The sequence below is a fragment of the Thermovirga lienii genome, assembly GCF_036847465.1.
GTDB lineage: Bacteria > Synergistota > Synergistia > Synergistales > Thermovirgaceae > Thermovirga > Thermovirga lienii.
Map to the genome: position 1 here is coordinate 1 of NZ_DAITZW010000009.1, position 44159 is coordinate 44159.

The following is a 44159-nucleotide window of genomic DNA, read 5'->3' on the forward strand; positions in this document are numbered from 1 at the left end:
CTTTGCATAAAATCATATGTATAAAGAGCTATAGAAAAGCTTCCAATGGCTCCACCATATCTTATGAGGGCAATACATATCAATTGTTGGATTGTAGAGGTCGAGTGGTACCATTGAAGCCCAAAAGTACTGTCTGTGTCACAAGACATCTCGATGGATCCCTTGGAGCTTTGTACAGTGGCGATTACTTCAAACTGAAGGCCATCTCAAATGATACTGACAAAAAAGCCATCCAGGGAGAAGATATAGAAAACAAGGCAAAACCAAGAGGAAAATACAAACCACCCACGGACCACCCATGGCGCAGGAGCATAAATAACACCATTAGATATTATAAAAACAAGAAAAGCTATCCCATGAATGATGAATTGAGGGAAACATATGCCCCATAGCAATGACTACCACAAACCCAGAAAAACCAGCCCTGTCCTAAACTGCAAAAAACACGAAAAACCACATAGGACAGGGCTAATATCTATACACTTAAACAATATCTAAAGGTGACATTTTCACTGTCCCGTTAAAGACATTTTAGGGTGACATTTTCACTGTCCGTTGACAGCACTTCAAGCATGTGTCAGTAAACAAAATTTGGCCGAAAGTTCACAAAAGTGGCCATTAAATTCAAGGGGGGAATGTAGAAAATGGAGAACATGAAGCTGTTGGCCGAATGGTCGTACGAACCGGCAAAGGCCCATAGGGGCTACACAGGCAAGACCCTGAAGATCAACGTAGGAGAAAGGACGTTCGAGGCCAAAGACGTAACCGAGGATATGAAAGAGAAATTTGTGGGAGGAAGGGGTTTCGGACTTAAGCTCCTCTGGGACGCAGTAAAAGATACCACTAAGTGGAACGACCCAGAGAACGAGATAGTCATATCGGGGGGTCCCCTTTGCGGCATAACTCAGTATCCTGGATCAGGTAAGTTTTACGCCGTTTTTATTTCTCCTCTTACCGAGCAAACCTACGACAGCAACGCCGGCGGGCACTTTGGACCACTGCTCAAGTTTGCCGGATGGGACGCCCTGGAAATTCAGGGCAAGTCTGACAAAGACGTGGTTGTAGTGATAGACGGCGACGAAGGAAAGGTGAAAATTTTCGAATCACCCTTTGAGGACATAAATGCTTACTCAATCACCGAAACTCTTCATGAATATTTCAGTGACCCCAACGACATCAACGATAGAAAACATGTCTCCGTAATTACCGCTGGTAAGGGCGCTGAGCACACATACTGGGGATGCTTGAACAGCAGTTTTTGGGACAGCCACAGAAAGATAGCTAGACTCAAACAGGCAGGTAGAGGCGGCGGTGGAACCGTATTCAGAGACAAGAAAATAGCTGCATTGGTAGTAAAATCCCATAACCTATCTGGTACAGCCAACGACCCCGTAGACGTAGACACCTTGACAAAAGTGGGACTTAAGCTACATAAGGAAATATTTACCTTGGACGCGAAACAGTGCCGCATGCGTACTGTCGGAACTCCTCACCTCAACGAAATAATGAACGAATACCATCTGTTGCCAACGCATAACTATAAGTTTGGCCAGCACCCCGAAGCTGATAAGATCCATTCGAAAGTCTATGAAAAACTCTTTACCCAAGGAATTCCTGATGGCTGCTGGTATGGCTGCACATTGGCCTGCGCAAAGGCCGTAGACCACTACACCATAAAGACCGGACCGTGCAAAGGTCAAGTAGTCACTGTGGATGGTCCTGAGTACGAAACAGTCGCAGGGTTAGGTTCTAATGTCGGTGTATTTGATCCAGAATTTACAATTGAGGCCAACTTCTATGCAGACCATTACGGTCTGGACACCATCTCTCTAGGAACCGGCATTGCGTTCGTTTGCGAATGCTACGAACTTGGTTACATCACAAAAGAACATACCAACGGACTTGAGCTTAAGTTTGGAAACAAAGATGACATAATGGAACTCATCCATAGAATGGCCGAAGGGAAAGATGAGTTCGCGAAGATAGTCGGTATGGGCGTTCGCAGAATGAAAGACATTTTCGCAGAGAAGTTCGGCGCTCCAAGAGATATACTCGAGAAAATAGGCATGGAAGGACAAGGCATAGAAGTGTCAGAGTACGTGCCCAAAGAATCCATCGCCCAGTGGGGAGGATACTTCCTCACGCTGAAAGGCCCCCAGCACGATGAGGCATGGCTCATATTCATGGATCGCGTGAATAAGCAGCTCCCAACGTTCGAGGATAAGGCCGAGGCTCTGCACTACTTCCCCAACTTCCGAACCTGGTTCTCACTGGTGGGTCTCTGTAAACTACCATGGAACGATATCGAACCTGCGGACAATGCCACAAAGTATCCTCCACAGGAGGCAGCTAAAGTACCAGAGCACGTACAGAATTACGTTGACATTTTCAATGCCGTAACCGGTAAAAACATCACAAAAGAGGAGCTAATACTACAGTCAGAGAGGGTTTACAACTTCCAGAGAGTATTCCAGCTAAGACTAGGCAAAGGCACCCGCAAGCACCACAATATCCCGGACAGGGCCCTTGGGCCAGTCTTCCCCGACGAATGGGAAGCAAGAGCTGAATACTATGACAACGAACTAAAACAGGCAGGCGTAAACCCCGAAGGCATGCCTACTGAAGAAAAAATCAAGAAACTGAATGAAATCCGGAGAAAACAGTGGGAAGAGCTAGTGGATGCCGTATACAAACGCCGCGGCTGGGACAGAAACGGCATTCCAACGGTGGAGACCCTCAAGAGGCTCGGCATTGATTATCCTGAGGTAGTGGCAGTAGTCGAAAAACATGCAAAACCAGAGGATAGGTGGTAAGTCTCCATCATGATCACGGTGAACGGAGAAACCATGGAATGGGAAGAAGGTCTAACGGTACAGGACATAATAGAGCGAAAAAAGTACACTTTTCCTCTCTTGGCCGTTTGGATCAATGACTCTCCTGTTCCCCGGGAAGACTTCAGCTCTACCAAGGTACCAGACGGGGCTAAAGTGCAAATTATCCACATGATAAGTGGTGGTTAAACAAAAAAAGAAGGGGAGGTTTCCTCCCCTTCTTTTTTGTTCGGCAATTTTCTATTCTTAGGTATTGCTATCTTTCTTTTTGTTTCTCTGGCTTGACATTCGGCTGGCATCCTCAGGCCCCATTGCGTTTTCCCAGTACAATCTGCCGTAGGAGAAAGAATCATCAAATAGAGGTATCTCCGTCCATCCCCAAGGGGTTACCAACAAAAAACGGAAATCTACCCCCTGGCTCCTAAGAACCCTTATATGATGAATATACCTCGCTGTGTCTGGAATGGACCAGCTCTCACTGACAACCCACACCTTCTTGCATTTACCTCTTCCGAATAAAGATGCATAGTCTACAGCCATTCGCATGCCCTCTTCCAAATCAATGGTTCCTACGCAAAGGACAACAGCATCGCTTTTCCCTTTGGGCATGTGAGGTGCAGGAAGTATATCCGCAAATTTTTCAAGCCACTCCAAGCTGGCAAATAGAATCTCTGGATCGCCTATATTTCTTTCCGCATACCCCTGAAAGAAGTCCTCCGCCTGATAATCTATGTCACCACTCAACGCAGAGTACATCCATTCCTGAATTACATATAAAAGGTCCTTTATATATGAAGGATACTTAGGTTCCGACATTGCCTCCAAAATATCTCCAACAGTTACAGTTTCTTCTTCATCGTTAAGTTTCTTTTTGAAATTGTCTTTTTTTTCTTTTTCATCACGGGAGCTCATGGTACCACCTCCATCCCCCTTCCAAGTCAAAAGAGCATATCATAAAAACGGGTAAGATAAAACATGTTTCTTCAAAAACATTCCTGACGGTATAATATACACAAATCATGAATTTTTACCAAACCAAAATTTTTAAAAGGGGTGATGACACATATGAAACTCTTTGACCTCAGTGCCCAAAAAAGTCAATTTCTACTCATCGACGCTCAGGAAAAACTAGTGCCCATGGTGGAAAACGAGAGAAAATTCTTGAGAAATGTAAAAATCCTTCTCAAAGCCTGTGAATTAATGGAAATCCCCGTCAAATACACTGAACACTACCCCTCCGGCCTGGGGGCTACTGTAAAAGAGCTCCTTGATGGAATGCCACAGAATAGCCGAAGCTTCGAAAAGATCCATTTCTCCTGCTGTGAAGAAAAAGATTTCCACACTTTCTTGCAGTTTGCCGGAAGAGATCAAATAATCGTGGCAGGAATAGAAACTCATATCTGTGTCCTACAAACGGTGTCCGATCTGATAAATCAAGAGTATCAAGTTTTCGTGGCAGCGGATGCGTGCTCAAGTAGGAACATAGAGAACCACAACATGGCATTGGAAACCATGAGGCAATTCGGCGCAGTGGTGCTTCCGACGGAATCTATAATCTACAGGTTGCTCCGACGCGCTGGAACTCAAACATTCAAGAGCCTTCTACCTTATTTCAAATAAACTAAACAATAATGAACGAACAAAAAACTTTGCCAAATAGGTCACCTCAATCCTTTATTCGTTTTCTCGGCACAGGTGGAAGCCGTTTCACCGTAATGAGCCAATTGAGGGCATCAGGGGGCCTGTGGTTTCAGTGGGGGAAAATGGCCTTTTCGATAGATCCTGGCCCGGGCTCCCTGGTGAGAATGCACCAAAACACTCCCCCGTTGGACCCCGCTAGTCTGGACGGTATATTACTAAGCCATAAACACCTGGATCACTCCTCCGATTTAAACGTTCTGGTTGAAGCCATGACTGGAGGGGGATTCACTAAAAGGGGCATCCTAATAGCGCCATCCGATGCATTAAATGGCGAAGAAAAAATTCTTTATAGTTACTTGAAACCCAAAATATCTAAAATTTATTCATGGAGGGACGGCGAGGAATACAGCCTTTCTCCAGATGGAAAATTGAAAGTAGAAGGTGTTTCTCTCATACACCACGGAGTTGAATGTTACGGAATGATCTTCAGAGAGGGGAATGAGCCTCTATGGGGATTAATAAGCGACACCAAGCTGGAAAGTCACTGGATAAAAAGATTCTCGGGGTGCTCTGTCCTTGTAATCAATATGACCTTGTCTCACAAAAGAGCGAACCTGGACCATTTGTCACCCGAGGATGTTAAAGTAATAATAGAAGAACTGAACCCAGCGCTAACGATCATCACCCATTTCGGCAGAGGCGTGCTTAAAGAGGGACCATGTAAAATAGCTGAAAGACTGTCCATTAATGGACATCGCATCGTACCTGCAGAAGATGGATTAATTGTAAACTTGGGTAAATTTTCTGATAACATATAACTCTGAAGGGTACGTGAATTTAGATTAAGGAGGTTTCAACCAATGGTCCTGGACAAAATAAAGGCATTAGAACTCCACAGGAGAACGAAGGGCAAATTTGATATATACCCGACTATCAACATAAACAACGAGGAAGATCTGTCCCTGGCCTACATCCCCGGCAGTGTGCCTGCAGCTTTAGCAATAAAAGATGACATTGGGAAAAGTTATGAATATACAGGTAGGGGAAACAGAATAGCCGTGATCACTGATGGCAGCGCGGTCTTGGGATTAGGAAGGGTGGGCCCATATGCTGCAATGCCCGTGATAGAAGGCAAATGCCTTATTTTTAAACTCTTTGGCGACGTCAACGCAATTCCTATATGCCTGGACTGCCATGATGTGGAAGAAATAGTGCATATAGCAGCTACACTTTCTCCATCGTTTGGAGGCATAAACATAGAAGACATATCCTCCCCTAGAACGTTCATGATAGTAAGGGAACTACAAAACAAAGTTGATATACCGGTTTTGTGCGATGATCAACACGGGACGGCCGTGGTAATACTAGCTGCTCTCTGGAATGCACTTGAGGTCCAAGGAAGAAAAATTGAGGACCTAAAGATCGTAGTATGTGGTGCAGGAGCAGCAGGTATCTCTGTAACCGAACTGTTACTGGCGGCAGGAGCTAAAAATGTAATAGTTTTAAACAGCTCCGGCATACTTTCTGAATCCAACCCCCACATGAACAACATCCAGCAGGAACTAGCCCTCAAGACAAATCCCGAGGGTATCAAAGGCGGACTAGCTGAAGCCATTGAGGGGGCTCACCTATTTATAGGGCTCTCAAAGGGAAACATCCTAAAGCCTCAACATATACGCAAAATGGGTAAGGACCCAATAATCTTCGCAATGGCTTTACCTGAACCAGAAATACACCCCGAAGAAGCTTATGCAGCTGGTGCTTCAATAGTGGGCACAGGGTTACCCGAATATCCCAACGCCATGCCAAACCTTCACACATCACCAGGCATAATGAGGGGACTTCTAGATGTGAGAGCAACTTGCTTATCAACGACCATGTTACTTGAGGCCGCAAGGGCTCTTGCCAACGTAGTAGACAGAAGACGGTTGTCCCCACAAAAAATAACCCCGGATGTCTTCTGCGACGAGGTCAGCCCATGTGTCGCTGAAGCCGTTGGACAAGCTGCAATAAGGGAAGGTTTTGCATCACTTACATTGCCAGAGGGACAAATATACCATAACCTATGGGAAAGCCTCTACGGGAACAAGTTATCCCGGCACTGACGATACACAAGGGTCCTCTTAACTATCTAATTATCCAAGCGTAGCGTACGCTCAAAAGCTAAGAGGGCCTTTTTTAATTCTATTCCCTCGGGACCTCCATAGCCTCTCATACTTCCGTCAGAACCTACAACTCGATGACATGGCACAAAAAGAGCCCATGGATTGCTTCTCATTATAGTACCTACGGCCCTCGAAGCTCTAACGTTTCCAGCAAGATAAGCAACTTCTTTGTAAGTTAAGGTACTACCAAAGGGAATGGAATATACAGTCTCATATACCTTCATAGTGAAAGGCTGAGGTTTCTTGTAAGCGCAAAAAACAACATCAACTTTATGGCCGTTCCAAAAATCACGCCAGGCACATTTAAGCCAATCTGGGGGATTGGACTCTTGGATGCTTCTGAAGCGCTCGTCATTCGTGGTTGTGGTTCTAACTATTCCCTCATCACTCCACACCACCCACCAAGTACCTAAAGACGAAGAAAGACAACACTTCGCTAATTGAGTATTCTCGGGTATGACCTTTAGCTTCACCATAAAACGCCACCTTTGAAAATTAGAATGAAAGTGCCCAATACTGTAATTGCCAAGGAATACCTCTCGCTTATCCACAAAATTCTCAAATCGAAAGGACCTCTAAGCCTATCAAGAGCAATCATTCCTTTAGGGAAAAACCTGCCCGTCTGTTTCTTGTAATTATTATATTCTTCAGGGAACTTGTTCCCTAAATATTTTTCTTCCCAAGGAACTATCAACATCCCGTAAAGCAACACGAAAACCACCAAAAAAACAACTAGTGCCAATAAGCTTCCAGATATTAGAGCCCATCCAAGACCAATCAAACCATTGCCTATATATAGAGGGTTTCTAACTAGGCCATAAGGCCCCCATGTTATCAGCTGCTCTGCCTTAACAGATTCCCCTCTGTACTTTTTTATGGTCCCGGCCGCCCACAGTCGAATTAACTGCCCCAAAACAACTAAAGGTAATCCTAAATAAATAGAACCTCTACTGGGCTCCGCCAAGAAATAAACCACAAAAAATAGGAGGGTCCATACTCCTCCTCTATACTTGAAGGCCAACGCCCTGATGTGCTCTCTATTAGTTTCAAATCTCAATCAGCTCTCCTCCTCGTCGTTGCTAGTATAGCCACTTAACACTTTCTCAGCCCCGCCCCACCCAAGCAATAAAACCGCGGTCACGGCCCCCATGGCAATAGACAAATATTCTGTGAACAACCTCCAAGTTATAGCTACAACACCCGCCATGTTCCAGGGAACCAGAAAAGCAAATATAGCAGTTCCTCCACCCTCTGCGACCCCGCTTGCTCCTGGCGTTGGAACGAAATACAAAAGAAACATAAGCAGCGCCTGGGCAAAAAAAGCTTCTATATAAGACACATTAAAACCTAACGCCCATATAATACATGGTAGTATGGAGAATAGAGCTATCATTTGGAGCCAGGATACCAAGAAGGCTAACAAAAACTTTGCAAGGCCTGACGTAAAAAACAGCTGGAAGTTTCTATTGTAATTATCTATTTCTCTGTAAGCTCTCCTGACAAACTTAAGCACTCTTTTCTTCCTTACTAACCCCCATCTGTTCAAGAATAAAATAATCGCCCCAGACAACTTCTTTATCAAATTGGGACGAAGCAAACTGAGAACTACTATCACCCACATAGCCATCACAAATATGGCAACGTAATATAACGCTCCCTTCAGGAGGAGCTTGCCCTTCATAAGCTCAGGCACATATAGCAAAGCCATAGGAACCACGATGCCTATTTGAAGCAGCGTCATCAATGTCCCTACTAAAGTAATAGCTATTCCTTTCCCTATGGGGATACCACTCTTATAGAGGAAATAGACTTGGAAAGGTCCTCCGCCACTCTGCATGGGCGTAATTGCACAGCCAAAATACCTCAGCCAATTGAGCAAAAATGCAAATTTATATGAAATATGCTCTCCTGCCGCAGCAACCACAGAGTGTAGCTTATATGCATCCAGACACCAAGAAAGGATCAATAATAGGAAAACGTAACCTAGCATCTTCACATTTGCTTTGGCAAGCACATCTATGGTATTCAAATCTATGCTAGATAATAGTACTATAGAACTTACCAAAAACGACAGGCCCAAAAACAATGCCAGGCCCTTCCTCACCGTCAATGAGATCACCTCAAGCAATAAGTTGACTTTCTTTCAAAATAACTTTAGCCGCCGCCTGTATATCTTCGCACACAGGAACCTTTATTCCGGCCTTCACTAGCTCTGCCTCAGTCTCTCGGCCGTAACCAGTTAAAACTAACACGGCTTTTATTCCAACGCTTTTAGCAGTCATTATATCCGACTTTTTATCTCCTATTATCCAGGAACGGCGCAGATCCAAGTCGTGTTCAGAAGCTGCCCTCAATACCATGCCCGGTTCCGGCTTCCTGCAATTACATTTCTGCCTGTAGCTTTCCTTTCCCTCTGTGGGGTGGTGAGGGCAAAAGTAAAATCCATCTATCTCGCACCCCTGCTTTCCTAATATGTGCGATATAAATTCATGGGTCTTTTGCACAAAAGTCTCAGTGAAATAGCCTCTTGCCACACCACTCTGGTTAGTTACGACAAACAGCTTGAACCCTCCAGCACGTAAAGCCGATAGTGCCTCAGGCACTCCTGGGAGGAGCTCTACTTTCTCCAAGGAATCCAAATAATCAACTTCCTTTATTATCGTTCCATCCCTATCCAAAAAAACTGCTGGCTGCTTCATTGGACCCGTTCCTTCAAGGGGCAGTCATATACTATACTACTCTTTGTTGGACAAAATAGTTTTCCACCAATCTACCATATCTTTTACGGTCTTACGCAAAGGGATTTTCTGGAACCATCCAGTTGCTTCCTTGAGTTTGGTTAAATCGCTCCAATATATGGGCTCATCAACTTCTCTAACCAGTGATGGGTCCGTTACAACTTCGGGCTTTTGAGGACAGTCTTCCAATACCAAATCTAATAATTCCTTTATTGAAAAGGCCTTTTCACCGGCTACGTTATAAGCCTCTCCTGATTTTCCCTTCTCCTGTAAGCTCAAAAAGGCTTCTACTGCATCTCTGACATCCAGGAACGCTCTTTTGGTGTGAAGGTTGCCAACTGGGAATCCCCCCTGCAGTTTTCCTAAATCCCACAGTGCCCTTCTATAGGTGAAATCTGAGACGACCTCTCCAGTCCTCCTGGGACCTACACAGTTTCCGATTCTGAGCCTTATTATATCAAGACCGTAAGCCCTGAAATACGTGTCTCCCAGTAAATCCTGCCCTGCTTTCGACATTCCGTAAACATGGGCGGGGCGAAAAGGTTGATCCTCCCCCACCGGAGTCTCCTCGACCTTTATGAAACCATAAGCGGCCGTAGAAGAAGCAAGCATTATGCGACAAGATGAAAGGCCTGTCCTTATGACGCTTTCAAACAGGTTTAAGGTTCCGAGAACGTTGGTTTCCACAGTGTAGCTGGGAAATTTATAAGACTCCATGGGATAGCTTTGAGCAGCCAAATGATAAATAACATCCGGCTTGAAATCTGCCAAAGCCTCTTCAATGTGGGGTCTATACCTGACATCAATGTTGTAAAGTCTTTCCGCGTACCTAGAAGGAACTTCCATGGTGTTTGTAGGCCTAAAATATGAACCTCCCACCACAAAACCTGCCTCAGCTAGTCTTTGAGCTAAATGCCCTCCGATAAAACCACCAATCCCAGTGATAAAAACTCGTTTACCCATAATTCTTACTTCTCCTTCTCTTTGGTATCTACATTACTGACCTATAATCTTTTCACAAATCAAAGGTATATCGCCTTGCGCCTTATAAAAATCCTCCGGCACTCCAATATCTATGAAATATCTGCCTTCTTGTGGAAATGCATACAGGGCCTTTCCCATGTCTATAAACTGAGGAATCAGCTCATATTCCCAAGAAATCTTCCTGCATGGCACATGTTCCACTAGGGACCTTTCCACCACATACACTCCCCCGTTTATAGACCATTCCCCATTGCTATCTGGAGGCAAGTCCTTCCTTCCAAAGCTTATAACTCGATGATCATCTGCTATCTCCAGGGGGTCAGTTCTGCTTATGTTCGCCCACTTCCTCGTAGCTATTGTAAGGTCCGAAGCTTTATCTAAGTGGAATCGCGCCATACCGTCAAAATCCACATCGAAAAAAGTGTCTCCGTTCATAAAGAAGAACCTATCCGCATCTATCCCGTCCAAGGCCAATCTTAATGCTCCTCCTTTATCCATCGGCTCGTCTTCCACACTAAAGCTTATTGATATTCCCCACTCCTCGCCGTCTCTGCAATACTCCATAATTTGCTCGGCCTCATACCCTAAAAGCAACATGGTCCTTTTAATTCCCCTAGCTGAAAGTAACGATAAAAGCCAAAATAAGAATGGTTTCCCCCCGACTGGAGCCAAAGCCTTCGGCACATGGTCCACTACGGCCTTGAGACGGGTCCCAAACCCACCTGCCAGAATTACTGCATAATCAATCACCACACAACCACTCCTCAACCAAGCCGCATATTATATGACCTAACATTATATGGGTCTCTTGTATCCTAGGCGTGTTTGTAGAAGGAACTGATAAAACAACATCACAATACGGTTCGAACGAACTCCTATGGGTTCCAACTAATCCTATAGCCTGCATATTCTTGGTCGTAGCCGTCTTCAGTGCAGCCAAGACGTTCTTACTCTTCCCGCTAGTGGAAATGGCCACCAAGACATCTCCTTCTTCCCCTAGCCCTTCAAGCTGTCTGGAAAAAACTTCATCATAAGACATGTCATTTGCCACTGCAGTTAGCACACTTGTATCAACTGTGAGGGCGATCGCCTTGAAGGCCCGCCTATTTTTCTTGTAACGCCCCACAAGCTCAGCTGCCATGTGCTGAGCATCTGCTGCAGAACCACCATTTCCGCAGAAATAAACGCATTTCCCTTTGTTTATCGCTTCAGCTATAATGTATGCTGCTAAAGCCACATCATCGCAAAAAGCCTTGAAACTTTCCTTGACCTCGATTGCTTCTTCTATCTCGCTTATTACCCTATTCCTAGCCATGTCAAAGAAAACGTCCCTCATTTTCCCACATCCTCACTCATCACAACATATGTCCTTCAGTGGCTTCTCCGCCAAGCCTGTTTTCCAGCCTAACACGGCTACCTGCACTCGGTCCTTCAAGTCCAGTTTCTTCAAAATTCTGCTTATATGGTTCCTCACTGTCTTCTCCGACAACACCATTGCCTTGGCTATCTGCCCATTTGAGTAACCTTGACTCAACCAATAAACTATCTCCTTCTCCCTTTTGGATAGCTCGTCCAGGCATCTTTTCTGGTATCTTGACATCTTTATCACATCCGGGATTTCGCCATCAAGATGCCTATCCATATAAGTCTCTCCCCGCAAAAGAGCCCTCACACACCGAATTAATTCTGAGGCCCCGGAAGAGAGCATGACACAAGAGCAAAAACCACTATCACACAACGTGTAAGCTTTTTCTATCTCGTCATCCTCCAGCAAGACTATATAATTGACACCGCTAGCAACGTTCTTGCATCCAGCCAAGGATTTCTCGGGCTCAAAACCCAGATCTTTCCCTCTACAAATAACAAGTCTTATGTTGTTTGTCTTCACAACGGTAAGGGCCTCCCAAATATTCGAAACTCCCTCTACCTTTCCGAGGTCTTTTTCATGGCTCAGGAGTTTAACGAGCGCTTCCCTATACAACCTGCAAGGATCCACAACCACTACCGTCGCATGATCAGCCAATTTCAATCAGGCCCCCAATTTAATAACAACAATAAGGTGTGCTATTATTTACGGGCATTCTCAGCCCGCCAAACATTCTCAGATGTGATTATAACATCAAGGATCGGCTTAAATTAGATTAAAGAAGGAGAGAAACATAAAGTGAACCTGAATCAAGGCATAAGGAAGAAAGTGACAAAGGCAATATCCGATTACAACCTGATAGAAAATGGAGACAAGATACTGGTAGGGCTCTCGGGAGGAAAAGATAGCACTCTTTTACTAGTCGCTCTATCGGAGATAAGAAAGATAAGCCCGGTGAAATTTGATCTTGCAGCATTCACCATAAACATCGCAGAAGGGCACATGGATCTGAATCCCATAAAAAAATTTTGCGCTGATCTCGGCATAAAGCACGAAAGCATCTCCTATCCAATAATAGACATCATAGAGGAAAGAAATGAACGCTCTCCATGTAGTCTGTGTTCGAAATTGCGAAACGGCATACTGATAGACTTTGCAACAAAAAACGGCTACAACAAGGTAGCTTTAGGTCACCACCTAGATGACGTAGTGGAAACAGCATTGCTTAATTTGTTCTTGGCAGGAAGGTTCAAATGTTTCCCCCCTCTTTCGTGGAGGAGCAGAAAGAAAATATGGGTAATAAGACCCTTGGTTTACCTATCTGAAGAGGCAATCAGATCTGAAGCGAAGCGCCTTGATTTTCCTGTTATGAAATGGAAATGCCCTCATGAGGATGAAACCCAGAGGGCAAAAATGAAACACCTTATAGCTACGCTTGAGCCTAAATTCCCTGCCTTGAAATCCCAAGTTCTTCACGCCCTTACCCATGTTAGAGGAACGGACGTATGGAAAATAGAAGAACCTCTTGAAAAATAGCATTATCGCAATAGACCTGAAACTATTATCTCTATGGCCTCCTCCTCCGTAAGCCCTTTGGCCATAAGGCCTTCTATTTTCTCATCAGCAATCCTGCCTATAGCAGCCTCATGAGTAACCTCAGCCTCTGGGTGAGATGCTCTCACTACAGGTGAAGCCTCTGCCATTGCGTTCCCCTGCACAACCTCGGTACAGTCTACATGTCCTCTTGCACCCGGAGCAGCCCCATCTACCAACCCCAAGAAGTTTCCCCTGCTATCGTCCTTGAGTACCACTCTTGCCTTTACCAGAGCAGAGCTTCCTTCTCCTTTTAGCTTTATTATGTCCCTTATCTTACACACATCGTCGAACTTGCCGTATATCTTGGAGTTTATGTCAACGTGACTGTGGGCACCAACTGCGTCCACTTCAATTTCTATATCCAAATCGCCAACTCTTCCCTCAACCAAGGTAAAATCACCAACGTACGTGGCCCCTTCGCCTACCATAACCTTGCTCCTGGGCTTGACTTGTATCTTGCCCTCTGGACCGTGTACATGAACTTCCTTGTACGCAAAACTGGCCCTTTCTTTCAGGTAAATCTCGCCTTCCATAGCATGCAAAAATTCTACGGCATTAGGGAAAATACAATGAGCCAAAAATTCTGCCTTGGCTCCTTCCTCCACAGTCACCCTGCTTTGTATCACTTGCTTCCCTTCATGCCCTAAATGGCCAAAACAAAGATGCACAGGTTTTTCTATAACAACTCCTTTTTTTACTGTTATCTTTGCATCTATACCTTCGTCCGTCTCCTCTGCTTCAATTTCGACTCCTGGAAGCACATTTTTGTCGATTATTTTGTTGGCATGTACTACCACGTAGATAGCATCTTTATCTCCCAGAGAACTTGCCAAACCACCCGTTCTGGAAGCTATTTCCAGAAGTTGTGCATATTCTTCTGTTATCTTCAATTCGCTATCCCCCTATCCTTCGGTCTCTCCTGTTTCCCCCGCATGCTCCGGACAAGGCATGCATTGAGACAAAAAATACCGCCTTACTGCCTCAGCTGTCCCTTCCAATACTATGCTTCCGCTACACATTAAGTAGGACCTATCGCACTGAGAAGCTACATCTTCTCTATGGGTTATTATCAGAACACTTCGGCCATTCTCGGTCATTTTCCTGAACAAGTTTATTATGTCCGCCATTGCAAGGAGATCAACGCCTGAATCAGGCTCATCCAATATGGTAAGCCGAGAGTTCATCAAGTAAACCGAGGCCAATTCTATGCGCTTTCGTTCTCCCCCAGAAAGAGTCTTATCCACCTTTCTCTTCAAGTAGGAGCTTTCAAGTTGGACCAAAGCCAACGCCTCTTCCATCTGGGATTCTCCTATCTTATCCCTTGAAGAAATCCTTAAATACTCGGCAACACTTATTCCCTCATATCTAGCTGGATGCTGCCACGCCAGCGTGATTCCTAACCGCGCGCGCTCCGTTATGCCTAACTCAGTGATATCTTGTCCCTTGAAATAGATTGCTCCCTTTTTCGGTCTATAATTTGGAAGACCCATGATCGTGTAGGCAAGACTCGATTTTCCAGCACCATTTCTCCCTAGTATTCCCGTTATTTCTCCAGGCAAGACCCTAATAGATACATCCTTTAATATCTCCTTGTCATCTCTGACGACAGTTATCTCATCTACATAAAGTAACGATTCCTTCACTTGCTTCACCTCATATCGATTCCTTTTTTAAGGCTTCCATCACTTTTTCATCCATGGCAAAAGAGTGTTCTTGGGTTGGAAAGGCTTTGTTTTTTACCTCCCTAACATACCCTTCAAGACCTGAACCAAGGTATTCTGCTCCATTTGCGTATGATTTAACGAATTTAGGCTTAAACGTCTCAAAAAGACCCAATATATCATGAAAGACAAGAACCTGGCCGTCGCATGAACTTCCTGCTCCTATACCTATGGTGGGAATACTCAGCTTCTGAGTTATAAATTCTGCGAGTGGAGCTGGGACACACTCCAACACCACGGCACAGGCTCCTGCTTCCTGAACGGCAATGGCGTCCTCAAGGACTCTTCTTGCGCTTTGTTCGTCCTTACCCTGTACCCTGTACCCCCCCAGCAAAGTAGCCGTTTGAGGAGTTAGCCCGATATGTCCGACAACTGCGATGCCCGCATCGACGATTGCCCTTATAGTGCTTACCCTATTTTTCCCCCCCTCGAGTTTTACTGCATCCACACCGGCTTCCTTGACCAATAAGCCTGCGTTCCTTATAGCTTCCCTTTCATCTACCTCATAACTCAGAAAAGGCAGATCTCCAACCACGAAAGCTCTCTGGCGAGCTCGCATCACTGCCTTGCAGTGCATGAGCATCATTTCCATGGTCACACCCAGAGTATCTTTCAATCCGTGCTCCACCATTCCCACGGAATCTCCGACAAGAATCATATCTGCTCCTGCCTTCTCGGCCAGCCTTGCTTGCCAGTGGTTGTACGCAGTAACCATCACTATCGGCTCTTTTTCTTGCTTCATTCTCATGAAATCTGGAATAGACAACACCTTACCCATAATCAAAATCCTCCCTCGGCATGGATCCTTCAAGACTCAAGGATCTTATTGTCTATCAGTCTGGCTTTTCCAACGTACGCTGCCACAGCTATCACTACTCTATCTTTTATTTCATTCACCTCTTCCAAGTTCTCCGCATCCCGAATCTCTACGTACTGAACTTTTAAACCATCACCCTCGCTCAAAATCTCTCTTACCTTAGCCTCTAAAGCTTTGACATCCTTGACTCCACTTTTGAACAAACGCTCAGCTTCCTCCAAAGCTTTAGGTATCTTGAGGGCTTCTTTTCTCTGCTCCTCTGTGAGATATACGTTGCGGCTGCTCAAGGCAAGACCATCATGGTCTCTCACTATTGGACACCCTATTACCTCCACGGGAACGTTCAAATCCCGAACCATTCGCTTCAACACTTGGAGCTGTTGATAGTCCTTCTGACCAAAGTAAGCCCTCCCAGGCTGAACTATATTGAACAATTTTAGTACTACCGTACAAACGCCATCAAAGTGACCAGGTCTAAAAGCACCACACATGTACCTACTCAGCTTGTTTTCTTTTACCACCGTTGAGAAATCAGGGTAATACATATCTTCCTCTCTTGGAGCAAAAAGAAGGTCCACACCTTCCTTCTCCAATAAGGCACTATCTCTATCAAAATCCCTGGGATATGCTGCTAAATCCTCGCTGGGGCCAAACTGCAGAGGGTTAACGAATATGGAAACCACACAAAAGGAATTTTCTTGCTTGCACCTTCTAACTAAGGACAAATGCCCCTCATGAAGATAACCCATTGTAGGAACAAAGCCAATTTCCTCCCTATTTAACCCCTTTTGCCTGATGTATTCTCTTACTTCTGACGGCTCTTTGATTATTTTCATATTCCCATCTCCTTACTAGCAAAAAAATAGGAACCTAGATAACAGAGGCCAAAGACCTTATATGTCTCATGTACGACTCTGCCTCTTTTTTCTCTGTTTCAGCCCCCTCTTTTCCCAGAAGGGCCCGTGTGTAAACTTTCCCCTGCTCTACTCCAGGTTGATCAAAGGGGTTAACTTTCATAAGTCCACCTGTTATAGCTGTCAGGTACTCAAAAAAGTAGATCAACCCTCCTAAATGATAGGCATCCAAATTGGGCATTTCCATCCAAGCAACTGGCTTTCCTGATTTGGCAAGGGCAGCTAGAGTTCCTTGAGCCTCACAGTTCAGCATGCTCTTCATGTCCTTGCCCAAGAGGTAAGACAAAGAATTCAGTGAATCTTCCTCCAGTTTTTCAGGGAAAAAGACGTTTCTCTTGCTTTTTTCCTCAGTCAATATCAAAAAAAGCTTGTCATTCGGACCGGACGTATAGAGCTGAACCTGAGAGTGTTGGTCTATGGCGCCAATGGCCCGAATTGGAGTTATACCTTTACCATCCTTTCCAAGGCTCTCGGCCCACAACTGGGCAAACCACTCGGTAAAACTATTCATTCGACTCAAATAAGGCATAAAAACAAGCATATTCCTACCCGCAAGACAATGTTCCATACTCAAAGCAGCCAGAATCCAAGCAGGATTGTTATCTATTGAATTTCTTTCGAACAATTTCTTTTTCATGTCCTTTGCTCCATGGAGAAGCTCCTCAATAGCTACCCCCTGGACGGCCGCAGAAAGCAACCCCACAGGGGATAACACGGAAAACCTTCCGCCAACGTTTTGGGGCACCTCCAAGGTGAGGCAACCTATTTCATTTGCAAATTTCCGCAGAGCGCCTCTGTTGGGGTCAGTTATGACCACGATCCGTTGAGCTAGATTTGGTAACTTGTTCTCTTTAAGCTTTTCCCACAGAGCGAGGAAATTCGCCATGGTTTCCGCCGTGGTGCCCGATTTACTTACAACTATAAACCCCGTTCTGGATAAATCTACCATATCCAGAACCGATAAAAATAAGTGAGGATCAGAGTTATCAAGAAGATAAAATCTGGGTCCCTTCCTCTCCTCCCTAGAAAGCTCGTTATAAAATGGATGAGTAAGACAATCAAAAAGCATTTTATTGCCCAAAGCGGAGCCACCTATACCAATATGAATCAGGGAATCAAAGCTCTTCAGTGCTTCAGCCACTTTAATTATCTGCTCATGCCCTTTCTCGGGCAAATCTACCCATCCATAGCCATCCTTACCCTCAGATGCCCCTATTAACAAGTCTCCAGATACCCTAGAAAGGACTTCTTCGTAATTTTCCAGCTTCGCTTCATCAACTAAAGCCGCACCATAAAAAAGCTTCAGACGACTCATCGGATCCTCCCTTAAACTCCTTTATAATACGTTAAGACACCATAGATTATATTCCACAAATCCATTTTCACAAAAAAAGGAGCCCTTAGGCTCCTTTTTGATATCTATACTATAACTATACTAAATATACCACTACAAGATGCCGTTTTCCTTCAGCGCCTCATCAATGGCATCCTTATCAAAACCCACGATATACGTGGAACCTATTTGCACTACAGGCACACCCATCTGCCGGGTTTTTCTCACCATCTCCATGGCAGCCTCTCTGTCTTTGCTAACATCCACATCCTCAAAATCAACGTTTATACTCTTCAAATAGTCCTTGGCCTTTACACACCAAGGGCATGTAGGAGTAGAATAAACTTTAACCGTCGCCATACTATCAGCTCCTTACAAATTTCTGTTTTTTATATTTTATGTTCAAAAATACCCCTGTATGGTTATTATATTACAACAGTTACGCTTGTCAAGGCAACATCGCTCCAAACAATGATTTATTCTTTACAGTGCATGCATTTATGAAATCTTTCACATTTTGGTGTATAATTCGATGTTGTGTGTTAGAATTCTCACAGCTCTATTACTCCGGGGGGGAGATGTGCGGATGACAGATGTTGTTAAGGAATCTACCGAAGAAATGCAACAGGTTTTGGACAAAATCATCGAAAAGTACCGGGGGAAACCGGGAAGCACCATAGGCATTTTGTCCGCTATCCAAGAGAAGTTTGGCTACCTACCTGAAGAGGCAATGGATTATGTCTCAGAATCTTTGAACATACCTTCGGCCGAGATTTTTGGTGTTGCCTCCTTCTACTCCATGTTCCGTTTCCAACCAGAAGGAAAATACGTGGTGAGATTATGCAGAGGAACCGCCTGCCATGTCCAAGGTTCATGGCTGGTTGGAGAGCAACTGCAAAGGCATCTGGGCATTGAAGAAGGGGGTACTACCAAAGATGGCCTTTTCTCTCTTCACTACGTAGCATGCCTTGGGTGCTGCAGCCTAGCACCAGTTATGATGGTCAACGGAACAGTTCATGGCCGTCTTACGCCAGACAAGGCTGTAGAAGTTTTGGAATCCTACAGACGTGAAGGCCAAGAATAGATTAGGAGGACTCAAAGATGACAAAAACAGTCATTAAAGTAGGAATGGCAAGCTGTGGTATAGCTGCAGGAGCCCGTCCAGTTTATGAGTACCTGCTAGATAAGCTGGGCGACAGAAAAGACGTAGAAATAAAACAAGTAGGTTGTATAGGACTCTGCTTCAGAGAACCGCTGGTGGAAGTAATCAAAGATGGTACCAGAGTAATGTACGGAGAGGTAGACATTGATTCCCTCGAAAAAATAATAGAAAGCCACATTCTAAACGGCACCCCTGTTGAAGAAAAAATAATCTTAAGCGATTCCACAGAAGCTCCAGAAAACAAAACCATTGACAAACAGGTTCGAATAGTCCTCAGAAACACGGGAATAATAGATCCCACAAAAATTGATGAATATCTGGAAAGAGACGGCTACAAAGGACTCACGAAGGCTCTACAGATGGATCCTGAGGCAGTAATAGACGAGATCCTGGAAAGCGGCCTGAGAGGAAGAGGCGGAGCTGGATTCCCCACCGGTTTAAAATGGAGGTTTGCGCGAAAAGCTGCAGGTGACGAAAAATACGTTGTTTGCAACGCCGACGAGGGTGACCCAGGAGCCTTCATGGACCGATCAGTCCTTGAAGGAGACCCCCATTCTGTCATAGAAGGCATGTTGATCTGTGGTTATGCCATAGGAGCAAAGCACGGGATAATTTATTGTAGAGCTGAGTATCCTCTGGCTATAAAACACCTCAACATTGCAATCGAACAAGCAAGAGAAAGAGGTTTCCTGGGCAAGAACATTCTAGGATCGGGCTTTGATTTCGACATTTATATCAAGGAAGGTGCCGGAGCGTTCGTGTGCGGCGAAGAGACGGCACTAATGGCCTCGATAGAGGGTAAAAGAGGCATGCCCAGACCACGACCGCCATTTCCTGCAAACAAAGGAATCTTTGGTAAACCAACAAACATCAACAACGTTGAAACGCTGGCGAATGTGGCATGGATAATCCTTCACGGCGCCTCCGAGTTCAATAAGTATGGTACGGGCAAGAGCAGAGGGACCAAAGTGTTCGCCCTCGCTGGAAAGATAGTGAAAGGCGGCTTGGTTGAGGTTCCAATGGGAATGCCCCTAAGAGAAGTTATCTTCGATGTTGGAGGCGGTATTCCAGACGGAAAGGAATTTAAGGCTGTTCAGCTTGGAGGCCCATCAGGCGGATGCCTTCCAGCGTCCGAGCTTGACACTCCTGTTGACTACGAATCCATAAACGCCACCGGCGCAATCATGGGATCTGGTGGAATGGTAGTCATGGACGAAGATACCTGCATAGTCGACGTCGCGAAATTCTTCCTGAGCTTCGTCCAAAGCGAATCCTGTGGCAAGTGCCCCTTCTGTCGTATAGGAACCAAGAGGATGTTGGAGATCCTTGAGAGAATATGTGACGGAAAAGGAACTCCGGAAGACTTGGATCTGCTGGAAGACCTGGCCTACAAGATAAAGGACGGATCACTTTGCGGCCTAGGGCAAACTGCTCCTAACCCCGTTTTGACTACGCTAAAATATTTCCGCCACGAATACGAGGCCCACGTCAACGAGAAAAAATGCCCCGCAAAGGTATGTACGAACCTTATTCATTACACAATAGATCCAGATACGTGCATAGGCTGCACAAAATGTTCTAAGGTCTGCCCTGTGGGCGCCATTGAAGGCCAAATCAGACAGCCTCACAAGATAGATGACTCTGTTTGCGTACGTTGCGGACAGTGTAAGTCTGTATGCCCAGTAAAAGCCATCTCCGTAGAATAAGGAGGAACTAGAAATCATGGAACGTACAGTTTCTGTAATCCTAAATGGGAAAACCGTAAAGGGATACCCGGGACAAAAAATACTGGACCTATGTGCAGAAAATGGTATTGAGATACCCACACTCTGTTACGATAAGCATCTTTCCTTGTATGGAGGATGCTCCATATGCCTGGTGGAAGTCAAAGGTGCAAGAAGCCTGGTTAGGGCATGCGCTACCCCTATCCAGGAAGGAATGGAGATAGAGACCCATACGGAACGAGTCAAGGGAGCCAGAAAGCTTGCTCTAGAGCTTCTACTTTCAGACCACGTTGGAGATTGTAGACCTCCCTGTCAGTTGGCCTGCCCTGCCCGTGCTGATGTAAAAAGCTACGTAAACCTGGCAGCGGAGGGCAAATTCCGTTCAGCTTTGGATGTACTTCATCAGGGAATCACCCTCCCTGCAAGCATAGGGCGGGTCTGCCCTGCTCCGTGCCAAGAGAAATGCCGAAGGCATTTCGTGGATGAAGAACCTGTATCAATAAGAGAGATCAAACGATACATAGGCGACTGGGGATTGAGCCAAGGAGATTTGGGAGAGATACCTCAGATAAAGGAAAATGGAAAGTCTGTAGCCATAGTAGGAGGAGGCCCGGCAGGCTTATCTGCGGCCTACTACCTCAGATTGAAGGGTTACAAAGTAACTATATTTGAAAAAGAATCCAAACTTGGCGGAATGATGCGCTATGGTATCCCAGATTACAGACTTCCACAGGAGATACTTGAAAAAGAATGCCAGTGGTTGCTCGCACACGGCATAGAAACCAGAATGAACACTGCCCTGGGCAAGGACGTAACCCTGGAGGAACTAAAAAAACAATATGACGCCGTACTGTTGGCCATGGGCTGTTGGAAATCCACCCCCATGCGCGTCCCTGGTGAAGACCTTCCGGGAGTCATAGGTGGAATCGAATTCCTGTACAAAGTAAACAATAAACAAGAAACCGGTATCGGCAAAAAGGTTGCCATAATAGGCGGCGGTAACACCGCTATGGACGCAGCAAGATGTTCCCTGCGCGAAGGTGCTGAAAAAGTCTACGTAGTCTATCGCAGAACCAGAGAGGAAATGCCCGCTGAAGACATTGAGATAGAAGAAGCAATGGAAGAAGGGGTAGAATTCATTTTCTTGGCCGCACCCACTGCAATAGAGGGCAATTCCAGGGTAGAATCGATAGTCTGCGAGAAGATGGCCCTCGGCGCACCGGATGCTTCTGGAAGGAGAAGACCCATACCCACCGGAGAAACCTTTACCTTGGAAGTAGACACTGTAATAGCAGCCATAGGCCAAAGAATTGACCTTTCTTCACTGCCGCAAGACATCCATGACGGCAAATGGCTCAAGGTCGACGAGCACTTCGCCACTCCATATGAAGGAGTTTTCGTGTGCGGCGATCAAAAAACTGGCCCTGGCATAGCCGTTGAAGCCATTGGAAGTGGCCACTGGGCAGCGGAATCCATTCATCATTATCTCACAGAGGGCATTCCCCATAGGCCCTTTGAGTGCGACGTAGTAAGAGATGATCTTGGACCTGAAGATTTCTTGGATGTAGAAAAACAGCCTATGGAGAAACCCTTGATCCTGGAGCCACAAGAAAGGTTATCCAAGCCCTACGAAGAGTTCAATAAGGGGCTCACCGAAGAGCAGGTTACAATAGACGGCAGCCGATGCATGAAGTGCGGATGCCCAGATATCCATGAATGTAAGCTAAGGGAGTACAGCATAGAATACGAAGCCTCACCCGATGCTTTCCCGAAAGAGCTATACTCTAGGCCAGACCGTCCAGAGGAAGCCAATACGTACTACATAAGAAACATGGATAAATGCATCCAGTGCGGAGTCTGCGTCAGGACATGTGAAGAAATAGCCAATTGTCATGCCATAGACTTCCAAAAACGAGGTATCAAAACCTTCGTTGGCCCCGGTGTAGACCGCACAATAGAGCATTCGGACTGTATATTCTGCGGACTTTGTGTGCAAAACTGTCCCACCGGAGCCCTTGTAGAGAGAACGGCCTTCGGCATATCCAGACCTTCAAAGACAAAACTATCGAAGACCATATGCACCTACTGCAGCGTCGGTTGTGAACTGGTTGCTCACACGGACCTTTTGACAGGAAGAATAGATAACGTAACCGCAGACCTGGACAATCAAATGTCCATAAACAAAGGGAAAATATGCGCAAAGGGTAGATTCGATTGGCAATTCGTCAATAGAGACGACAGGATAAAAACTCCTCTAATCAAGGTAAACGGCACTTTCCAAGAGGCCTCTTGGGTTGAGGCACTGGAGTTCGTGTCCAAAAAACTGATGGCCATAAAAGACCAATACGGGTCTGATTCCATTGGTTTCTGTGCCTCTAACCATTGCACCAACGAAGAAAACTACCTACTTCAGCGTTTTGCCAGAGAAGTTGTTGGTACCAATAACGTCGACACTGTAGACAGCGCATACTACATGCCTGTAATAAATGGCCTCACATCCACTCTGGGAATGGCTGCCATGACTAATGATTTCGACTCCCTCAAGAATGCAAACGTGATTCTGTTGCTTGAGGCAAACCTGGCTGAAACCCATCCAGTAGCAGAGATGTGGATAAAGGAGCTCAAAAAAGCTTCTTCAGCAAAACTTTTGATAAGCAATTCCACCCCAACCAAACTGGATAGATACGCAGACATTACATTGCAGCAAAATAAGGGCACATCTGTGGCACTGCTTAACGGGTTAATGCACATTATAGTCGAGGAAGGTCTTTACAACAGTGACTACGTTATGAACAATACAGAAAACTTCGGTGAGTTGAAGAAGCTATTGTCCGAGTACTCTCCTTCTAAGGTAGCAGCCATAACAGGAATTCCTGAGAAAGCTCTAAGAGAGGCTGCCAGAACCTTCGCATCTGGGCCCAACTCCGCAATAATATTCGGGGATTGCCTATTGCAGCTTGAAAACGCAGAAGAAAACGTAAAATCCATAGCCAACTTGGCTCTACTCTGCGGAATGCTTGGAAGGCAAGGAACAGGCATTTATCCTGTAGTAGGCGCAAGCAACACTGTAGGAGCTTTTGATATGGGATGCACGCCACGCCTCTTACCAGGCTATCTGCCATCCAATGATGAAACGGCGCGCAGCAAGGTAGAAGCCATTTGGAACTGCTCCCTTCCAACCAGAGAAGGCCATGGAATACTCGACATGATAGATAAAGCATCAAAAGGAGAACTAAAAGCAATGTACATCATGGGTTCTGACATAGCAAAGAAGCTCTCCTGCAAAGATGCTCTATCCAACCTAGACCTACTTGTGGTGCAAGACATATTCCTTAACGAAACTGCTCAACTGGCCGACGTAGTGCTGCCAGCGGCGTGCTGGGGAGAAAAGGACGGCACAAAGACAAACGCCTGCAGGGTCGTTCAGAAGACATCCAAAGCTGCCGAAGCACCCCAAGATGCAAGACCCGACTGGTGGATACTGACTCAACTTGCTGAAGCCTGTGGACGTTCCTGGTCCTTTGAAAACCCAGAGTCCATAATGAACGAAATAAGCAATGTGGCGGATATTTATGGTGGAATAACTTACGACAGGCTAAACACCAAGGGCTTAGCATGGCCTTGCTGGAACTTAAAACATGAAGGAACACCCATACTGTTTACAGAAGGTTTCCACAACAGAAAGGCCCGTTTCGCTCCGTGCGAATGGAAGTCCGCTAACTAAAAAATAGCGCTTATATAAGTAGGGGCCAGCTTTAAAGCTGGCCCCTACTCTTTTAAACTCAAATATTTTAATTGATATTGATGTTACTCTTCCTCTTCCTCCACCTGCGCCTGAGCTATTATCTTTTTGGCAATATCGTGAGGTACTTCTTCGTAGTGAGAAAATTCCATGGTGAAATTACCCCTTCCAGAAGTCATGGATCTCAGGATTATGGCATAACGGAACATCTCTGCCAAGGGAACCTGAGCCTTGACTACCTGCAAGCGCCCTCTGCTGTCAATACCCATGATCTTTCCTCTACGGCTGTTGAAATCACCCATTACATCCCCCAAGTATTCCTCAGGAACAACAACTTCCACGTTCATTATGGGCTCCAACAGTACTGGAGAAGCTTCCTTAATACCTTTTTTGAAAGCCATGGAGGCAGCTATCTTAAACGCCATTTCTGATGAGTCAACCTCGTGGTATGAACCAAAGAACAATATGGCCTTTACGTCAACTGTAGGATACCCAGCCAATACTCCTTTCTGCATGGCTTCCCGAAGTCCCTTCTCAACAGCGGGAATGTAAGATTTGGGAACGGCTCCGCCTACTATTCTGTCTTCGAATTCGAAACCTGTTCCTCTCGGGAGGGGCTGGAACTCTATATGCACATCTCCATATTGCCCTCTACCGCCAGACTGTTTTTTGTACTTACCCTGTGCCTTGGAGGATTTTTTGATCGTCTCTCTATATGGCACTTTGGGCGTCTGGGTCTCCAAATCCACTCCGTATCTTTCCTTGATCCTGGAAAGCATGATGTCCAAATGCACATCGCCCATTCCGGATAGGACACTGTCATGAGTCTCCGCGTTCTTCTCGAAATGCAGTGTCGGATCTTCCTCCAAGAGTTTGCTCAAGGCGCTAGCCAATTTATCTTCGTCGTTTCTGCTCTTTGGTAAAACTGCAACGCTGTATACTGGCTTGGGGAACTTTATGGGCGGGAAGATTATGTCGGTCCCCTTCTCCGCCAAGGTATCTCCCACGGCGGTGCTGTGGAGCTTAGGAATGGCGACTATATCTCCTACGATGATCTCCTTTTCATCGTCCCCATCTTTTCCCTTCATCATCTTGAAGGCGCTGATGCGCTCTTCCTCACCCTTACTGACATTGTAAATAGGACGATCGCTTGTAAGCTTTCCAGAGAATACCCTCAAGAAGGACAGTTTTCCTACGTAAGGATCAACCATTATTTTAAAGCACAAAGCTGTAAAGGGGCCGTTGGGGTCTGGAGCGACCTCAATCTCTTCTTCTCCTTTCAGGGCCTTGCGTGGAGGCATATCAAGCGGGGAGGGGAACAATGAAGCAATGGTATCAAGAAGCTGCAATACTCCTACGTTTAAAGTACTTGAGCCAGGTAATACGGGGAAAAGTTTTCTTTCTTTCACGGCCTTCTTGAGCGCAGGAAGCAACTCATCCAGGGCGAGTTCCTCTCCGTCAAGATAGCGCATCATGAGCTCGTCATCAGCCTCAACTATTCGTTCCAGCAACTCCTCCCTAGCATCTGAAGCCTCTTGCGCCAAATCCTGGGGTATCTCTTCTTCCTTGAATTCTTTGCTGCCATCTGCCTTGTAGACGTAAGCTTTCTGGGACAAGACATCTATTACACCCTTAAAATTGGCTTCTTGTCCTATGGGGAGAAACAGGGGCACTGCCTTATCTGACAAGTAGCGCCTTATGTCACTCAAAGTCCTGCTGAAATCTGCATTATCCCTATCCATTTTGTTTATGTAGAAGGCTACAGTCAAGCCCATTTCTTCTGCAAAATCCCAAGCCTTCTCCGTCTGAACTTCGACCCCGTCTACACCGCTTACGACAATAACCGTACCATCGGATACCCTCATGGCAGATCTTAGGTCTCCGATAAAATCCGCATATCCAGGGCAGTCCAGAATGTAATATCTTTTGCCAGCGTGATCCAACGTCAGAACAGAAGTGTTGATAGATATTTGGCGTTTCTTCTCCTCCGCTCCAAAATCACTGAGAGTATTACCGTCTTCAACCTTGCCCAATCTGGTAGTTACCCCGGTGTCGAAGGCCATAGCTTCCGCCAGCGAAGTCTTTCCAGATCCACCGTGACCTGTAAGAGCCACAGTTCTCGTGTTCTCGGGTAAGCGTCCTGCCATAAGTCCTACCTCCTCCATACATTCATAATTGTTTTTGTATGTGCCACTGCTTCGACTATGCTTCAGCAAAATTACTGCCCAATTTTGCTTTTCAACATATCTTCTACCATCTGAGGTTTAGCTTGTCCTCTCGTCTCCCGCATCACCAGCCCCATTAAGAATTTTATCTTCTTTCCTTTGGTGTCTTTACCTTCCAGTATTTCCTTTACCACATCCTGGTTTTGCTTCAAAATTTTATCCACTGTTTCCTCTAACTTTTGATCATCTATCCCACCCACTGCTATGCCAGCATCTTTCATTGCCTCTTCAAGGCCAACCTTTTTATCGAGCATTATTTGCCATAAATCTTTTCCAGCGGTATTGGATATTTTCTTTTCGTCCAAAAGTTTAATTAGTTTAGCCAGAGTCTGAGCTTCAATCTCGGGGTTCTCCAGATTGAACTTCCCCTCTTTGTTAGATCTGATAACCTCGGTCTTCATCCAGTTTACCAAGGGCTTGACAGGAGCACCAAAAGAAAGGGCATCCTCAAAATATCTGGCCAGCTCAATTTGGGATGTCAAAATTTCCGCCTCTTCTTCGCTGATGGAGAACTCAAACATGTACCTTTCCTTTTTCTCCCATGGGAGCTCTGGTATAGAGCTTGCCACCTCTTCTACCATCCCTTCGCTAACTACAACCAAAGGCAAGTCTGGATCGGGGAAATATCGGTAATCATGGGCCTCCTCTTTACTTCTGCTTGAGACGGTGATTCCTTTAGCATCATCCCAGTGGCGAGTCTCCTGAACCACTGTGCCTCCTGACATTAAAAGTTCCTTCTGTCTTTTCTGCTCATATTCCAGAGCACGCTGGAGAGCCCTTAGGGAGTTCATGTTCTTGATCTCCACCTTTACACCGAGGGGTTGCCCTTCCTCGTTCAACGATATGTTGGCATCCACTCTCATGGAGCCAGACTCCATATCACCATCGGACACTCCTAGGTACCGAACCAACTTTCTCAATGCAAGAACGTATTCCTTAGCCTCCTCAGGAGTGGAAATTTGAGGTTCCGATACAATCTCTATCAGCGGAACACCTGCCCTATTATAATCCACATAAGAAGCTCCAGAACCATGAAGTCTTCCATCCAATGTGGCATGCACAAGTTTGCCTGCGTCCTCTTCCAGGTGCAATCGAGTTATTCCTATAAATTTTTCCCCTTGCTCTGTCTTAATAGGTATCTTGCCACCAAAGGAGATAGGGCGGTCGTATTGGCTTATTTGATAGGCCTTAGGTAGGTCCGGGTAGAAATAGTTTTTCCTATGAAAGCGGCTCTCCTTTTGTATGTTACCGCCAATGGCGCACGACATTTTCAATGCCAGCTCCACAGCCTTTTTATTTAGGACTGGCAGGGTGCCAGGAAGTCCTAGACAAACTGGGCAAACGTTGCTGTTTGGCATAGCACCTATGTAGTCGGTGGAACAAGAACAAAAAAGTTTGCTTTTAGTCTTTAATTGTACGTGTACCTCTAATCCTATAACGGTTATGTACTTCTTAGACACCTTTATTCACCTCCTGGAGCCAGAGGGCAGGCTCCTATTACTTCTTCTATTTTCATTGCAGCTCTTAAGATGCGGCTCTCATGCCACTTTGGAGCTATGATCTGAATGGACTTTGGCAAACCTGCCTTGTTTTGTCCCATCCAAACGGACATTCCAGGTAAGCCCGCCAAATTTACAGGAAGGGTAAATATATCACTCAAATACATCTGTATTGGGTCGTTGACAAGCTCCCCTTTCTTGAATGGAGGGGTGGGAGTGGAAGGCATTACAATAATATCGACCTTTGAGAAAGCTTCCTTAAACTTGTCGCAAACATATTTTCTCACCTTCAAACCCCGCAAATAATAGGCATCATAGTAACCAGAGCTAAGGACGAATGTGCCTATCATTATTCTTCTTTTGACCTCATCTCCAAAACCTTTGCCCCTCGTCTTTATATACTGCTCCAAAAGGCTGTAGGCTTCCTCACGGAGTCCGTAACGCACTCCATCGTACCTGGCCAAGTTGGAGCTGGCTTCAGCTGGAGCAATTATATAATAACAAGGAAGAGCGCACTCCTTGATATCACCAAGGTTCAAATCTACGGGCACAGCCCCATTCTCCACTAGTATATCCAAGCCCTGTTCAACGGCATGAGCCAATTCAGCATCTAAACCTTCTTCCATGAAGTCTCTAACTATCCCTACCCTCATGCCCTTGATGTCAGCACCTTTTGCTATAGACTCATAGTAAGATGGTCTACTGCCCGTCCAACATGTGGAATCCTTTGGATCATGCTTGGCTATAACATCAAGCGCTAGGGCCATATCCCCGACTGTTCGAGTAAAGGGTCCTATTTGGTCAAGGGATGATGAAAAAGCAACTAACCCGTACCTGCTCACAAGGCCATATGTTGGCTTCATGCCATGAACCCCACAAAAAGCTGCAGGCTGCCGTATGGAGCCTCCCGTATCGCTGCCAAAGGCCATAGGAGCGTACCCAGCAGCGACGGAAGCGGCACTGCCACCTGAGCTACCTCCTGGAACCCTCTCTAAATCCCACGGGTTAGAGGTTGGACCGAAAGCGGAATGTTCCGTAGAACTACCCATGGCAAATTCGTCCATATTACTTTTGCCTATGAGGATAGCTCCTGCTTCCTCCAGATAGGTCACTATGCTGGCATCGTAAGGCGAGACCCATTTTTCAAGCATCTTGCTTCCGCAACTGGTGGGATATCCTTTCACACATATGTTGTCCTTCAAAATGACTGGTACTCCCAGAAGGGGTTTGTCCCTCCAACGCCCTTCGAAAACTTCCTTATCTATTTCTTTTGCTCTCGTTTTCGCTTTTTCCTCCATTAAGGTTATGAGAGCATTGAGCTTATCTTCTTTAGATTTTATCTCTTCAAACACGGCTTCAACGACTTCTTGCGCCTTCAATTCCCCACTTCTTACAAGTTCAGATATCTCTTTAGCTGAAAGATGCGTAACTCTCATATCAATTATCCTCCCCAAGAATACTAGGAACCTCAAAGTAATTTTCCTCGTTGAAGGTCTCCAACTCTCTGAGGGTTTCCCTATCGTCCCACTCAGAAACGGCATCTTCCCTCATGGGGCAAACCGTATCTTCATCACCAGTAAAAGGGTCCACGTTATCCAAGGGAAGCTTCCCCAAAAGCTCGAAATAGCCCAAAATTTTATTGAAGTGACTCTGCAAGGAATCCACTTCTTCAGGCGTTACTTCAAGCTTGATAAGGCTAGCAATTCTCTCCACTTCTTCTTTATTTATCATGTTTTATAAACCTCCTCCTGGAGCATTTTCTTTAACCATGTTCCAAAACTCCTCTTCCGTTAAAATCTTGACTCCAAGGCTTTGGGCCTTCTGAAGCTTGCTTCCTGGGTTTTCTCCTACAACCACAAAAGTGGTTTTGGAACTCACGCTGGAAGACGCTTTGCCTCCTAGTGATTTTACGATCTCCTCCGCCTCATGTCTTTTCGCTCTCTTGAGTTCCCCAGTGAAAACAAACGTGTTTCCAGTCAAGGGGCCAGTGGTAACTTTTTCTTTACTCTTTTCTTCCATGAGAACCCCTGCCTGTTTCAACCTATCTATGAGCTTCAAATTGTTCTCGTCTCTAAAGAACGCATATATTGATGAAGCTATCTTACTTCCTACCCCAGGCACTTTTGAAAGGGTTTCTTCATCGGTCTTCATAAGAGCATCCATGCTGCCAAAATGGTTTGCCAACTCCTCTGCCACCTTCTCTCCAACGTACCTGATTCCCAAGGCAGAAATAAGCTTTCGCAAAGGTCTCTTTTTAGAGGCTTCTATGGCCTTCAATATAGCTTCAGCAGTTTTCTTGCCAACCTTTCTTTCGTTACGTTCGCCTGTCAAGGTCAAATTAGCTAATGTGTGAACATCCAAATGATACAGATCCGCAAAGTCTGAAACTATCTTTTCCTCCACTAGTTTTCTTATTATCTTATCTCCCAACCCTCTAATATCCATTCCGGCCCTGGAGACAAAATGCTTGAGCCCTTCCAATATTTGAGCTGGGCAGGATCTGTTGGGACACCTAATAACGACCTCGCCAGGCAGCCTGATAGTGTGGGAACCACAGACGGGGCATACTTGGGGCATTCTGAAAGGCAAGGTACCCTCAGGTCTTTTAGTTTTTTCTACCCTTACCACCTCAGGAATTACCTCTCCTGCCTTTCGTACCCAAACAAAGTCCCCGATCCTGACATCTTTTCTTTGAACTTCGTCAGCGTTATGTAAGCTTGCCCTCTGAACAACGCTACCACTTATGGTGACAGGCTCAAGGATCGCAACAGGCGTAAGAGCACCCGTTCTACCTACGGAGATCAATATATCCCTCACCTTGGTCAATTTCTCCTCCGCAGGGAATTTATAGGCCACGGCCCACCTCGGGGCCTTTGCAGTCCTGCCCGCTTTTTCCCAGAGAGATATATCATCGATCTTTATGACCGCCCCATCTATTACGTATGACAACTGATGTCTTCGATCCTGCAGTTTTAATATATAGTCCCAAACATCTTCTAGAGATGTGACCTTTCGTTCTTCGCCCTGAATCAAAAAACCTGCTTCTTTCAGCCACTGAAGGGTCTCCCATTGACTCTTTAAACCTAATGTGGAGGGGTTAACTATTTGATAGGCAAAAAAACCAAGTTTTCTCTTGGCGGTGACACTGGGGTCCAGCTGCCTCAAGCTACCAGCCGCTGCATTTCGAGGGTTGGCGAACAAGGGAAGTCCTTCTTCCTCCCTAGCTTCATTGAGCTCTTGGAAACTCTTTTTGCTCATAAAAACTTCTCCCCGCACTTCAAGGAAACCCTCTACCTTGATCTTGAGCCGTAAGGGGATTGATCTTATAGTCTTCAAGTTTTCACTTACGTCCTCTCCTACCAATCCGTCTCCCCTGGTCGCTCCACCCACAAAAACCCCGTCTTCATATCTCAAAGACACAGCCAGACCATCTATCTTGGGTTCACAGCAATACGAGGGGATATGAGTCCCCAAAATGTTTTCAGCCCTAACAAAGAACTGACTCAGCTGCTCCTTGGAGAAAGCGTTCTCCAGGCTTAGCATGGGAACTTCATGGCTTACCTTGGAAAATTCCTCACGGGGAATGCCCCCTACCCTTTGGGTAGGGGACTCGGGTGACACAAACTCAGGGAACGCATCTTCAAGCTCTTTTAGTTCAAGCAGGAGTCTGTCATATTCCTCATCAGTTATTTCAGGCTGATCTAAGACGTAATATAAGTAATCATGTTTTTCTATCTCTTTTCTTAATTCTTCTATTCTCTTCCGGGCCAGCTCCTTATCCATATAATCCTTCCTTCTTGCTACATGAGATTTCTTTCCCTCATTACTGTTTGGGACGCATTGTCGGGAAAAGTATTACATCTCTTATAGATTTAGAGTCGGTCAAGAACATGGTCAATCTGTCGATTCCCACTCCAAGTCCTCCCGTGGGAGGAAGGCCGTACTCTAGGGCCATTATGTAGTCCTCATCGAAGGCGTGGGCTTCCTCATCGCCTTCTTCTTTCTTCTTAGCCTGATCCAAAAATCTCTCTCGCTGATCCAGGGGATCGTTAAGTTCACTAAAGGCGTTAGCCACTTCGTTGCCATAAATGTAAAGCTCGAACCTGTTTGTAAAGTCCGGATTATCAGGATTTCTTTTAGCCAAAGGCGAAATTTCGGTAGGATGGCCAATTACGAAGGTAGGCTGAATCAGCTTATCCTCCACAAACGTCTCAAACAGCTCAGCCAATATGACAAAGCGGCTCTCCGTACCCTTTATTTCCAACCCCTTCTTCTTGGCGAACGCCCTGGCCTCTTCATCGGACTTTATTTCATCCAGGTCGTATCCGCAATATTCCTTAACAAGTTCCTTCATTGTAGCTCTTCTGAAAGGAGGTTCCAGAATCAGCTCAGTTCCCTGGTAATTTATCCTTCTTCCCCCCACGGCATCTGCAGCAGCGACGATCAACTCTTCAGTCAAATTCATTATGTCCTCGTAATCTGCATAGGCCCAATACACTTCCATTGCCGTAAACTCGGGGTTATGCATTGTGTCAATACCTTCATTTCTAAAGTTCTTGCCTATTTCGTACACTCTACCGAACATGCCGACTATCAGCCTCTTGAGGTAAAGTTCCGTTGCTATGCGAAGATAAAGATTTATCCCCAAAGCATTATGGTAAGTGATGAAGGGTCTTGCGTTGGCACCCCCAGCTATAGGCGACAAAATGGGGGTCTCCACTTCTATGGTCCCATGTTTTTCCAGGACACTGCGAATGGCATTTATTATCTTCGCCCTTTTGCGGAATGTTTCTCTCACCTCTGGGTTGGCTATCAGATCTACGTATCTGTGCCTGTAACGTATCTCGGTATCCTTCAAGCCGTGCCACTTCTCTGGAAGTGGCCTCAATGCCTTGGAAAGAAGCTTGAACTCTTTCACCAAAATAGAGAGTTCTCCTCGCCTCGTTCTGATGGGCACTCCCACCACTCCAAGGAAATCACCGGTGTCAACCCATTTTTTAAAAAAGGTATACTGCTCTTCTCCAACTACGTTCTGTTGGAAACAAAGCTGGATAGTATCATACTCATCCGCCAAATCCAGGAAGGCCGCCTTGCCGTGCCTTCTTATGGTCATTATGCGCCCAGCGGTGCTTATTCCCTCTTCAGCCACCTCATCAGGTTGCAAGTAATCGTACTTTTCCTTCACGTAACCCAAGGTGTGCCGCCTATCCCATTTTTCTACCTTGAATGGGTCGTATCCCTCTTCCTCTCTGAGCCTTCTTAGTTTATCTGTTCTTTGCTTTAAAATTTCATCTTCAGACATTAAAAGATCGTCTTTTTTCTCTAGCATAACTCCCGGCCCCTTTCGACATTATCTGAGAAATTCCTTAAGGCAGTCTCGAAACCTTCCCAATTTTTAGCACTGCCCACGTCCCTACGAAAAGATGATACACCATTAAACCCTCTAAACATACCTGACACAAGCCTCTTTATCAAGATTAACGCAACTTTTTCGCCAGCTTCCTCCTTAACGTCGTAGGCGAAATCTCTAAAGGTCTTGATGCGCACATCGATGGAGTTTGATAAATAACAGCTGTCTACCTCATACCCCAACCTATGTAATATATTAGGGAACATAAAGGGGTCTTTTATAGCTCCTCTGGCCAAAAGCACGGAAACACACCCGTTCTTGAGGTAACCCAACCCGTCATCCACGGAGAACACGTCCCCCGAACCACCTATATAACCTGGGAACATTCTCGCAGCTTCGTAAACTACGTTCCTGTCCGCCAGTCCCTCATACTTTTGCGCAGGAGTCCTGCCATGCAGCGAAACGTGAACTGCTCCTGCATTCAGCATTTTCTCAATGAAAGAAAAAGTATCGGCGTAGTTATCAGAGAGCTTGCGAATTTTCACCCAAACCGGCTTACCTAGGAGGCTAAGGGATTTTACCATTCTCTCTGCTTCCTCTGGTTTTTTCAAGAGAGCAGCTCCCGCTCCCTTTTTAAGCACTTTGGGCATGGGACACCCCATATTTATGGATATTGCCGCCCACCTGTCCTCCTTCAGGGCAACTTCTGCCCCTCTCAAAAGAACCTCCCCGGAACCGGCAAAAAGTTGAAGAACCACTGGAGGATCCTCGTTAAGGGTCTCCAGCATCCTGAAGGTCTTTTTACTGCCATGCACCAACCCTGCACAACTAACCATCTCAGTGTGAGTCAATCCAGCTCCCAAGCGTTTAAAAAACCTCCGTACGGCCGGTACGGTTATACCGGCAAGAGGCGCAAGCCACACGGGGTTGAGTTTGTCTCCTGCAAACCTGACATCCAACACCTTCTATACCTCTTTGGAACCGTTTTTGTTTCTCTCATAAATAAATCGAAGACCTTCCAACGTAAGCCAGGGATCAACATGCTGAATTTTCCCCGACAGAGAAGCTATCCGTTGAGCGTCTCCTCCCGTCGCTATAACCGTGACCTTTTGTTCCAGCTCCTCCTCTACCTTCTCGACCAGGTGATCGACCAGTCCTGCAAATCCATATAAAATACCTGCTTGAATGGATTCCATGGTATTCTGTCCGATAACCGTTTTCGGAACCTCAAAGGAAACTTTGGGCAACTTGGCAGTCCTTCCAAATAGTGCCTCCACACTGGTCGCAAGACCCGGAGCTATCACACCTCCGAGGTATTCCCTTTCCCGTGAGACCACATCCAGGGTTATGGCTGTGCCAAAATCTACTATAGCCATGGGAGCAGGATACTTCACCAATCCAGCCACGGCATTGACCAACCTGTCAGCACCGACTTCCGAAGGGTTCTTGTAAGCAATTTTGATACCCAAATCCAACTTACTGCTCACCATGAGAGAATCCACACCCAAATACTGCTTTATCCCAAAAGACCATGGATAATCCAGCGGTGGAACCACACTACTAATGACTGCACCTTCTATTTTATCGATAGGGATTTCGCCGACCTTGAGGAGGTTCAAAAGATAGACGCCTATCTCATCCGGCGTCCTATTGTGAGATCTCAACCTCCAGTGACACACAAGATCTTCTCCTTTGAAAACCCCCACCACTGTATGGGTATTCCCTATATCTACAACTAGAAGCATCACAACCATCCCCTCAGCAACTTATGGCAAAATACTATCTATCAAGGCCACAAAAACAGCAACACACACAGAAAGGGAAACAGACAAAAGGCCCGCTCCCCACGATCTTTTATATACAAAATACATTATCATCAAAGCTACGATCGGGAAAGGGAAAAACTTAGCACCGACCGTAACCGGTAGAATAGAAGCTATCATATCTGCAAAATTGTGCCACAAAGACAAAAGAAACTCCACAGGCAAGACAAAATATTCCCACGTTCCTGCCCCGCCAAAAACAACAGGGAAAACGGCCAAAAAAGATCCAAGGGGCAGGATAAAGCTAAAAAATGGGATAGCAAGCATGTTTATTATAATACCTGCTATGGGCACTCCACCAAAACTTCTAGAGATAAGGACTCCCGTGGTGAACCAAACAGCTGGCAAAACAATCAACTTTCTCCAAGCAATACTACCCGCTCCCACAACACTCAAAGTGAGGGCCGCCATGACGGAAAGCCGAAAACCCAAATCCCAAAACCAAAGAGGTCTTATCAAAAGAAGCAACACAGAAGCAATACAAACAGTGTTCAGCGCTTTTGAGGGCCTTCCCACAACTTTGGCCAAAAGGAATACCTGAATCATCACCGCTGCCCTCACTGCGCTCACTTGCGCCCCCGAAGCCAAGACATATAACCAAAGAACGATGGATTGAAGCCAAACAGCTCTTTTTGCAAAAAAGGCGACCAAAAGGACAAGAAGTCCTACGTGAAAACCTGAAATAGCCAATATATGCGATGTTCCCCACCTGGCGTGAGCATCTTGAAGCACCGGGTCCCTCACTCCAAGCCACGCTGCCAAAAGATAGCCTCTTGTATTAGGCGGCAAAGACAAAAGAAGCTTCTCCCTCAATAACCTCCGCCACCTAGACAATGAAAAGCCACTACTACCCACCACAGTAACCCTAGGGGAGGTCAAAACTTTATCTACCCCCTTGGTCTTCCAGTACAGGCTTTCATTGAAACCTTTCGAGAAGTCCAGCTTGAAAGATTCAGATTTACCTGAAATCTCCACAATGTCTCCCTCTCTAAATGGTCTTAAAGGCGATATCTTTATCAAGTATCTTTTGCCATCCTCCGCGTCGACGACCAAGGAGCGCCATCTTCCCCAAGGCCTCTCGAATACTACAGTGCCTTTCGTTTTTACTACTTGCGCGGGCAAAATTTTCCTTTGGTCCAAATCCAATCTGAAGACCGAATAAAGCACAACAGACAAAAAAACCAGACTCAGAATCACAAAAAAGGGAACAAAACCTGGAGGAGGTTCTGGAGTGCCTGAAAGGACAAGAAAGACAAAGAACAAAAAACCAACTACACAACATGCCCAAATGGGCAACCCTTTACCGTATAGATAAAGGGTTGCCCAAAACCCCGCCGCCAACGGGAACCCAGGAGCAAAGGACAGTATGCTTAATAGGTTATCGTCACATGTTCCTTTATTTTTTCCAGCTTCTTGGGTCCAATCCCCTTTACGGAAAGAAGATCTTCCACACATTTGAAAGGACCGTTACTATCTCTGTACTGAATTATTGCCTCAGCTGTTTTAGGACCTATGCCAGGCAAAGACTCCAACTCCTCAGCGGTTGCACGGTTGATATCCACTTTCCCATCTTTATGTTCTACTGCCTGGCCTTTCCCTTCAATCACAATACCTGATGCCTCACCATTGGAGACAAATGGCCTGCTGGGGACATCGTCCCCTTTTCTCGGCACATGCAAGTGTGCTCCGTCGAACAGAGGGGCAGCCATGTTGAAGGCTTCGCTGTCAGCCTCCTCCGTAAGCCCGCCAGCTTTCTCCACCAGCTCATATACCCGTGCGTCCTTGTGAATCTTGTAGACCCCAGGATACCTCACAGCCCCTGTGACATATACGACCCACGGCTGAGCTTCTTTTACCTTTGTATTGGCGTAATAATCCTCCGAAACGCCAAGATCCTTTACATTTGAAGTGTCATCCAGTTTTATATTGAGCGCAGGGCCTGCTATGTTTTTAGGTTCCTCTTTAGCCCACGACCCGGCAAACAAAGCGATTATACCTGCAGCCAAAAAAAGGCAAATGAGCCCTCCTAGCAAAAGAAGTAAGGGTTTCCATTTGTTCATGTTCCCGCCAAGGCCCATGTTACTCACCCTTAACCAATGATCTTTTCCAATTTGCCTCGGAGGCACCAGTGCTCTGCTTCAGTTATGCTCACCTCTACGAACTTACCCAGAAGTCCAGGGTCTCCTTCCACCAAAACCACCTTGTCTGTAGGTGTCCTTCCCTGCAACAACCCTTCACCTTTGGGCGGCAAACTGTCCAAAAGCACTTTATATTTCTTGCCCTTCAAACTTGCATTTATCTCATAAGATATCTTGTTTTGTAGCTCGTTAACAATGTTGAGACGCCTATATTTTTCTTCCTCTGAAAGCTGGTCTTTCATCTTGGCCCCAGCGGTTCCCTCCCTAGGCGAATATGCTGCTGTGTGCACAAGGTCGAACCGAAAACGCTTGAGGGCATCCACTGAAGCATTGAAATCCTCTTCGGTTTCTCCCGGAAAACCTACTATCAGGTCGCTGGTTATGGCAACCTCTTCCAGCTTGTTTCTTATTGTCTCAACTATTTTCGCATATTGCTCAACCGTATAGCCCCTGTTCATCAAAGATAGAATTCTGTCGCTTCCTGACTGGATGGGCAAATTTATGGCTGGACAGATCTTCGAATTCGATGCCATAACATCCACTATGTCTTCCGTAAAATCCTTTGGGTGGGAGGTCAAGAACCTCACCAGATCCACCCTTTCATCCGAGGCTACGTCTCTAAGCAAATTGGAAAACCTATATCCGTTATCAAAATCGGCACCGTAAGAGTTGACGTTTTGTCCCAGCAGAATTATCTCTCTTACTCCGTCAGCCACCAGAAAATCTATTTCTTTGAAAATTTCCTCAGGAGCCCTGGAACGGAACCTGCCTCTAGTAAAAGGCACTATGCAGTAAGTGCAGAAATTGTCACAGCCGTGAGCTATAGTTATATAAGCCCTCCAAGGGTTATCCCGCCTCAAAGGAGGGCAATCGAGATCCGAAAGCTCCCTTGGGTCATCCAACAACAAAACCCTCTCTTCGTTCTTTGCAACCTTGGAAAGAGCCTCAGGGACCTTTCCAAGGTTTCTCGGACCCGCAATCAGGCAAACGCTCTTGAACCTATCCATGAACTTGCTTCCCAGCCTCTGAGCCATACAACCAATAACGGCCACCTTAGGTGCCCCTTTCCTTCTCCACTGGGAATCCAACCTTCCTATTTCACTCCAAACCTTCTGTTCTGCCTTCTCTCTAATGCTGCACGTGACAAATATCACCAGATCAGGCTTTTCCTCCAAGGACACCTCGCTGAATCCTTCCTTTGCCATAGCGGTCCTGAGCCGTTCTGCATCATATACATTCATCTGGCAGCCATATACTTTTATCGCGTAACTATTCACCTACAATACCTCCACGTGGCAAAGTTATTTATCAAAACCAATGGAAATGATACCATTTAAATAGCTCTCTTGAACAATAATCAAGACATACGAAAATCTTCAAAAACAGGAGGTCTTCCTTACTTGAGGATAAACCCTTTGAAGCTTTTGGTTTTCACGTTGATTCTACTATCAAGTTTGATCATTTCAAACCCCTCTGGGGAAGCAATAAACAAAACAACTCTACCCTCCCTGGAGGGCTGGAAGATGGATAGTTTGTTCTCCGTACCATTAAAGTCAGCAAAAGGAATAGAAGGATGGTGGAGCGAAGCAACTTACCGCAACCCACCCAATCCAATCATAAAAGTGGTCATCATCGAAGGCCCTAACGTTCCCTGGTCGAACCTGAAATATATCGAAGCTTCTCCAGATAACGAAGGTCTTTTCGATAGCGAAGCCACATATGAGTTAATACAAATAAACGGCAAAAAAGGCGTGCTGGAAAGCCATCCCCTTTTGGGGAACACCCTAGCGCTTTCCCTCACGCCTCAGACAACTATAACCATGGAAACCAAGGGACCCAAAAGTTACCTATTGCAATTCTCTCAGTTGCTCCTACAAACAATACCGGAAGAAACCGACTGATTTAGATTCAACATTCAGGATCTGGCAGCCAAAGAGATCGCCAAAGCCTGCAGCACCTCTATGCTGTTTACGCATGGAACACCCAATTCAATGGCGGCTCTCCTTATTTGGAATCCATCCCCCAAGGATCTGGAATTACCCGAAGGTACATTGAATATAACGTCCCACTTGTGCTTTTTTATGTCTTTTATCAGTTCATCGCCTTTAGGTTCCCTCTTGCAGTGGATCCCCCATTTTTCAAGCACTCTTCCGGTGCCTTCGGTAGCGAAAATCTCCCATCCTAGAGCCTTAAAAGTTCCCGCGATTGGCGCAACTTGGGATTTATATTCATCTCTCACGGTGAACAATATCTTACCTTTTTGGGGAATTTTCCATCCGGCTCCTTCAAAGCCCTCTTTGAGGGCCTCCGCAATGGTATCAGCAACCCCAAGAGACTCTCCTGTGGATTGCATTGCAGGCCCCAGACGATTATCAACACCAGGCAGTTTTTCAGTCGAAAAAACGGGCACCTTGACACCAAAGGGACCTGTTGGAGCACCCTCTTCTTTCTTCAATCCAAAATCTTTTAATTTCTTACCCATGGCTATGGCGACAGCTATCTCAACCAGCGGAACACCTGAAAGTTTGGCCGCTATTGGGACAGTCCTGCTAGCTCTGGGATTAGCCTCTATTACATACGTTTCCCCACCGGATATAACAAATTGAATATTTATAAGGCCTTTCACGCCCAAAGCCTTCGCTAACCTTGTTGTTATATCTTTAATCTTCTCTCTTTGGCGATAGGATAGTGATATGTCGGGGAATATCGATATGGAATCCCCTGAATGAACCCCAGCAGGATCCAGGTGTTCGAAAATACCGGGGATGAATACCTCGTCGCCATCACAAAGAGCATCTACCTCAAACTCCTTGCCCGGCAAAAATTGATCCACAAGGACCTTCGCTCCTTCATTAGGCCCTACAATCCTTTCCAGCACCTCCGAAAGCTCTTCCTCGTTATAGACAACCTGCATGGCAAGACCGCCTATAACGAAACTAGGCCTAACCATAACGGGGAAACCGTTTTCCTTGACCCACGACAGAGCCTCCTCCACGGAGCTTACGGCTATACCTTTAGGTTGAGATATATTCAAATTCGTCAAAAGCTCTGAAAAACTGCCTCTGTCCTCTGCGGTCTCCACCGCTGAAGCGGGCATTCCCAAAAGCTTTATGCCATTTTTTTCAAGTCCCAATCCGAGCTTCAACGCAGTCTGCCCACCAAAGCACGCGAAAACCCCTAAGGCTCCTTCTCTTTCTAAGATGGGCATAACATCCTCTACCGTAAGGGGCTCAAAGTACAAAGCATCCGACATATCGTGATCCGTGCTGACCGTTTCAGGGTTGTTGTTTATCATTACCGCCCTGTAGCCTAGCTTTCGTATGGCCTCTATGGCCTTCACGCAGCAATAATCGAATTCAACCCCTTGGCCTATTCTTATTGGGCCAGAACCCAACACGGCTATTGTCTTGCCCTTACAATGCTCTTTCAGATCATCACTTGACCCGGAACAGGTGCTATACCAATACCCAGAAGCAGAAGGCACCTCGCCTGCCGTGCTGTCCACCTCCCGGTATGCCTTAGCGACAGGGCTCCAACCCTCATGTCTTTCAAGATCCTCAATGCTCAGACCGCAGTATCTACTGATGTCCTCCTGGGAAAAACCTAGCCTTCGCGTCTTGCTCAAAGTCTCCGGATCGGGCCCTTCGGATGAAAGTTTCTTACATATATCCACAATTACTTTGGCCTGATCTATGAAGAACTTATGAATTCCGGACTTTTCAGATATGGTTTCTCCTGCATAGCCTCGTTTCAAAAGCTCAAAGGTAGCCCACATCCTCCTATGAGTTGGATTAACAAGCTCCCTAAGCAACTCGTCATCGCTCATGGAAGAAACCTCAGGATTATCAAGCCCATAAGGCAAATCCAGGGACCTAATGGCCTTGAGCAGAGCTTCAATGTAACTTCCTCCAATCGCCATAACCTCACCAGTGGATTTCATTCTTGTTCCCACAGTGGGCTCTGCCTCAGGAAATTTCTCAAAAGGCCATCTAGGGAATTTGACTACCACATAATCCAATGCCGGCTCCGCAAGGGCGCTTCCAACACCTGTCACGGGGTTTGGTATATCGGTCAAATTTATACCCATGGCTATTTTTGCAGCCACCCTGGCTATAGGGTACCCTGTGGCCTTGCTGGCTAGGGCGCTGGACCTGCTGGCCCTCGGATTTACCTCTATCACCACGTACTCATCCAGCGAAGGGGACACAGCAAACTGGACGTTGCAGGCGCCTTTTATGCCGATAGCATCCACGATCCTGAAGGCTGACGAACGAAGGCGCTGCCAAAAGGCATCTGGCAAGGTTAGAACGGGAGCCACAACGATACTATCGCCGGTATGGATCCCCATGGGGTCTACGTTCTCCATGCCGCAGACACAGAGCTTATTGCCCGCATTATCCCGCACAACTTCAAGCTCTATCTCTCGCCAATTTTTAAGGTATCTTTCTACCAACACCCTATGAACAGGAGAGGCCCGCAAACCCTCCTCGGTGATTTTTGCAAGTTGTTGGGCATCAAATGCCACTCCTCCTCCGGTACCACCGAGAGTAAAATCAGGGCGAACTATGAAGGGAAAATGCTCTTCCTTGGCAAAATCCAAAGCTTCCTCTGGATTTGAGACATAGGCGCTATCTACGACAGGCTCTCCGATGGATCTCATCAAATCCCTGAAGGCATTCCTGCCCTCAGCTTTTCTGACTGAATCCGCTGAGGTTCCTAATATAGAAACTCCGTATTTGTCCCAAACGCCCTTTTCGTCCAGCTCCACAAGAAGGTTCAAAGCCACCTGCCCACCCAAGGTTGCTATAACCCCGTCGGGCCTGTGAGCTTTTAATATTTCCTCCACAACCTCTGCAGTGATAGGCCTTATATAAACCACATCTGCCACGCTTACATCGGTCTGAATCGTGGCAGGATTGCTGTTTAGGAGTATGACTCGGTGTCCTTCCTCTTTTACCGCTCGACAAGCTTGACTGCCTGAATAATCAAATTCCGCAGCCTGGCCTATCCTTATGGGTCCTGAACCTATTATCAAAATGTTTAGTTTCTCCATATTGTTTTTCAACATCCCTAAACCCCTTTCACAGACCTCAAAAAGTCATCAAAGAAAAACTCAAAATCCAAAGGCCCAGGGCTTCCCTCTGGGTGAAACTGAACACCCCATATGGGAAGTTTTTCATGTTTGATCCCCTCGACGCTGCCATCGCCCAAGTTGATATGGGTCACTATCATGCCAGTGCCCGCCAAAGAGGATTCCACCACGGCATAGCCGTGATTTTGACTAGTGACGAACCCCTTACCCGATAGGACATCCTTGACAGCATGGTTGGCTCCCCTATGCCCGTACTTTAGTTTCTCTGTAACTCCTCCGGCAGCTAGCGCCAATATCTGCATGCCAAGGCAAATTCCTGCAATAGGTTTATGTCCCAACAATGCTGATACGGTCTTTATCTCATCTACCAAAAGCGCTGGATCTCCAGGACCGTTGCTCAACAATATGCCGTCGGGCTCTTCTTTCAGTATCTCTTCTGCTTTGGTGTCATGAGGGTAAATCACCACATTGCAGCCCCTTTTCACCAGTTCCCTCACTATGTTTCTTTTGACTCCATAATCTATTAAGGCAATTTTGGGGCCATCTTCTTCTCCCACTCTCATTACGTTTTTCGTAGAAACCTTCTTGACGGGGTGTATCTCTTCGGGGTATACAAAGCTTTTTCTTTTCTCAGAACATATAATTCCTCTTATGCTCCCGTGTTCCCTCAAATGAACGACCAACCTTCTGGTATCTACTAGGTCCATCCATCCTACGCCGTTATTTATGAGCCATTCGGGAAAAGCTGGTCCTTCAAAGGTTTCTTTTTCCATGTTGGCCACCACGACACCGCTCGCCCAGGGCCTGTCGCTCTCGAGACGATCAAGATCCACTCCATAGTTACCTATCATGGGAAAAGCGAAAACAACTATTTGCCCCGCAAAGGACGGATCCGATACAGCTTGAGGATAGCCAACAGGAGCCGTATCGAAGACCACTTCCCCATAGGTCTCTATTCCCGGTCCCACTCCCTCCCAGCACGTTCCATCCTCAAGAACAAGATACATAGGTCGAACTTCGTACACGGAAACACCCCCGAATTGTAAAATTAGGTTTACTTAAACTATACACCAAAACCAAAGTTTATTGGTCTAGATGATTATATTTTTTTTGGTTGAGATGTCAAGCGTTCTTGGCGCAAGAATCGCACAGATGGGCCTGTATTTTGCTCGACCTGTTCAGGAAAACTGAAAGGAATAGCAGAAAAGGGCACGGCTAGTTTATGTTGGTACCCCCAAACGGCTAAAGACAAACTTGTGCTGGGGCTTTCTGTTTTTGTTTCGGTTTGTTTAATGGAA

At 46.0% G+C, this 44159-nt stretch carries 38 protein-coding genes and 1 pseudogene; 11 read left to right on the forward strand and 28 right to left on the reverse strand.

Going from position 1 to position 44159, the window contains the following annotated elements:
* From V7Z69_RS04315 to thiS, 3 genes and pseudogenes are all read left to right on the forward strand, one after another.
* Nucleotides 1-392: pseudogene (locus V7Z69_RS04315) on the forward strand (ISNCY family transposase); the annotation flags it as partial.
* Between the two features lie 252 nt (nucleotides 393-644).
* Complete coding sequence (locus V7Z69_RS04320) at nucleotides 645-2813, forward strand: aldehyde ferredoxin oxidoreductase family protein (protein WP_334138751.1); 2169 nt, start codon at nucleotides 645-647, stop codon at nucleotides 2811-2813.
* Between the two features lie 9 nt (nucleotides 2814-2822).
* Nucleotides 2823-3020 (forward strand): sulfur carrier protein ThiS, encoded by a 198-nt coding sequence (gene thiS / locus V7Z69_RS04325; protein WP_014163374.1) that lies wholly within the window; start codon nucleotides 2823-2825, stop codon nucleotides 3018-3020.
* A 57-nt stretch (nucleotides 3021-3077) separates the two neighbouring features.
* Here the strand turns inward: thiS and V7Z69_RS04330 are convergent, their stop codons facing one another.
* Nucleotides 3078-3743 (reverse strand): hypothetical protein, encoded by a 666-nt coding sequence (locus tag V7Z69_RS04330; protein ID WP_334138753.1) that lies wholly within the window; start codon nucleotides 3741-3743, stop codon nucleotides 3078-3080.
* 153 nt (nucleotides 3744-3896) lie between these two features.
* On the opposite strand from V7Z69_RS04330, the gene V7Z69_RS04335 reads away from it, so the two are divergent.
* The 3 genes from V7Z69_RS04335 to V7Z69_RS04345 all read left to right on the forward strand — a co-directional run bounded on the left by V7Z69_RS04335 (nucleotide 3897) and on the right by V7Z69_RS04345 (nucleotide 6577).
* The gene (locus tag V7Z69_RS04335; protein ID WP_014163376.1) at nucleotides 3897-4451 is read left to right on the forward strand and encodes a hydrolase; all 555 of its coding nucleotides are present in this window, start codon (nucleotides 3897-3899) and stop codon (nucleotides 4449-4451) included.
* A gap of 95 nt (nucleotides 4452-4546) precedes the next feature.
* Nucleotides 4547-5290 (forward strand): MBL fold metallo-hydrolase, encoded by a 744-nt coding sequence (locus V7Z69_RS04340; protein WP_052299885.1) that lies wholly within the window; start codon nucleotides 4547-4549, stop codon nucleotides 5288-5290.
* Between the two features lie 42 nt (nucleotides 5291-5332).
* Entirely contained in the window at nucleotides 5333-6577 is a 1245-nt protein-coding gene (locus V7Z69_RS04345) for an NAD(P)-dependent malic enzyme (RefSeq protein ID WP_334138756.1), read from the forward strand.
* Nucleotides 6578-6603: 26 nt separating this feature from the next.
* Here V7Z69_RS04345 and V7Z69_RS04350 read toward each other — a convergent pair whose 3' ends face one another.
* From V7Z69_RS04350 to V7Z69_RS04385, 8 genes are read right to left on the reverse strand one after another with little or no spacing between them, the layout of a single operon-like run.
* Entirely contained in the window at nucleotides 6604-7113 is a 510-nt protein-coding gene (locus V7Z69_RS04350; RefSeq protein ID WP_014163379.1) for a methylated-DNA--[protein]-cysteine S-methyltransferase, read from the reverse strand.
* Entirely contained in the window at nucleotides 7107-7694 is a 588-nt protein-coding gene (locus V7Z69_RS04355; protein WP_014163380.1) for a methyltransferase family protein, read from the reverse strand. The genes V7Z69_RS04350 and V7Z69_RS04355 overlap by 7 nt, the downstream gene beginning before the upstream one ends.
* Complete coding sequence (locus V7Z69_RS04360; protein ID WP_244406368.1) at nucleotides 7695-8741, reverse strand: lysylphosphatidylglycerol synthase transmembrane domain-containing protein; 1047 nt, start codon at nucleotides 8739-8741, stop codon at nucleotides 7695-7697.
* A gap of 16 nt (nucleotides 8742-8757) precedes the next feature.
* Entirely contained in the window at nucleotides 8758-9336 is a 579-nt protein-coding gene (locus V7Z69_RS04365) for a D-glycero-alpha-D-manno-heptose-1,7-bisphosphate 7-phosphatase (protein ID WP_014163382.1), read from the reverse strand.
* A gap of 36 nt (nucleotides 9337-9372) precedes the next feature.
* A complete protein-coding gene (locus V7Z69_RS04370; RefSeq protein WP_014163383.1) occupies nucleotides 9373-10338 on the reverse strand; it encodes a GDP-mannose 4,6-dehydratase in 966 nt (321 codons plus the stop codon).
* A gap of 33 nt (nucleotides 10339-10371) precedes the next feature.
* Nucleotides 10372-11112, reverse strand: a complete 741-nt coding sequence (locus tag V7Z69_RS04375) for a sugar phosphate nucleotidyltransferase (protein WP_014163384.1) — start codon at nucleotides 11110-11112, stop codon at nucleotides 10372-10374.
* Nucleotides 11102-11695 carry a D-sedoheptulose-7-phosphate isomerase gene (locus V7Z69_RS04380; protein ID WP_014163385.1) on the reverse strand — a complete coding sequence of 198 codons (594 nt, stop codon included), beginning with the start codon at nucleotides 11693-11695 and terminating at the stop codon, nucleotides 11102-11104. Before V7Z69_RS04380 ends, V7Z69_RS04375 begins: the two co-directional genes overlap by 11 nt.
* 12 nt (nucleotides 11696-11707) lie before the next feature.
* The gene (locus tag V7Z69_RS04385; RefSeq protein WP_334138758.1) at nucleotides 11708-12382 is read right to left on the reverse strand and encodes a response regulator transcription factor; all 675 of its coding nucleotides are present in this window, start codon (nucleotides 12380-12382) and stop codon (nucleotides 11708-11710) included.
* Between the two features lie 141 nt (nucleotides 12383-12523).
* On the opposite strand from V7Z69_RS04385, the gene V7Z69_RS04390 reads away from it, so the two are divergent.
* The gene (locus V7Z69_RS04390; RefSeq protein ID WP_014163387.1) at nucleotides 12524-13261 is read left to right on the forward strand and encodes a tRNA 2-thiocytidine(32) synthetase TtcA; all 738 of its coding nucleotides are present in this window, start codon (nucleotides 12524-12526) and stop codon (nucleotides 13259-13261) included.
* 2 nt (nucleotides 13262-13263) lie between these two features.
* On the opposite strand, the gene V7Z69_RS04395 is transcribed toward V7Z69_RS04390, so the two are convergent.
* From V7Z69_RS04395 to V7Z69_RS04420, 6 genes are all read right to left on the reverse strand, one after another.
* On the reverse strand, nucleotides 13264-14211 hold the full coding sequence (locus tag V7Z69_RS04395) for a SufB/SufD family protein (RefSeq protein WP_014163388.1): 948 nt from the start codon (nucleotides 14209-14211) through the stop codon (nucleotides 13264-13266).
* 12 nt (nucleotides 14212-14223) lie between these two features.
* Nucleotides 14224-14964, reverse strand: a complete 741-nt coding sequence (locus tag V7Z69_RS04400) for an ATP-binding cassette domain-containing protein (protein ID WP_014163389.1) — start codon at nucleotides 14962-14964, stop codon at nucleotides 14224-14226.
* 10 nt (nucleotides 14965-14974) lie between these two features.
* Nucleotides 14975-15820, reverse strand: coding sequence for a 3-methyl-2-oxobutanoate hydroxymethyltransferase (panB, locus tag V7Z69_RS04405; protein ID WP_334138760.1), 846 nt, complete (start codon nucleotides 15818-15820; stop codon nucleotides 14975-14977).
* Between the two features lie 29 nt (nucleotides 15821-15849).
* Nucleotides 15850-16695, reverse strand: coding sequence for a pantoate--beta-alanine ligase (gene panC / locus V7Z69_RS04410; protein ID WP_334138761.1), 846 nt, complete (start codon nucleotides 16693-16695; stop codon nucleotides 15850-15852).
* Between the two features lie 34 nt (nucleotides 16696-16729).
* On the reverse strand, nucleotides 16730-18088 hold the full coding sequence (locus V7Z69_RS04415) for a hypothetical protein (RefSeq protein ID WP_014163392.1): 1359 nt from the start codon (nucleotides 18086-18088) through the stop codon (nucleotides 16730-16732).
* Nucleotides 18089-18220: 132 nt separating this feature from the next.
* Nucleotides 18221-18466 (reverse strand): glutaredoxin domain-containing protein, encoded by a 246-nt coding sequence (locus V7Z69_RS04420; protein WP_014163393.1) that lies wholly within the window; start codon nucleotides 18464-18466, stop codon nucleotides 18221-18223.
* Nucleotides 18467-18692: 226 nt separating this feature from the next.
* Between V7Z69_RS04420 and nuoE the strand changes: the two genes are divergently transcribed.
* The 3 genes from nuoE to V7Z69_RS04435 are packed head-to-tail and all read left to right on the forward strand — an operon-like array spanning nucleotide 18693 to nucleotide 24716.
* Entirely contained in the window at nucleotides 18693-19190 is a 498-nt protein-coding gene (gene nuoE, locus V7Z69_RS04425; protein WP_014163394.1) for an NADH-quinone oxidoreductase subunit NuoE, read from the forward strand.
* A 17-nt stretch (nucleotides 19191-19207) separates the two neighbouring features.
* Nucleotides 19208-20974 carry an NADH-quinone oxidoreductase subunit NuoF gene (gene nuoF, locus V7Z69_RS04430; RefSeq protein ID WP_334138765.1) on the forward strand — a complete coding sequence of 589 codons (1767 nt, stop codon included), beginning with the start codon at nucleotides 19208-19210 and terminating at the stop codon, nucleotides 20972-20974.
* A gap of 16 nt (nucleotides 20975-20990) precedes the next feature.
* Nucleotides 20991-24716 (forward strand): FAD-dependent oxidoreductase, encoded by a 3726-nt coding sequence (locus V7Z69_RS04435; RefSeq protein ID WP_334138767.1) that lies wholly within the window; start codon nucleotides 20991-20993, stop codon nucleotides 24714-24716.
* Nucleotides 24717-24799: 83 nt separating this feature from the next.
* Here V7Z69_RS04435 and fusA read toward each other — a convergent pair whose 3' ends face one another.
* The 11 genes from fusA to miaB all read right to left on the reverse strand — a co-directional run bounded on the left by fusA (nucleotide 24800) and on the right by miaB (nucleotide 39046).
* On the reverse strand, nucleotides 24800-26881 hold the full coding sequence (fusA, locus tag V7Z69_RS04440; RefSeq protein ID WP_334138768.1) for an elongation factor G: 2082 nt from the start codon (nucleotides 26879-26881) through the stop codon (nucleotides 24800-24802).
* 71 nt (nucleotides 26882-26952) lie between these two features.
* A complete protein-coding gene (gene gatB, locus V7Z69_RS04445; RefSeq protein ID WP_334138769.1) occupies nucleotides 26953-28419 on the reverse strand; it encodes an Asp-tRNA(Asn)/Glu-tRNA(Gln) amidotransferase subunit GatB in 1467 nt (488 codons plus the stop codon).
* Between the two features lie 2 nt (nucleotides 28420-28421).
* Nucleotides 28422-29894: an Asp-tRNA(Asn)/Glu-tRNA(Gln) amidotransferase subunit GatA gene (gatA, locus tag V7Z69_RS04450; protein ID WP_014163399.1), complete on the reverse strand. Its 1473-nt coding sequence runs from the start codon at nucleotides 29892-29894 to the stop codon at nucleotides 28422-28424.
* A 1-nt stretch (nucleotide 29895) separates the two neighbouring features.
* On the reverse strand, nucleotides 29896-30189 hold the full coding sequence (gatC, locus tag V7Z69_RS04455; RefSeq protein ID WP_014163400.1) for an Asp-tRNA(Asn)/Glu-tRNA(Gln) amidotransferase subunit GatC: 294 nt from the start codon (nucleotides 30187-30189) through the stop codon (nucleotides 29896-29898).
* Between the two features lie 3 nt (nucleotides 30190-30192).
* The gene (ligA, locus tag V7Z69_RS04460; RefSeq protein ID WP_334138771.1) at nucleotides 30193-32241 is read right to left on the reverse strand and encodes an NAD-dependent DNA ligase LigA; all 2049 of its coding nucleotides are present in this window, start codon (nucleotides 32239-32241) and stop codon (nucleotides 30193-30195) included.
* A 40-nt stretch (nucleotides 32242-32281) separates the two neighbouring features.
* The gene (gene lysS, locus V7Z69_RS04465; RefSeq protein ID WP_014163402.1) at nucleotides 32282-33787 is read right to left on the reverse strand and encodes a lysine--tRNA ligase; all 1506 of its coding nucleotides are present in this window, start codon (nucleotides 33785-33787) and stop codon (nucleotides 32282-32284) included.
* Nucleotides 33781-34770, reverse strand: coding sequence for a tRNA dihydrouridine synthase (locus tag V7Z69_RS04470; protein ID WP_334138773.1), 990 nt, complete (start codon nucleotides 34768-34770; stop codon nucleotides 33781-33783). The genes lysS and V7Z69_RS04470 overlap by 7 nt, the downstream gene beginning before the upstream one ends.
* 3 nt (nucleotides 34771-34773) lie before the next feature.
* Nucleotides 34774-35553, reverse strand: coding sequence for a type III pantothenate kinase (locus tag V7Z69_RS04475; RefSeq protein WP_334138774.1), 780 nt, complete (start codon nucleotides 35551-35553; stop codon nucleotides 34774-34776).
* A gap of 21 nt (nucleotides 35554-35574) precedes the next feature.
* Complete coding sequence (locus tag V7Z69_RS04480) at nucleotides 35575-36894, reverse strand: ComEC/Rec2 family competence protein (protein ID WP_334138775.1); 1320 nt, start codon at nucleotides 36892-36894, stop codon at nucleotides 35575-35577.
* Nucleotides 36895-37001: 107 nt separating this feature from the next.
* Nucleotides 37002-37709: a helix-hairpin-helix domain-containing protein gene (locus tag V7Z69_RS04485; protein ID WP_334138777.1), complete on the reverse strand. Its 708-nt coding sequence runs from the start codon at nucleotides 37707-37709 to the stop codon at nucleotides 37002-37004.
* An 11-nt stretch (nucleotides 37710-37720) separates the two neighbouring features.
* Nucleotides 37721-39046, reverse strand: a complete 1326-nt coding sequence (miaB, locus tag V7Z69_RS04490) for a tRNA (N6-isopentenyl adenosine(37)-C2)-methylthiotransferase MiaB (RefSeq protein WP_334138779.1) — start codon at nucleotides 39044-39046, stop codon at nucleotides 37721-37723.
* A 246-nt stretch (nucleotides 39047-39292) separates the two neighbouring features.
* On the opposite strand from miaB, the gene V7Z69_RS04495 reads away from it, so the two are divergent.
* On the forward strand, nucleotides 39293-39670 hold the full coding sequence (locus tag V7Z69_RS04495) for a hypothetical protein (RefSeq protein WP_334138781.1): 378 nt from the start codon (nucleotides 39293-39295) through the stop codon (nucleotides 39668-39670).
* A gap of 14 nt (nucleotides 39671-39684) precedes the next feature.
* Here the strand turns inward: V7Z69_RS04495 and carB are convergent, their stop codons facing one another.
* Together carB and carA are read right to left on the reverse strand one after the other, a co-directional pair.
* Nucleotides 39685-42837, reverse strand: a complete 3153-nt coding sequence (carB, locus tag V7Z69_RS04500; protein WP_334138783.1) for a carbamoyl-phosphate synthase large subunit — start codon at nucleotides 42835-42837, stop codon at nucleotides 39685-39687.
* Nucleotides 42838-42839: 2 nt separating this feature from the next.
* Nucleotides 42840-43886, reverse strand: a complete 1047-nt coding sequence (carA, locus tag V7Z69_RS04505; RefSeq protein WP_334138785.1) for a glutamine-hydrolyzing carbamoyl-phosphate synthase small subunit — start codon at nucleotides 43884-43886, stop codon at nucleotides 42840-42842.
* Nucleotides 43887-44159: the final 273 nt, after the last annotated feature.

Excerpts from the sequence above, each read along its gene's own strand:
- V7Z69_RS04320 (WP_334138751.1), top strand. The coding sequence starts at position 645 with ATGGAGAACATGAAGCTGTTGGCCGAATGGTCGTACGAACCGGCAAAG.
- thiS (WP_014163374.1), top strand. The coding sequence starts at position 2,823 with ATGATCACGGTGAACGGAGAAACCATGGAATGGGAAGAAGGTCTAACG.
- V7Z69_RS04330 (WP_334138753.1), bottom strand. The coding sequence starts at position 3,743 with ATGAGCTCCCGTGATGAAAAAGAAAAAAAAGACAATTTCAAAAAGAAA.
- V7Z69_RS04335 (WP_014163376.1), top strand. The coding sequence starts at position 3,897 with ATGAAACTCTTTGACCTCAGTGCCCAAAAAAGTCAATTTCTACTCATC.
- V7Z69_RS04340 (WP_052299885.1), top strand. The coding sequence starts at position 4,547 with ATGAGCCAATTGAGGGCATCAGGGGGCCTGTGGTTTCAGTGGGGGAAA.
- V7Z69_RS04345 (WP_334138756.1), top strand. The coding sequence starts at position 5,333 with ATGGTCCTGGACAAAATAAAGGCATTAGAACTCCACAGGAGAACGAAG.
- V7Z69_RS04350 (WP_014163379.1), bottom strand. The coding sequence starts at position 7,113 with ATGGTGAAGCTAAAGGTCATACCCGAGAATACTCAATTAGCGAAGTGT.
- V7Z69_RS04365 (WP_014163382.1), bottom strand. The coding sequence starts at position 9,336 with ATGAAGCAGCCAGCAGTTTTTTTGGATAGGGATGGAACGATAATAAAG.
- V7Z69_RS04370 (WP_014163383.1), bottom strand. The coding sequence starts at position 10,338 with ATGGGTAAACGAGTTTTTATCACTGGGATTGGTGGTTTTATCGGAGGG.
- V7Z69_RS04380 (WP_014163385.1), bottom strand. The coding sequence starts at position 11,695 with ATGAGGGACGTTTTCTTTGACATGGCTAGGAATAGGGTAATAAGCGAG.
- panB (WP_334138760.1), bottom strand. The coding sequence starts at position 15,820 with ATGGGTAAGGTGTTGTCTATTCCAGATTTCATGAGAATGAAGCAAGAA.
- panC (WP_334138761.1), bottom strand. The coding sequence starts at position 16,695 with ATGAAAATAATCAAAGAGCCGTCAGAAGTAAGAGAATACATCAGGCAA.
- V7Z69_RS04415 (WP_014163392.1), bottom strand. The coding sequence starts at position 18,088 with ATGAGTCGTCTGAAGCTTTTTTATGGTGCGGCTTTAGTTGATGAAGCG.
- V7Z69_RS04420 (WP_014163393.1), bottom strand. The coding sequence starts at position 18,466 with ATGGCGACGGTTAAAGTTTATTCTACTCCTACATGCCCTTGGTGTGTA.
- nuoE (WP_014163394.1), top strand. The coding sequence starts at position 18,693 with ATGACAGATGTTGTTAAGGAATCTACCGAAGAAATGCAACAGGTTTTG.
- nuoF (WP_334138765.1), top strand. The coding sequence starts at position 19,208 with ATGACAAAAACAGTCATTAAAGTAGGAATGGCAAGCTGTGGTATAGCT.
- V7Z69_RS04435 (WP_334138767.1), top strand. The coding sequence starts at position 20,991 with ATGGAACGTACAGTTTCTGTAATCCTAAATGGGAAAACCGTAAAGGGA.
- fusA (WP_334138768.1), bottom strand. The coding sequence starts at position 26,881 with ATGGCAGGACGCTTACCCGAGAACACGAGAACTGTGGCTCTTACAGGT.
- gatA (WP_014163399.1), bottom strand. The coding sequence starts at position 29,894 with ATGAGAGTTACGCATCTTTCAGCTAAAGAGATATCTGAACTTGTAAGA.
- gatC (WP_014163400.1), bottom strand. The coding sequence starts at position 30,189 with ATGATAAATAAAGAAGAAGTGGAGAGAATTGCTAGCCTTATCAAGCTT.
- ligA (WP_334138771.1), bottom strand. The coding sequence starts at position 32,241 with ATGGATAAGGAGCTGGCCCGGAAGAGAATAGAAGAATTAAGAAAAGAG.
- lysS (WP_014163402.1), bottom strand. The coding sequence starts at position 33,787 with ATGCTAGAGAAAAAAGACGATCTTTTAATGTCTGAAGATGAAATTTTA.
- V7Z69_RS04475 (WP_334138774.1), bottom strand. The coding sequence starts at position 35,553 with ATGCTTCTAGTTGTAGATATAGGGAATACCCATACAGTGGTGGGGGTT.
- V7Z69_RS04485 (WP_334138777.1), bottom strand. The coding sequence starts at position 37,709 with ATGGGCCTTGGCGGGAACATGAACAAATGGAAACCCTTACTTCTTTTG.
- V7Z69_RS04495 (WP_334138781.1), top strand. The coding sequence starts at position 39,293 with ATGGATAGTTTGTTCTCCGTACCATTAAAGTCAGCAAAAGGAATAGAA.
- carB (WP_334138783.1), bottom strand. The coding sequence starts at position 42,837 with ATGTTGAAAAACAATATGGAGAAACTAAACATTTTGATAATAGGTTCA.